Origin of the sequence: Micromonospora sp. NBC_01699 (genome assembly GCF_036250065.1) — a bacterium.
Classification (GTDB): domain Bacteria; phylum Actinomycetota; class Actinomycetes; order Mycobacteriales; family Micromonosporaceae; genus Micromonospora_G.
This window is the reverse complement of record NZ_CP109199.1, coordinates 689,726-747,396: the sequence shown is the minus strand read 5'-3', so window position 1 is coordinate 747,396 and position 57,671 is coordinate 689,726. Positions and strand designations below refer to the sequence as shown.

Below are 57,671 nucleotides of genomic sequence, written 5' to 3'. Positions count from 1 at the left end.
TCTCGCCGAGCTGGTCCAGGCTCGCCGCGCTCAGGTCGACGTCGGCCGCCACCCCCTCGTACAGCGGCAGCCCCGGCGCGAGCAGCCAGGCCAGCACCGGTGCGGTGATCCCGGCCCGACGCAGGGTCAGCGCCTCGTCCAGGGTGCAGACACCGAGCCAGTCGGCACCGGCGTCCAGCGACGCGTACGCCGCCGGCAGCATGCCGTGGCCGTACCCGTCGCCCTTGACCACCGCCATCAGCTCGGCCGTCGTCCCGGCGCGCAGCCGGGCCACGTTTTCCCGGATCGCGTCAAGATCAACGCGCAACTCAGCCTGCCACATGAGGCCAGACTACTAACCGAGATCAGGATCGGGACCGGACAACCGGCCCGACCACATCCCCGAAACCCGTCCGGACCGGCGCCAACCCGGTCAGCGCGGCACCACGTCCCGCAACGCGGCCACCACATCGGGCGCGGTCACCGGGCCCCGCCGGGCCGCCTCCCGCCCGGCCAACCCGTGCAGGTACGCGGCCACGATCGCCGCCCGATCGGCCGGCAGACCCGAGGCGAGCAGCGACCCGAGCAGTCCCGCCAGCACGTCGCCGGTGCCACCGGTGGCCAGTGCCGACGTACCGGTCGGGTTGACCACCGCCCGCCCGTCCGGGGTCGCGATCACCGTACGGTCGCCCTTGAGCAGCACCACCGCGTCCATCCAGGCGGCCAGCCGCAACGCCGCGCCGACCCGATCCTCGCCCGGCGCCTCCCCGCAGAGCCGGGCGAACTCCCGGTCATGCGGTGTGATCACGATCGGCGCGTCCCGCTGCCGCAGCCGGTCCGCCATCGACCCGTCGACCAGCATGGTCAGCGCGTCCGCGTCCAGGATCGCCGGCACCGGCGCGGCCAGTACGCAGCGCAGCTCGGTGGCGGCTGCCGCGCCGGTGCCCAACCCCGAACCGCAGACCCACGCCTGCACCCGGCCCGCGTCGGTCACCCGCTCGGTGGCGATCACCGACGGATGCTGCCGGAGCACCTCGTCCCGCGCACCGCCGGCGTAGCGGACCAGGCCGGTCGGCCCGGCCAGCGCACCGCCGACGGAGAGCACCGCCGCGCCCGGATAGGTGGCCGAACCGGTCGCCACCCCGACCACGCCCCGGCTGTACTTCTCCGACTCGGGACCGGACCACGGCCACCAGTCGAGCACGTCGGCCCACTCGGTCACGTGCAGTGCCGGCGTCGCCCGCAGCCCCGGCCGCACCCCGATGTCGACCAGGTCCACCTGACCCGCGCGGGCCGCCGCCGGACCGACCACCAGCGCCGGCTTCAGCACCCCGAAGGCCACCGTCACGTCGGCGCTCACCGCGCTCGTACCGTCGTTGCTCGGCGGCACGTGCCCGGTGTCGACGTCGACCCCACTCGGTACGTCCACCGCCACCACCACCGCCCGCTGCCCGCCCCGCCCGCGCAACCCGCCCAACCGGCCGACCAACCGTGCCGCCGGCTCCCGCAGGCCACCGCTGGACCCGATCCCGACGATCCCGTCCAGCACCAGGTCCGCCCAGTCCGGTAGATCCTCGACGGTACGACCGCCGGCCGCCCGCAACTCGGCGAGCCCACCCGGATGCGCCCGCTCGGGGTTCAGCAGCAACGCGTGCACCGCCGCACCGCGCCCGGCCAGCCGGGCACCGGCGTACAGGGCGTCCCCGCCGTTGTCACCGGAGCCGACCAGGAGCAGCACCGACGCGCCGTACACCCCGCCGCGCTCTTCGAGCAGCAACGCGCAGCGGCGGGCCAGACCGGCTGCCGCCCGCTGCATCAGCGTGCCCGGCGGCAGGCTCGCCATCACCGTGTCCTCCGCCGCCCGGACGTCCGCCACCCGCCAGGCCGGCTTCACCGCGCCACCCGCCGCGCCGTCCGCACTCGTCCGCCCATCCCCGCGCCCCCTCGGATCCCGTCGACGCCATCACCGTCCGGCCGGCTCACCGCTGCGCCACCGCCCGCGCCCGGCTGGCCCGCCGCTCCGCGCCACTCCGCGCCCTCGGTCGGCTCACCGTTCCGCCACCACCATGGCGGATGCGATGCCGCCGTCGTGGGACAACGAGAGGTGCCAGCGGTTGACGCCGCGCTCGGCGGCGACGGCGGCGACCGTACCGGAGACGGTCAACCAGGGCCGGCCGTCCGGGTCCGCGACCACCTCGCAGTCGTGCCAGCGCAGGCCGGCGGGCGCACCGAGCGCCTTCGCCACCGCCTCCTTCGCCGCGAACCGGGCGGCGAGCGACTCGGGCGAACGGGGATTGCCGGAGCCGGTGAAGCGCTCCGCCTCGGTGAACAACCGATCGGCCAACAACGGGGTACGTGTCAGGGCACGGGTGAACCGGTCGACGAGCACCACGTCGATGCCGACTGCGACGATCACGTACCCACCCTAACCGGCTTCGGGGGCGCGCAGATTAGCTCCCGGCCTGTTGTCGTACAACCCCTGTGGACAACCGGCGGACAGCGCACGGGCGCGGTTGTCCACAGGGCTTCCGAACGGCCGCCACGGCGTCCTAGCGTCGACGACGTCGACATCGGTCGGGAGGCGGCATGCAGGACGATCTCATCTCGGTGCGGACCGGGACGCTACGCGGGGCGGCGGACCAACTCGCCGCCACCGGCTACCGGCTCGGCCACGGACTGTCCGACGCGACCGGACTGGCCGACGCGACCGGGCCCGCCGGCCGGACCGGCCTGCTGGTGCCGGCTCCCGGCTGGGCCGCCACGACCGCGCTGGGCGCGCTCGAATCGGCGGTGCACGACTGGCTCGGCGACGTCGGGGCCCGGACGGCGGCCACCGCCGACGGGCTGCGGGCCGCCGCCGACGGCTACGACAGCGCCGACGACCGGGCCGCGACCCGGCTCGACGCGGGCCGGTGACCAGCATGATCGGGTACGCCCAACTCTGGTCGGCCGACCCGGCGGCCTGGCGTACGGCCGGTTCCGCCTGGCGCGGTCTGCTCGGCCTGGCCGACCGGCGCACCGCCGAGCTGACCGGCACCGCCGCGACGCTGCGGGCCGACTGGTCCGGCCCGGCCGGGCGGGCGGCCGACGGACGGCTGCACGGGCTCGCCGCCGAAGTGACCGCGAGCCGACCGGTGTTCATCGAGGTCGAGCAGATCCTCAGCGGCTACGCGACGCAGCTCGCCCGAGCCAAGGCGATGCTGGACGCCACCGTCGGGATGGCCGCCGCCGGGGGCGTACGGGTCGACCGGCGCGGTGTCGTCTCGGCCGACCCGGACGTGATCCGGCCGGACCCGCTCAGCACGGGAAACCAGCCGGACCCGCGTACGGCGGCGGCCGTGGCGGACGTCGCCGACGGGATCCGGGCGGCGCTGGAGCTGGCCACAATCGCCGACCTGGAGGCGGCTCGACAGCTGGCCGACCTGGCCGCCGACGCGGGCGGCGGCTGGGCCGGCCCGCCGCCGACCGGCCCACCGCCGCCGGGCACCGACCCGGCGCTGGTCGGCCGCTGGTGGGCCGGGCTCACCCGGGCCCAACGGCGCTGGCTGGTGGGGCACGAGCCGCACCGGATCGGCCGGCTGGACGGTGTGCCGGTGCGGGACCGGGACCAGGCCAACCGGCTGCTGCTCGACCGGCAGCGGACCGCCCTGCTGGTCCAGCGCGGCGCCCTGCTGACCGGCCGGATCACCCCGACCGTGCCGGCCGAAGTGGCCCGGATCGACCGCACCCTCGCCGGGCTCGACGTGATCCGCGACCGGCTGTCCGTCGACACCGGCCCCCGCGCCTACCTGCTCGGCCTGGATCCGGCCGGGGACGGGCGGGCGATCGTCGCGATCGGCGACCCGGACCGGGCGGAGAACGTCCTGACGTACGTGCCGGGAATGACCTCCGACCTGCCCACCGTCGGCGGCGAACTGGGCCGGGCCGAGACGATGGCCGCCCGCGCCGCCGCGCTGGACCCGACCGAGCGGACGTCGGTCGTGCTCTGGCTCGACTACGACGCCCCGGACTTCCTCGACGAGGCGGCCGCCACCGGTCGGGCCCGGGACGCCGGGCCGGCACTGCACGGCTTCCAGGAAGGACTGCGCGCCACCCACGAGGGCCCGCCGGCCCGACAGACCGTGCTCGGCCACAGCTATGGGTCGCTGGTGGTCGGGTCGACCGCCCGCGACCACGGGCTCGCCGCCGACCAGGTGGTCTTCCTCGGCTCACCCGGCGTCGGCGTCGACCGGGCCGCCGATCTCGACCTGCCGGCGGGCCGGGTCTGGGCCAGCGCCGCCGACAACGACGTGATCCGGTACGCGGCGGCGCCGGACGAGCTGGTCAGGCGGCTGGTGCTCAGTACGGCGCTGCCGGGGGTCGGTCCGCTGGTGGCGTTCGGCCGGCCCGCCGACGACCTGCGCTTCGGCGCCGACCCGAGCGGTCCGGCCTTCGGTGGCCAGGTGTTCCCGGGGCGGTCCGACGGCCACACAGGCTACTGGGACGCCGGCAATCCGGCCCTGGACGCGGTAGCCCGGATCACGCTCGACGGCCGGGCCGGGTGATCGCGCCCGCCCGTTGACCGTGCGGAGTGGTGACCGCCCGGACCGGCCCGGTGTTCGCGACTGGCACGAACTGCCGGGCCGGGCCGGGACGGCTCACTCGACGGTGACCGACTTGGCCAGGTTGCGCGGCTGGTCGACGTCGTGTCCCCGGGCGGCGGCGATCTCGCAGGCGAGCACCTGCAACGGAACCGTGGTGACCAGCGGGGCCAGCAGGGTCGGCGTACGCGGCACCGTGATCAGGTGGTCGGCGTACGGCAGGACCGCCGTGTCGCCCTCCTCGGCGATCACGATGGTCCGGGCGCCACGGGCCCGTACCTCCTGGATGTTCGACACGATCTTGTCGTGCAGCATGCCCCGACCGGCCGGGGACGGCACCACGCAGACCACCGGGGTGCCCTGGTCGATCAGCGCGATCGGGCCGTGCTTGAGTTCACCGGCGGCGAAGCCCTCGGCGTGCATGTACGCCAGCTCCTTGAGCTTCAGCGCACCCTCCAGCGCCACCGGGTAACCGACGTGCCGGCCGATGAACAGTACGGTCGGCGCGGACTTCAGGTCCCGAGCCAGCTCGCGTACGGGCTCGATGTCGGCCAGCAGGTCACGCAGCTTGCCCGGCATTTCCTGGAGCTGGGCCACCACGGCACCGACCTCGTCGGCGTACTTGACCCCGCGCACCTGGGCCAGGTGCAGCCCGATCAGATAGCAGGCCACCAGTTGGGTCAGGAACGCCTTGGTGGAGGCGACCGCGATCTCCGGACCACTGTGGGTGTAGAGCACCGCGTCGGACTCGCGCGGGATGGTGGAACCGTTGGTGTTGCAGATCGCCAGCACCCGGGCCTTCTGCTCCTTGGCGTGCCGCAGGGCCATCAGGGTGTCCATCGTCTCGCCCGACTGCGAGATCGCGACCACCAGCGTGGACCGGTCGAGCACCGGGTCGCGGTAGCGGAACTCGCTGGCCAGCTCGACCTCGCAGGGGATCCGGGTCCAGTGCTCGATCGCGTACTTCGCCACCAGCCCGGAGTGGTACGCCGTACCGCAGGCCACGATGAAGATCTTGTCGACGTCACGCAGGTCCTGGTCGGACAGGCGCACCTCGTCGAGCATGATCTCGCCGCTGTCGGTCAACCGGCCGAGCAGGGTGTCGGCGACCGCCTGCGGCTGCTCGGCGATCTCCTTGAGCATGAAGTAGTCGTAGCCGCCCTTCTCGGCGGCCGAGGCGTCCCAGTCGATGTGGAAGTCCTTGCCGACGCCCGGCGTACCGTCGAAGTTGGTGATCTCGATGCCGTCGGCGGTGATCAGAACGACCTGGTCCTGGCCCAGCTCGACCGCCTCGCGGGTGTGCTCGATGAACGCGGAGACGTCGCTGGCCAGGTAGTTCTCCCCCTCGCCCCGGCCGACCACGAGCGGCGAGTTGCGGCGGGCGCCGACCACCGCGCCGGGCACCGCGGCGTCGACCGCGAGCAGGGTGAAGGCCCCCTCCAGCCGCTGGCTGACGCTGCGCATGGCGGTCGCGAGCAACTGCGGGCCGTCCGGCTCACCGGCCGCGCGCAGGTCGGCCAGGGCGGCGGCGAGCAGGTGGGCGGCGCACTCGGTGTCGGTGTCGCTGTCGAACTCGATCCCGTCGGCTTCGAGTTCGGCCCGGAGCTTGGCGAAGTTCTCGATGATGCCGTTGTGGATGACCGCGACCCGGCCGTCGCGGGACTGGTGCGGGTGGGCGTTGCGGTCGGTCGGCCCGCCGTGGGTGGCCCAGCGGGTGTGCCCGATGCCGGTGGTGCCGTCACCGATGCCGAGTTTCGGGGTGGGGCAGCCGTCCGGATCGGCACTGACCCGCTCGGCCAGCGACTTCTCCAGGTTGGCCAGCTTGCCGGCCTTCTTCTCGGTCAGCAGTTCGTCATCGCAGACGATCGCCACTCCCGCCGAGTCGTAGCCGCGGTATTCCAGGCGCCGCAACCCGTCCAACACGATGCTCAGCGCCGGCCGGGCGCCGGCGTAGCCCACGATTCCACACATAGCCCCGAGCCTAGTCGAACTTCGCTCAACACGGGTGCTCGAAAGGCCGGTTATCAAGCAGCCGACATGATCGATAGGTGAATTTCGGGAAGCAACGGGACGGGACCACCATTTCGCCACCGGACCATCCGACGAACACTCACGCAAAGCCAAGAAACCACAACCGTGTGTCGTCAACGGGCTTGCCGGTCGATCCCCGGTGCGGGACCGTTGGGGGCGGCGCCCACGGCCGCCCGCACCACCCCGGCGCCACCCGACGCCCCTGGAGCGCAGCCGATGACCGATCCGGCACCACCCCAGCCGCCCGCCGACCCCGCCCCCGAGCCCGAGCTCACCGCCGACCCCACCCCGTCGCCCTGGGCACCACCGCCGGCACCCGCACCGTGGACGCCCTCGGCACCCGCACCCTGGAGGCCGCCGGCGGCCGCAGCGTCGACGCCACCCGGCCCCGACCCCACCACCCCATCCGGGTACGACCCGGCCACCATCTGGTCCGCACCAACTCCCACCAACCTCCCCCCAACCGGCACCTCCCCCACCAGCCACGCCCCGCCGACCGCCTCCCCCACCGGGTACGCCCCGCCGACCGCCGCTCCGACCGGGTACGCCCCGCCGACCGCCGCTCCGACCGGGTACGCCCCGACCGGATACGTCGTGCCGGGCGCCTACTCCACCGGGTACGCCCCGCCGCCGGGCTACCCGACCGGCGATCCTCCACTGCCCGGCTACCCGACCGACCCCTCGGCGGCCGGATATCCGCCGCCAGCCTGGGCCGGAACACCTGCGCCCGTACGCGGTCGCACCAACACCGGGCTCGTCGCGGTTGTCGTCGTACTCGCGGTGCTGCTCTGCGGCGGGGCCGGGGTAGCCGTCGCCGGGCTGTTGAACTGGCGCGGATCGACCGGGCCGGCGGCCGCCCCGACACTCCCACCGAACGGAGGCGCGGGCGGACCGGTGCTGCCGGCACCCTCGGAGCCCGACCCGACCGTACGCACCGGCCGTCAGGTGGTCTACCAGGTCAGCGGGGACGGGCCGGCCGAGGTCAGCTACCTGGAGTACCCGAACATGCCCAGGCAGCTCGGCACCACGACCCTGCCCTGGCGGGTGGAGTTCACGATGCCCGACCCGGGCGTGGTGACCGTCCTGGCAATCCGGAGCGAAGCCGACCCAGGAAAAATCACCTGCACCATCCTCGTAGACGGCGAAGCGGTAACCACAAACTCCGCCACCGGCCCCCACGCAACCACCACCTGCGCCGCCCTAACCCTGAACTAACCCCCCTCCCCTCCCCCTCCCCTCCCCCTCCCCCTCCCCCTCCCCCCGCCCCCACCGCCGTCGATCTAGGGCATATGGTGGTGATCGGAGATCATCTCGCACGTATTTGCCCTAGATCGACGGGGCGGTGCGTCGACGGGGGGCGGTGCGTCGACGGGGGGCGGTGCGTCGACGGGGCGGTGTGGTCGGCTTAGGGTGGGTCGGTGAATACGAGCATCGGGCATGAGGCGCTGGTGCAGCGGATGCGGCCGTTCGGCACCACCATCTTCACCGAGATGTCGGCGCTGGCGACGCGCACCGGTGCGGTCAACCTCGGACAGGGTTTCCCGGACACCGACGGACCGACGGAGATGCTCGCCGCCGCGGCCGAGGCGCTACGCGGCGGGCAGAACCAGTATCCGCCGATGCCCGGCATCCCGGCCCTGCGAGCGGCGGTCGCCGCACACCAGCGCCGGTTCTGGGACCTGTCCTACGACCCGGACGGCGAGGTGGTCGTCACCGCCGGGGCCACCGAGGCGATCGCCGCCGCCATCCTCGGGCTCTGCGAGACCGGCGACGAGGTCGTCTGCTTCGAGCCCTACTACGACTCGTACGCCGCCTCGATCGCGCTGGCCGGCGCGGTCCGCCGCCCGGTCACGCTGCGCCCGTCCGGCGACGGCCGGTACGGCTTCGACCCGGCCGACCTGCGCGCCGCGTTCGGGCCACGGACCCGGCTGGTGCTGCTCAACTCGCCGCACAATCCGACCGGCAAGGTCTTCACCGCCGACGAACTGGCCCTGGTCGCCGAACTCTGCCAGGAGTACGGCGCCTACGCCGTCACCGACGAGGTGTACGAGCACCTCGTGTACACCGACGCCGCGACCGGGCACATCCCGCTGGCCAGTCTGCCCGGCATGGCGGAACGGACGTTACGGGTCTCCTCGGCCGGCAAGACGTTCTCCTGCACCGGATGGAAGATCGGCTGGGCGAGCGGCCCGGCACCGCTGGTCTCCGCCGTGCTGCGGGTGAAGCAGTTCCTCACCTTCGTCAACGGCGCCCCGCTGCAACCGGCGGTCGCGGTGGCCCTCGCCCTGGGCGACGACTACTACGACACCTTCCGCGCGACCCACCAGGCCCGGCGTGACCAGCTCACCGCCGGCCTCACCGACGCCGGGTTCGAGGTGCTGTCGGCGGAGGGGACCTACTTCGTCACCGCCGACATCACCGCGCTCGGCGGCCGGGACGGGGTCGAGTTCTGCCGTACGCTGCCCGAGCGGTGCGGGGTGGTGGCCATTCCGAGCCAGGTCTTCTACGACGACGTCGAGGCCGGGCGTCGACTGGTCCGGTTCGCCTTCTGCAAGCGGCCCGAGGTGCTGGCCGAAGCGGTCAGCCGCCTCCGTACGCTGCGCTGACGCCGGTCAGGGGCCCGACCCGCCGATCACGGGCCGGCCCCGCGCACGACGGGCCGGCCCCGCGCACGACGGGCCGGCCCCGCGCACGACGGGACCGGTCCTCGGCGGGCGACCGGTGCTCGTCAGGCGACCGGGCTGGCGGTACGTACCTCGGCCGCGATCCGCTCGGCCACCGTCTGCGCGATCTCCTGGGTGGCGGCCTCGACCATCACCCGGACCAGCGGTTCGGTGCCCGACGGCCGGAGCAGCACCCGTCCGGTTTCGCCTAGTTCGGCCTCGGCCAGCTCCACCGCGCCCAGTACGGCGGGGGCGCCCGCGCCGACGGTACGGTCACCGACCGGCACGTTGATCAGCACCTGTGGCAGCTTCACCACGACCGACGCGAGGTCGGCGAGCGTACGTCCGGTGGCGGCCATCCGGGACATCACCTGAAGTGCGGTGAGCAGGCCGTCGCCGGTGGTGGCGTACTCGGGCAGCACGATGTGCCCGCTCTGCTCGCCGCCGAGGGCCAGCCCGGAGGCGCGCAGTTCCTCCAGCACGTACCGGTCGCCGACCTTGGTCTCGATCAGCCGGATGCCCTCGTGGGACATGGCGATGCGCAGCCCGAGGTTGCTCATCACGGTCGCGACCACGGTGTCCGCGATCAGCGTGCCGGCGTCGCGCATGGCCAGGGCGAGGATGCCCAGGATCTGGTCGCCGTCGACCTCCTCGCCGTCGGCGGTCACCGCGACGCACCGGTCGGCGTCGCCGTCGTGCGCGATGCCGAGGTCCGCCCCGTGCTCGACCACCGCGGCCTGGAGCCGGGCCAGGTGGTTCGACCCGCAGTCCTCGTTGATGTTGATCCCGTCCGGCTCGGCGTGGATCGCGACCACCTCGGCGCCGGCCTCCCGGTACGCCACCGGGGCCAGGTCGGAGGCGGCGCCGTTGGCGCAGTCGACCACCACCTTGAGCCCCTCCAGCCGGTGCGACATGCTCCCGACCAGGTGCTGGATGTAGTGGTCGGCGCCGTCGAGCAGGTCGTGCACCCGGCCGACACCGGCGCCGGTGGGCCGGTTCCAGGCGGACGAGCCGTTCGCCTCGATGGCCGCCTCGATCTTCAGCTCGACCTCGTCGGGCAGCTTGTTGCCACCGGCCGCGAAGAGCTTGATCCCGTTGTCCGGCATCGGGTTGTGCGAGGCGGAGAGCATCACGCCCAGGTCCGCCTTGGTCTCCGCGACCAGGTACGCCACCGCCGGGGTGGGCAGCACGCCGACCCGTACGACGTTGGCGCCCGCGCTGGCCAGGCCGGCCACCACGGCCGCCTCCAGCATCTCGCCGCTGGCCCGGGTGTCCCGCCCCACCACGGCCAGCGGCCGGTGGCTGAGATCGGACTCGGCGAGGGTGTGGGCGGCCGCGACGGCGACCGCGAGCGCCAACTCGGGGGTCAGATCGGCGTTCGCACGTCCACGTACGCCATCCGTGCCGAACAACCGGCCCATGCGCGAGTACCTCCGGGAAGCAGACCATTGGAAAAATACGAACGGCCGGACCCGCCACCGCGCGAGGGGAGGCGGACCCGGCCGTCCGTCAGACGTGCAAGGGGGTGAAGCTGATGATCAGCGCTTGGAGTACTGAGGCGCCTTACGGGCCTTCTTGAGGCCGTACTTCTTGCTTTCCTTGACCCGGGCGTCCCGGGTGAGGAAGCCGGCCTTCTTCAGCGCCGGGCGGTCGTCGGGCTCGTTGACGATCAGCGCCCGGGCGATGCCGAGGCGCAGCGCGCCGGCCTGGCCGGTGGTGCCGCCGCCGCGAAGGTTCGCGATCACGTCGAACTGCTCGGTCTTCTCGGAGGTGACCAGCGGCTCCTTGATGAGCTGCTGGTGGACCTTGCTCGGGAAGTAGGCTTCGAGCTCGCGCCCGTTGCAGGTGATCTTGCCGCTGCCGGGGATGATGCGGACCCGGACGATGGCCTGCTTGCGGCGGCCGACGGTCTGGATCGGGCGGTCACCGCGGGGGCTACGGGCAACCGGGGCGGCCGGAGCGGCGGTCTCGGTCTCGGCGGGAGACTCGGTCTCGACGACCGGCGTGGGCTCGGCCTCGATGGTGTCGGTCATGCTGATTCCTTCGTCCGCGCTCACTGCGCGATCTGCTTGATCTCGAACGGCACCGGCGCCTGCGCGATGTGCGGGTGCTCGGCACCGGGGTAGACCTTCAGCTTCTTGATCAGCTGCCGGCCGAGCTTGTTGTGCGGGAGCATGCCCTTGACGGCCAGCTCGATGGCCTGCTCGGGGCGCTTGGCCAGCAGCTCCTCGTAGCGGACCTGCTTGAGGCCGCCCGGGTAGCCGGAGTGGCGGTAAGCGATCTTGGTCTGCCGCTTGTTACCGGTCAGCGCGACCTTGCCCGCGTTCACAACGACGACGAAGTCACCGGTGTCGACGTGCGGCGCGAAAGTGGGCTTGTGCTTGCCACGCAGCAACGTGGCAGCGTGGGTGGCCAGACGGCCCAGCACGACATCAGCGGCGTCGATAACGTGCCACTGACGCTCGATCTCACCCGGCTTCGGGCTGTACGTACGCACAGGTCTACCTTGTCTCGTCGTCGGTCTGGGGTCACGCACCGGTCACCAGGCGCGCACGAACGACCAAGCGTACCTGATGGGGCACGCCCTCGGCTGTCACACAACAGCAGGCGATGTTACTCTTCCGGCCCGCACGCGGTCAAAACGGGGGCCACGGATCGCCACCGGCCGGCCGCCGCGCCCGCCGGTGGACACCGGCCGGTCAGATTGGCCCTCCGGTCACCAGCCGCAGTCTGATCGCACCCGCCTAGCCAATCACACCCGTCGCAACGGCCCGCACCCGGCCCGCTCACACGCCCGACAGTCGGCGGGGCGACGACCGGAGGTAGACCGCCCAGGTGACGACGACACAGAGCAAATAGCAGGCGATGAAGCTGACGTATGCGGCGTCGGCCGTGCGATAGGTCAGGAACGACTGCCGGAAGGCGATGTTGACCAGCACTCCCCCGAACGCGCCGACCGCACCGGCGATCCCGATCAACGCCCCGGCCAGCCGCACCGCCCGCCGCGCCGCCTCGGCCGGGACCTCGGCCAGCATCCCGGCGGCGATCCGGGCCCGGGCCCGGAAGATCGCCGGGATCATCTTGTACGTGGAACCGTTGCCGATGCCGGAGAAGACGAACAGGGCGATGAAGCCGACCAGGTACAGCGACAGTGAACCGCGTCCGGAGGCGTAGAGCACCACGCCGGCGCCGAGCGCCATCGCCACGAAGTTCCAGCAGGTGACCCGCGCACCGCCCCACCGGTCGGCAAGGTACCCACCCAGTGGCCGGATCAGCGAGCCGACCAGCGGCCCCAGGAAGGTGAGGTACGCGGCGTCCAGCGGGGTGGCGAACCGATCGCCGAACTGCACCTGAAGCACCTGCCCGAAGGCGAAGCCGAACCCGATGAACGAGCCGAACGTCCCGATATAGAGGAAGGACATGATCCAGGTGTGCGGGTCCCGGGCCACCTCCCGCATCGCCCCCCGCTCACTGTGCACGCCACCCTGACCCGGTGCACCGGCCGACCCGTCGCGCCCGGTCGCCGCCGGTGAGATGTTGTCCATGTACCGCGCGGCGAGCAGCGCGGCCAGCACGATCAGCGGCAGGTAGACCGCCGGGACCAGCCGGGGGTACGCGGTTCCCGTCATCGCCAGCACCAGCAGCCCGACGAGCTGCACCGCCGGTACGCCGAGGTTGCCGCCGCCCGCGTTCAGGCCGAGCGCCCAGCCCTTGTGCCGGTCGGGATAGAACAGGTTGATGTTCGCCATCGAGGAGGCGAAGTTGCCGCCGCCGACCCCGGCGAGACAGGCGAGCACCATCAGCGTCCCGTACGAGACGCCGGGTTCGATCAGGATCGTCATCGGGATCGTCGGCAGGAGCAGCAGGGCGGCGCTGATCACGGTCCAGTTCCTGCCCCCGAAGACCCCGACCGCGAACGTGTAGGGCAGCCGCAGCACCGCCCCCAGCGCCGTCGGTACGGCAGTGAGCAGGAACTTCCCGGCCGGGTCGATGCCGTACTCGGGGCCGAGGAAGAGCACCAGCACCGACCAGAGACTCCAGACGGAGAAGCCGACGTGCTCGGAGAAGACGGAGAAGACAAGGTTGCGCCGGGCTACGGCCGCACCGGTCACCCGCCAGAAGGTCGGGTCCTCCGGACGCCAGTCGTCGATCCGGTGCCGACGGGCGGGGGTTGCCACGGGTCCCGGTCCGGCGACCGGCGGTGTTGCCACGGGTCCCGGTCCGGCAACCGGCGGTCGCGTACCCACGGGTGCCGGCGGGGCCGCCGGAACCTCTTCGGCGTCCGCCGTGGTGGAGGCTGTGCTCACGGGCCGGCTCCTTCTCGTTGGGGGACGAGCCAGAAGCTAGGCGCAATCGGTTTCCGGACGATTCACGTCAGGCGTCCACCCCGCAACCATCCCCGCACCACCCCCACCCCCCACCCGTGAGAACCCCCCGGCGACCCGCCCACTGTTGTCGAGAAAGAGTGGCTTTCCCGCCCCGACAACGACTCTTTCTCTACCCGAGTGGGGTCTACGGGGTGGGGCGGTGGGCGCCGAGGACGGCGAAGCGCCAGGATTTGAAGAAGCAGTCGACGTTGGTGAAGCCGGCTTCGGTGAGCCAGGTGCACTGGGCGGTGACCGGGGCGGGACGGTCGTAGGACATCCGGTGGTGGGCGGCGTCGATTTCCGCCCGGTCCGAGCCGAGGGCGGTGATCTGGGCCAGCCAGACCTCGGCGTACCGCCGGTCGAGTTCGGGGGTGGGTCCGGCCACCTGCTCGGCGTTGACGAACACTCCGCCGGGCCGGAGCACGTCGTGTATCCGCCGGTAGAGCGCCCTCTTCCCGGCGTCGTCCAGGTGGTGCACGGCCAGCGCGGTGACCACCGCGTCGTATGGGCCGGCGGGCAGCGGCGCGGTCAGGTCGGCCACCTCGACGGTGTGCGCGACCCGCTGGGCGGTCAGGTGGTCGGCCGCGATCGCCAGCATCGCCGGTGCGGCGTCGAGCAGGGTGATCCGGGCGCCGGGCACGGCCGCGCCGACGAGCGCCGAGAGCAGGCCGGTGCCGGCTCCGAGATCGAGAACCTCGGGCGTACGGCCGTCGGCCGCCGCCGCCCGCAGTGTTGGTGACACCAGCTCGATCGCCGTGCCGTAAAACTCGTCGAAGCATGGCACCAACCTGCGTCTGGCCTGGTCATAGGTGCCGGCGGCGGCTTCGAACAGGTCCACCACGCTCATCTGCTCTCCCAAAATATGAGACGACTTTCCCATATTATAGACCCGACAAACCAACCCGCTACCCACACGTACTGTGAGCGCCTCTTAGCAGGCACGAAACAAAAGGGACCCGGCCGCGAAACCACCCCCGTCCACGCTTCGGACATGACGGACCTTGCGCGGGACGGAACGCACCCCGGTGCGTTTACACCCGGCGTAGCCATGCCAGCACCGGACGTCGACACCCACTGCCCGTACTGCGCGCTGCAATGCGGGATGACGCTTCGCACCACACCGGAACGGATCGAGGTCCGGTCCCGGCAGTTCCCCACCAACCGGGGCGGGCTGTGCCAGAAGGGCTGGACCGCCGCCGAACTGCTCGACCACCCCGACCGGCTGACCACCCCGCTCGTGCGCGACCCGGACACCGCCGAACTCCGGCCGGCGACCTGGGACGAGGCGCTGGACCGGGTGGCCGGCACCATCACCGGGCTACAGGCGGCACACGGTCCCGACTCGGTCGCCGTGTTCGGCGGCGGCGGACTGACCAACGAGAAGGCGTACGCGCTGGGCAAGTTCGCCCGAGTGGCGCTGCGTACCCGGAACATCGACTACAACGGCCGGTTCTGCATGTCCTCGGCCGCCGCCGCCGGAAACCGGGCCTTCGGCATCGACCGGGGCCTGCCGTTCCCGCTGGCCGACCTGGCCGGCGCGGACACCCTGCTGCTGGTCGGGGCGAACGTCGCCGAGACCATGCCACCGCTGGTGCGCTACCTGGTCGAGCAGAAGGCCCGCGGCGGCAACCTGATCGTGATCGACCCCCGGCTCACCGCCACCGCCCGCCAGGCCACCCTGCACCTGCAACCCATGCCGGGCACCGACCTGGCGGTGGCCAACGCCCTGCTGCACATCGCCGTCACCGAGGGCTGGGTCGACCGGGACTACGTCGAGACCCGCACCAACGGCTTCGACGCCGTACGCCGCAACGTCGCCGGTTACTGGCCGGCGCAGGTCGAACGGCTCTCCGGCGTACCGGTGGCGGACCTGGAGGCGGCGGCACGGGCCCTCGGCACCGCCGGCACCGCCATCATCCTGACCGCCCGTGGCGCCGAGCAGCACGCCAAGGGCGTCGACACGGTCACCGCGTTCGTCAACCTCGCGCTCGCCCTCGGGCTGCCCGGCCGACCCGGCTCCGGGTACGGCTGCCTGACCGGTCAGGGCAACGGACAGGGTGGCCGCGAGCACGGGCAGAAGGCCGACCAGTTGCCCGGCTACCGGCGGATCGACGACCCGGCGGCCCGCGCGCACGTGGCCGGCGTCTGGGGCGTACGCCCGGACGACCTGCCCGGTCCGGGCGTCTCCGCCTACGAACTGCTCGACTCGATCGGCTCCCCGACCGGCCCGCGGGCACTGCTGGTCTTCGGCTCCAACCCGGTCGTCTCCGCCCCCCGGGCCGGTCGGGTGCAGCGCCGGCTGGGCGATCTCGACCTACTGGTGGTCGCCGACTTCGTGCTCTCCGAGACCGCGGCAATGGCCGACGTGGTGCTGCCCACCGCGCAGTGGGCGGAGGAGGACGGCACGATGACCAACCTGGAGGGCCGGGTGCTCCGGCGCCGGGCCGTACGCCCGCCACCGGTCGGGGTCCGCACCGACCTGTGGGTGATCGCCGAACTGGCCCGACGACTCGAAGACAACCAGCCGCAACGGGTGGCGGGGGCTGGATTTTCGGCGGATCCGCGGCTGGTTTTCGAGGAGTTGCGGCGGGCGTCGGCCGGCGGCGTCGCCGACTACGCGGGGGTCAGCTGGGAGCGGATCGACGCCGAGGACGGGGTGTTCTGGCCCTGCCCGGCGCAGGACCGGCCGGGCACCCCGCGACTGTTCACCGAGTCGTTTTCCACCCCGGACGGCCGGGCCCGGTTCGTGCCGGTCGAGCACCGGCCGGCCGCCGAGGAGGTCAGCCCGGACTATCCGCTCTACCTGACCACCGGACGGGTGCTGGCCCAGTACCAGTCCGGTGCGCAGACCCGGCGGATCGGGTCGCTGCGGACCGCCGCGCCGAACGCGTACGTCGAACTCCACCCGGACCTGGCCCACCGGCTCGGCATCGCCGACGGGGACGAGGTCACCGTCCACAGTCGACGCGGTGAGATGCGGGCACCGGCCCGGGTCAGCGACACGATCCGGGCCGACACGGTCTTCGCCCCGTTCCACTGGGGCGGGGCGGCGCGGGCGAACTCGCTGACCAACGACGCGCTCGACCCGACCTCGAAGATGCCCGAGTTCAAGGTCTGCGCGGTCCGGGTGGAGCGGGCATGACCGGGCGGGTGGTCGTCGTCGGCTACGGCATGGCCGGCTCCCGGCTGGCCAGCGAGCTGCGGGCCCGCGACGGGGACCGGAAGATCGTGGTGCTGGGCGCCGAACCGCACCGGGCGTACAACCGGATCATGCTGTCGAACCTGCTCGCCGGCAAGATCGACGAGACGCAGGTGGAGCTGACCGAGGCCGCCGGCCACGGCGTCGACATCCGCCCCGGAACCACCGTCACCGCGATCGACCCGGCGGCCGCGACGGTCACCACCGACCGCGGCGACACCATCGAGTACGACCACCTCGTACTCGCCACCGGCAGTCGGGCGGTGGTGCCGCCGCTGCCCGGACTCGTACCCGATCCGGATCGGCTGCCGGAACGGGTGGTCGCCTTCCGTACGCTGGACGACTGCCGGCGGATCGTCGCCGCCGCCACCGGCGCGCGGACCGCACTGGTGCTCGGCGGCGGCCTGCTCGGCCTGGAGGCGGCCCGTGGCCTGGCCTCGCGCGGCCTCGACGTGCGGGTGGTCCACCCGGTCGGGCACCTGATGGACCGCCAACTCGACCCGGCCGCCGGAGCGGTGCTGGCCCGGACCCTGGCCGGACTCGGCGTCACCAGTCACCTCGGCACCTCCGCCACCGCCGTACGGGTCGAGCCCGACCGGGTCACCCTGGAACTCGCCACCGGCCAACGGCTCACCGCCGACCTGCTGGTCCTGGCCTGCGGCGTACGGCCGGACACCGGGCTGGCGCGGGCCGCCGGGCTGGCCGTCGAACGGGGCGTGGTGGTCGACGACCGGCTGCGCACCAGCGACCCACGGATCTCCGCGATCGGCGACTGCGCCCAGCACGAAGGGCAGCTCACCGGCCTGGTGGCGCCCGCCTGGGCCCAGGCCGGGGTGCTGGCCGGGGTGCTGACCGGTGACGCCGCCGGCGCCCGCTACCGGCCACAGGCAGCGGTGACCCGGCTCAAGGCGGCCGGGATCGACCTCGCCGCGATGGGTGACCTGACCCCCGTCGACGGAACCGAGCCGGCGGTCGAGGAGCTGAGCTTCGCCGACCCGGCGCGGGGCACGTACGCCCGGCTGCGGATCATCCGGGAACGGCTGACCGGAGCGATCATGCTCGGTGACAATCCGGCCGTCGGCACCGTCATCCAGCTCTTCGACCGGGGCACCCCGGTGCCGAGCGACCGCCGCTCGCTGCTGCTCGGCCGCGCCCTCGGCGACCGGTCCGGCACCCCGGCCGAGTCGCCCGCGCTGATGCCGGACGCCGCGACCGTCTGCCAGTGCAACACGGTCCGCAAAGGCGCCCTGGTGCGCTGCTGGCGGGCGGGCGCCCGGTCGGTCGCCGAGGTCGTCGCCGCGACCCGGGCCACCACCGGCTGCGGTAGCTGCCGCGACGCGGTCGAGGGAATCGTCAACTGGTTGTCCGCAGCCGACTCCGCGGAGGTGTCCGGGTGAACCGCAACAAACTCGTCGTGGTCGGAAACGGCATGGTCGGCCAGCGCTTCGTCGAAGCGCTGCGGACCCGCGACACCGACGGCCGCTGGCAGGTCACCGTGCTCGGCGAGGAGAGCCGGCCGGCGTACGACCGGGTTCGGCTCTCGGCGTACCTGGACGGGGTCGGTGCCGAGGAACTCAGCCTGCACACGCCGGACGACGGGGTCGACCACCGGCTCGACGAACCCGTGCTCGAACTCCACCGGGACCGGCGGGTGGTACGGACCGCCGCAGGCGATTACCCGTACGACGCGCTGGTGTTGGCGACCGGCTCGTACCCGTTCGTGCCGCCGATCGACGGCGCCGCCGGCCCGGACGGCGCGGGTGGGCTGCGGGCCGGGGTCTTCGTCTACCGCACCCTGGACGACCTGGACGCGATCCGGGAGTACGCCCGGGGTCGACGTACCGGCACCGTGATCGGTGGCGGCCTGCTCGGCCTGGAGGCGGTCAACGCGCTGCGTCTGCTCGGGCTCGACACCCACCTGGTGGAGTTCGCCCCCCGGCTGATGCCGGTCCAGGTGGACGAGGCCGGTGGCGCGATGCTCCGCCGCTACGTCGACGAACTCGGGGTGGTGCTGCACCTCGGCGCGGCCACCACCGCCGTACGACCGGGACCGGACGGTGCGGTGAGCGGGCTCGTCCTCTCCGACGGCGACACCGTCAACACCGACCTGGTGGTGGTCGCCGCCGGCATCCGGCCCCGTGACGAGTTGGCCCGGACCGCCGGACTGGGCCTCGGTCCGCGCGGCGGCGTCGAGGTGGACGAGACCTGCCGGACCGCCGACGAACGGATCTGGGCGATCGGCGAGTGCGCCGCGCTCGCCGGCACCTGCTACGGCCTGGTCGCGCCCGGTTACGCGATGGCCGAGGTGGTCGCCGACCGGCTGCTCGGCGGGACGGCCACCTTCCCCGGCGCCGACACCGCCACCAAACTCAAGCTGCTCGGGGTCGACGTGGCCTCGTTCGGCGACGCACACGGCACCACGCCCGGCAGCCTGGACGTCACCTGGACCGACCCGGCCACCCGCAGCTACGCCAAGCTGGTTCTCTCCGACGACGCGAAGACCCTGCTCGGCGGGGTGCTGGTCGGCGACGCGTCGGCGTACCCGACGTTGCGGGCCAGTGTCGGCGGTCCGCTGCCCGGTCCCCCGCTGGCCCTGCTCGCCCCGGCCGGCGAGGGCGGGGGTGCGGGTGTCGGCATCGCCGCGCTGCCCGGTGGCGCCCAGGTCTGCTCGTGCAACGCGGTGACCAAGGACCAGATCGTCGCCGCCATCGCGGACGGCGCCGCCGACGTACCGGAACTGAAGGCGTGCACCCGCGCCGGGACGAGCTGCGGGTCCTGCGTACCCATGCTCAAGCAACTGCTGGCCGTCTCCGGGGTGCAGCTGTCCAAGGCGGTCTGCGAGCACTTCGACCAGAGCCGCCAGGAACTGTTCGACCTGGTCCGAGTCCGCGGCATCCGTACGTTCTCCCAGCTCGTCGCCGAGCACGGCCGTGGTCGGGGCTGCGACATCTGCAAGCCGGTGGTCGCCTCGATCCTCGCCTCGCTCGGCAACGGCTACGTGCTCGACGGGGAGCAGGCCGCCCTCCAGGACACCAACGACCACTTCCTGGCCAACATCCAGCGGGACGGGACGTACTCGGTGGTGCCGCGCATCCCCGGCGGTGAGATCACCCCGGAGAAGCTGATAGTCATCGGCGAGGTGGCCCGCGACTTCAACCTCTACACCAAGATCACCGGCGGGCAGCGGATCGACCTGTTCGGCGCCCGGGTCGAACAGCTACCCCGGATCTGGCAACGGCTGGTCGACGCCGGCTTCGAGTCCGGCCACGCGTACGGCAAGGCCCTGCGCACGGTGAAGTCCTGCGTCGGCTCCACCTGGTGCCGGTACGGCGTACAGGACGCGGTCGGCCTGGCGGTCGCCCTGGAACTGCGGTACCGGGGCCTGCGTGCCCCGCACAAGCTCAAGTCGGCGGTTTCCGGCTGCGCCCGCGAGTGCGCCGAGGCACGGAGCAAGGACTTCGGCATCATCGCCACCGACCAGGGCTGGAACCTCTACCTCGGCGGCAACGGCGGCTTCCGACCCCGGCACGCCGAACTGTTCGCCACCGACCTCTCCACCGAGGAACTGGTCCGCTACCTCGACCGCTACCTGATGTTCTACATCCGCACCGCGGACCGGTTGCAGCGCACCGCCGGCTGGCTGGAGGCGATGGACGGCGGCCTCGACCACCTCCGGTCGGTGATCGTCGACGACAGTCTCGGGCTCTGCCCGGAACTCGACGCGGCCATGACCCGGCACGTCGCCGACTACGCCGACGAGTGGCGGGAAACCCTCGCCGACCCGGAACGGCTGCGCCGGTTCACCTCCTTCGTCAACGCGCCGGACACCCCCGACCCGTCGATCAGTTTCACCGTCGAGCGGGGCCAACCCGTCCCGGCGACCGCCGAACGCCGACCGGTCGCCCTCGGCCTGCCCACCACGGGCGGCGGCGCCCGGACACCGACGGCGGACCCGGTCGGCCGACCGACGGACCGGCCCGGCCGCACGACCACGAGCGAGGGAGTACGCCGATGAGCCCGGACGGTGCCGCCACAGGGCGGTGGACAGCGGTCTGCCCGTACCCCAGGGTGGAGCCGGAGCGGGGCGTCGCCGCGCTGGTCGACGACGAACAGGTGGCCGTCTTCCGGACCCACGACGGGCAGCTCTTCGCGATCGGCAACCGGGACCCGATCGGCGGCGCGTACGTGATGTCGCGCGGCATCGTCGGCAGCCGGGGCACCACCCCGACCGTCGCCTCCCCGCTACACAAACAGGTGTACGACCTACGCACCGGCCGGTGCCTCGACGATCCCGCGGTGGCGGTGCCGACCTATCGCATCCGCTGCCGGGACAACGTCATCGAGGTCGGCGCCCGGCAGGAGCCCTGATGTCCGACGAACTGGCCGGATTCACCATCGGCGTGACCGCCGACCGGCGACGCGACGAACTCGCCGCACTGCTGGAACGGCGCGGCGCCCGGGTGGTGCTCGCCCCGGCGCTGCGGATCGTGCCGCTGGCCGACGACTCCGAGTTGCGCGCCGCCACCCGCGCCTGCCTGGACAACCCGCCCGACGTGGTGATGGCGAACACCGGCATCGGCATGCGTGGCTGGCTGGAGGCGGCCGAGGGCTGGGGGCTGGCCGAACCGCTGCGCTCGGTGCTCGCCGAGGCGTACATCGTCTCCCGGGGGCCGAAGGCACGCGGTGCGATCCGGGCCGCCGGCCTGCACGACGAATGGTCGCCGCACTCGGAGAGCTGCGACGAGGTGGTCGACCACCTGCGGGAACGGGGCGTCGCCGGCCGGGTGGTCGCCATGCAGCTGCACGGCGAACGGCAACCCGAGTGCACCAGCGCGTTGGAGGACGCCGGAGCCACCGTGATCGAGGTGCCGGTCTACCGCTGGGCGCCGCCATCCGACCCGGCACCGCTGCACCGGCTGGTCGACCTGATCACCGGGCGGCTGGTCGACGCGGTCACCTTCACCTCCGCCCCGGCCGCGGGCGCACTGCTGCGCGCCGCCGGCGCCAGCGGCGACGCCGTACTGGAGGCGCTGCGCTCGGACGTACTGGCCGCCTGCGTCGGGCCGGTCACCGCCACCCCGCTGCGACGGCACGGCGTACCGGTACTCACCCCGGCCAGGGCCCGGCTCGGCGCCCTGGTCCGCAGCATCATCGACGAGCTTCCCCGGCGGGCGGTGCACGTGAAGGTCGCCGGGCACCTGCTCACCCTGCGCGGTCACGCCGCCGTGGTCGACGGGGACCTGCGTCCGCTGGCACCGTCCCCGATGGCGGTGCTCCGGGCGTTGGCCGCCACTCCGGGCCGGGTGCTCTCCCGCGCCGACCTGCTGCGTACGCTGCCCCGCGGCGCCGACGAACACGCCGTCGAGATGGCCGTCGCCCGGCTCCGGGCCGCCCTGCGTACGCCGGGCGTGGTGCAGACCGTGGTCAAGCGCGGCTACCGGCTACCGGTCGACTGACCCGCGCCGGTCGCCACCCGATCGCCCCCGCCGCGCGGAGCCGACCGGGGCCCGTCCGGTCGACCCGACCGCACGGCCCCGGCCGGCCAAGTGAACCGGGGATCAGCCGACCGGGGTGGGAAAACCCCGGCCGTGCTGCGACTGGAGGGTCGCCATCGCGTGCTCGACCACGGTCACCAGCACCTGCTTGACCGACTCCCGGTGCCGGGCGTCGGTCATCACCAGCGGTACGTGCGGTGCGATGGCCAGGGCCTCCCGCACCTCCTCCGGCGCGTACTGCGGTGCCCCGTCGAAGTGGTTCAACGCCACCACGTACGGCAGCTTCCGGTTCTCGAAGTAGTCGAGCGGAGCGAACGCGTCGGTGATCCGCCGGGTGTCGACCAGGACCGCCGCGCCCACCGCACCCCGGATGATCTCGTCCCACATGAACCAGAACCGGGTCTGCCCCGGCGTCCCGAACAGGTAGAGAATCAGATCCTGGGCCATGGTGATACGACCGAAGTCCATGGCGACCGTGGTGGTCTCCTTGCCCGGCACCTTCGACGGATCGTCGATGCCGACGCCGGCCGCTGTCATCACCGCCTCGGTGGTCAGCGGAGTGATCTCCGAGACCGCGCCGACAAGCGTCGTCTTGCCCACACCGAAGCCGCCCGCAACCACAATCTTCGCGGAGGTGATCCCCCGGTTGCGGCGTGCCCCGACGGGGTCATAGCCTGCGAAGTCCACTTAGCACCCTCTCAAGCAGTTCCATCCGCTCCTCGTACGCTTCCGGGGGAGCGGCAGTGTGCAGCGTCAGCAAGCTGTCCGCCACCATGTCGGCGACCAGCACTCGGGCGACACCCAGCGGAAGCCGGGTGTACGCGGCGATCTCCGCCAGCGACTGCGCCCGGCCCTCGCAGACAGTGGCGATGCGGTGCTTGTCATGCCCGGCGAACCGGGACTCCGCAACCGCAGCCGGAGTCGCCGTGAGTACCGCCTCAAGGGCGATGTCCTGGCGAGGTTCGGTACGGCCGCGAGTGACCGCGTACGGCCGGACCAGCGCACCACGCGGATCCTCTCGGCGCGGGGGGTAGTCCATTCTGCGGTCACCTCCTTCCGGTCAGGTTGCGGCACCACCGACATCCGTCCTTGATCAAATCCGTGCTAGGGGCGGACGACCGCCTCGCGTGGCAATGGCACCAGCGCGGCGCCGACCCGCTCGACCAGGAGCGCCATCTCGTAACCGACCTGGCCGACATCGCAACTCCGGGCGGCGAGTACGGCCATCGACGAGCCGTCACTGATCGACATGAGGAACAGGTAACCGCTGTCCATCTCGATGACGGTCTGGAGCACCCCACCGGCGCTGAACATCCGGGAGGCACCGTCGGTGAGGCTGACCACGCCCGAGGTGATCGCGGCAAGCTGGTCGGCGCGGTCCTGCGGCAGGTCACGTGAGGAGGCGAGGAGCAGCCCGTCGGCCGACACGGCCACCACGTGCGCGATCCCCGCCACGCTGTCGGCGAAGTTGCTGAGCAGCCAACCCATGTCCTGCATCGCTGCTGGCCTGTTCATCGGCTCGTCTCCTTGGTTGATGTCGTGCCGTTCTGCTCACTGCCGGCCGTACGGCCGCGTTGCACACCGCGGTGATAGGCGGACAGCAGTCCCCGTACCTCGTCCGGGGTCCTACGGCTCGGTGCGTTACCGGGCTTCGTCTCGACGCCGCCGGGCACGAGTTGTGCCTGCGGCACCCGCTTGGGCAGACCGGAGCGGGTGGTGCCCAAGGCGGCCGGTTCGGCCGCCTTGGTGGCCCGGGCCCAGCCCTCGTCCGCGGCCGTCCGCCAGGCCTCCGTACCGGGGCTGGCCGGGGCGGTGACCGCCGCTGCCACCGGTTCCGGTTCGGGTGCCCGAGCCGGTGCGGCCGGGGACTGCTGCGGCGGGAAGCCGGTGGTGGTGGTCTGGCCCGGGGTACGGGCCGGCAGGGTGGCCCGGCCACGGGCGGCGACACTCTCCGCCAGGCTGGCCCGTTGCGCGGCCGGCTCGGAGGCCCGTGGCGCCGGTACGGTCCGGGCGGCCGGTGGCGTCTGGTAGCCCCCCGGCGGCACGTTGAAGATCGCGGTCGAGTCCTGCCCGTGGGAACGGAACCAGACCGCTTCCATCTCCCGGAAGATCGGTGCCTCGCCCTGTTCCGGCGCCCGTGGTGTGGGTGCCGGCGCGGGCGGTGCGACCGGCGGTGCCTGCGGGGTGGCGGCCATTCCGGCCACCGGTCCGGCCGGCAGCCCGGCCGACGGCGTCGACACCGGGGCAGCCGGTGCCGAATTGGCAGCCATTCCGGCACCGACGGTCCGCTGCGGCAGCGAACGAACCGTCGGGTACGCCATGGTCGGCGCACCGGCGTGGCTGTCGACCGGCGCGATCAGCGTGGGGTGGGTCTGCGCCGGCGGCGGGGTGACCAGCGGGTGCGCGGCCGTCGGGTGCGCGGCCAACTGGTGGGTGACCGGCGCGGCGGTGGCGCCGACCGGCAGCGTGGTGTCCCGCGCGTCGGCGGTCTGCCACTGCATCGGCTGCGGCTGCGCGGGCGGGGTGGTACGCCACTGGTCGGTCAGGGTGGCGGCCGAGGCACGACCGGCACCGACCGGGGTCATCGGCTCCGACCAGCTCGGACCGGCCGGCAGCGCGGCCGCCGGACCCGGCTCGACCGCGAGCGGCTGCCGGGGCCGGGTGGCCAGTGGTTCGCGGCCCCGCAGCTGCGGCAGCACCACGGTCTCGCTGGGCAGGGTGACCTGGGCCACCGTGCCGCCCTCGACGTTGCGGCGCAGTTCCACCCGGATGCCGTACCGGGAGGCGAGCCGGCTCACCACGGCCAGACCCATCAGCCGGAACGCGGCCACGTCCACGGTCGGCGGGGCGGCCAACCGGCGGTTGAGCGCGTCGAGCTGTTCCTCGCTCAGGCCCAGGCCACGGTCCTCGACCTGGATCAGCACGTAGTCGCGGATGCGCCGGGCGTCGGCGACCACGACGGTGTTCGGCGAGGAGAACCGGGTGGCGTTGTCGAGCAGCTCGGCGATCAGCCGTACGACGTCGTTGACCGCGTGCGCGGCCACCGAGATGTCGGTGTCGACGGTGCCGAACTCGATCCGGTTGTACGCCTCGACCTCGGACTGGGCGGCGCGCAGGGCGTCGACCAGCAGCGCGTCGTCGCGACGGGGCGCGGTGGAGTCGGCACCGGCGAGGACCAGCAGGTTCTCGTCGTTGCGGCGCATTCGGGTGGCCAGGTGGTCCAGCTCGAAGAGCTGGGCCAACCGCTTCGGGTCCTCCTCACCGCGCTCGATCATGTCGAGCTCGCCGATCATGCGATCGACCAGTGCCTGGCTTCGACGGGCCAGGTTGAGGAACATCGCCGAGACGCTGGTCCGCAGGGCGGCCTGCTCGGCCGCGACCCGGACGGCTTCCCGGTGTACGACGTTGAAGGCGAGCGCGACCTGACCGATCTCGTCCTTGTTGTTCAGCCGGATCGGGTCCCGTACCTGGCGGACGATCTCCTCCACGCCGCCGTCACCGATGCTGCCGACGTTTTGCAGCCGGGCGACCGCGTCCGGCAGGTCGTGGTTGGCCACCGAGAGGGCGCCCTCACGCAGCCGGCGCAGCGAGGCGTTCAGCGACCGGGCCAGGATGACGGCGAGCGCGATGGCGACGATCAACGTGATCAACACCACTATCGACTCGATCACGGCCTGCTGGATCACGTCCGACTGGGCCCGGTCGGCCTGGGCGAGCAGCTCGACCTCAAGCTGGATTTCCGCCCAGCGCATCAGGTCGATGACCGCCCCGATCGCCTCCGACGTGCTCTTGGCGAAGGCGGCGCTGGTCGGCTGGCCGACCGCGCGGGCGACATCGGAGGCGGCCCGTTCGGCCAGCGTCACGGCGTCACCGCTGTAGGTCTTGTCCACCAGTTCGTTCTGGCTCGCCGAGGCGGCCAGTTCGAAGGAGGCCAGGGCCTCCTGCTGGCTGGTCTGGGTGGCCACGAACGACGAGTACTGCTCCTCGTCGAGCCGGGCCGAACGCAGCGCGGTGAAGCCCACCGCCTGCTCCTCCGAGGCACCCGCCTTGGCTCGGGCGAAGGCGGCGACGGCCCGGAGGCTGTCCCCGACCCGGCCCTCACCGGAGAGCTCACCGAGGGTTTCGCCGTAGTCGCCGAGGTCGGTGAGGATCACGCCGTAGCGCAGTACCGCCTCGACAACCAGCATCTGCTTGCGGTCGAGCACCTCCTGGCGGGTGCTGTTCAAGGTCGCCAGGTGGTCATCGATCTTGCCGATCCGGGTCTGGATCGACTCCGGCACGGTGCCGATGCCGTTGCGCTCCCCGTTGTACGCGGTGATCTGCTCGTCCGTACGCCGGACGGCCAGGTTGTACGCGTCCGCGTTGGCCCCCGGGTCGGCCAGGTAGGTGGCCGCGGCCATCCGTTCCTTGTGCAGATCCTGGGTGAGGGCGGACACGTCGGCCGACAGCGCGGTCAGCGACCGGATCATGTTCGCGTCGAGCGCCGTCTGGCCGACGTCGACCAGCCGGACGGTAGCCAGCGCTAGGACCGCCGCGACCGGCACCACCAGGATGAGCGCAAGTTTGGACCGAATCCTGGTGTCCCGAAGTCGGGGCAGCCAGCGGCGCCGTGCCCCGTGCTCCGGCGGGCCGTTTTCGGGCAGGGTCGTAGGTCCGGTGCTCACGACATCGCCTCCGTCGTTTCTCCCACGCGTGGCCACCCCTCCGGTGCCTGCTGCCACGGATGGGGCCGCACGCGGCACGGCCGCGATTTCATCAGAAGCAGCAGGATTTGGGAAGCGGCGGTACGGCAGGAATCGGTCTGACGGGACTGAACCACTACTCTGCTCACCGAAACCCTTCTATTCACGGGCCCCTGAACTGGGCAAATATCGTCAGAGTGGTCGTTTGCATCTGGAAAGTTAACGCCCGCGAACACCGGCCGCCGCCAGCATGTGGGATCGGCGTCCCGAATGTAGGATCGCCGTCCTGAAACATGCTCGACTACGCCCGCTTGACCCGGGCGCTCGCCATTGGCAAGGTTTTCCAGGTTTGAAGGCTTCGCGCACACCGTACGACAGACCACCCCCGTCGCTCTACTGAGGACGGAATTCGTCGCCGGTGACCGGGCACCCCGCCCTAGCCGCGCACATGGAGGACTGAGTTGACGCCCATCCGCTCCGCGACACTCACGGTGCTCGCCTCGGCCATTCTGGCCACGTCGCTCACCGGCTGCCAGTTCAGCAGCGATCCGCAGGACACCGGCGAGATCGTTGTCCGCGCCGACCTGGAACTCTCCGGCGCGTCGGCGCCGGTCGGCGAGGCGTACAAGCGCGCCCTTGAACTCAAGGTCGAGCAAATCAACGAGTCTGGTGTACTCGGTGGCCGGAAGCTCTCCCTGACGGTCAAGGACAACCGCTCCGACCCGAACGAATCGCTGCGCAACATCGGTGAGTTCGCCGCCGATCCCACGGTCAGCGCCATCATCATGGGCAGCTGTGACGCGTGCGCGGTGGCGGCGGCGGGCCCCATCAACGACAAGAAGATCCCGACCATCGCCCTGGCCGCCGCCAACAACGTGGCGACTCCGATCGGCGATCGACGCTATGTGTTCAAGCTGGCACCGAACGCGCCCGACAGTGCCGCCGCCCTGGTCGCCGAACTGCGGCTCCGGACGGCAATCAAAAAGGTCGGCGTGCTCTACACCGATGACACGTACGGTCGCGACGGCCAGGCGGCGCTGAAGGCCGAACTGGACAAGGCCAGGTACCGAGTCGCCACCCCCCAGCCGATCAAACCAACCGACACCGACCTCACCGAGCCGGTGAACGCGATGATCGCGGCCAAGGTGGACGCGCTCATCGTATGGACCAACGCCGAACAATCGATCCTGGCCGCCACCCAGGCGCGGGCGGACAATTTCCGGGGCCAACTCTTCTTCGACGCGGGAGCAGCCGGTGACCTGTTCCTGGAAGGCGCCGGCGGACAGGCCGCGGAGAACACGACAATGGTCTTCAGCCAGACCATGGTGATCGACGACGTCATCGCGACGACCCCCGCGAAGGCGGCCCGCAAGCAGTGGTTCCGGGACTACACCGCCCGGTTCGGCGGCTACTACGGCAGTTCCTCGTTCGCGGCGGACGCGCTCCAGCTCATCACCGACGCGGCCGTCCGCTCCGGCAGCACCACCGAGAACACCAACCGCGATGGGCTCCGCGACGTGCTGGAAACCTCGCAGCTCGACGGCCTCAGCGGCCCGATCCGGATGACCCCGGACAACCACTCCGGCCTGATGCCACAGGCGCTGAGCATGCTGGTGGCCCGCGGTGGCCGCTGGCGTCTGGCCAGCTGACCGGCGCCCCCATCGGACGGCCGTACGGCGGCCACGGACCCACCCGCGAGGGCTGGTCCGTGGCCGCCGGCGGTACCGACACCGGAACCCGGTCGGACCGGGACCGGCCCACCGGAGGTCGTGCCGAAGACACACCGCGCGCCGGGCGAACACGGTTCAGCGCGCCGAGGTGGTTTCCCGTACCCACGGCAACGTCAGGTACTCGACCAGGACCAGGCCGTAGTAGAGCACGATGCTCATGATCCCGATCAGCAGGATCGCCACCCACGCGGTGGCACTGTCACCCTGACCACCGAACTGGATGATCTGCGTACCCAGGCCCTTGCCGGCGCCGGCCTGGAACTCCCCGATCACCGCGCCGATCGCGGCCAGCGGCATGGCCACCTTCAGGCCGACGAAGATCTGCGGCAGCGCGGCCGGCATCCGTACCTTGCGGAACGCCTGGAACCGCGACGCGTGCAGCGACCTGGCCAGCTCGACCAGGTCGGAGGGGGTGGCGGTCAGCCCGGACGTGGTGGCGAGCACGATCGGGAAGAAGCAGAGCAGGAACACCATGATCAGGATTGGCTGCTGTCCCCAACCGAAGGCGAAGACGAGCAACGGCGCGATCGTCACCTTCGGGATGGCGTTGATCCCGATCAGCAGCGGGGAGAACATCCGTTCCAGGGTCTGTGAGGCGGCCAGCGCGAGCCCGATCAGGACCCCCGCCACGGTGGAGAGCAGGAAGCCGATCAGGGTCTCCAGCGTGGTCTCCAGCATCCCCTCGAACAGCAGGGTCGGCTTGGCGGTGAACGCGTCCAGCACCTCCCCCGGTGGCGGCAGCACAGCCGGGTGGACCAGCGAGAACACGTCCGTGGAAAGCCACCACCCGAGGATCGTGACCACCATCCCGACCACCGGCCAGAGGGCCGTCCGTGCCACCGACCCACCGATCCGACGCTCCCGGCGCACGGCCGCGCGCGCCCTGGGTCGTACCTCGGTCAACTCGGCCATTTCTTGGTCTCACACTCCTCATTCGGTCCGGCGGTCGGCCGGCTCCTCATTCGGTCCGGCTGATCGGCCGACTGCTGACGCGGTCCGGCGATCGGCCGGCTGCTGACTCGGTCCGGGCGGGAACCGGCACTTCGGCCGGGGCCGGCGGGGGCCGGAACAGAGCGGGGGTACACCCGCCGGTGTGACCGGTGGGTGTACCCCCGTGACGCTGGAACGCTCAGGCCTTCGGCGTCAGGTTGACGTCGATGAGCTGCTCGGGGGTCAGGCCCGGCGGGATCGCGCCGGCACCCTGGAGGATCGCGATACTGCGGGCGACCCGGTCGGTGTCGATGGTGCCGACCGCCGTACCCGTACCGGCGGAACGGACGAACGCGGCCATCAGCGCACACTCGGCGGCGGCCGGCGCGGCGGCGGCGGTCGGAACGTTCTTGTTCAGGATCTGGCCGGCCTCCTCGGGGTTGTCGATGCTGGCGATGAGCCCCTTGATCAGCGCGGCGCTGAACCGCTTGACCTTCTCCGGGTCCTCCTTGGCGATCTTGGTCGAGGTGACCAGCACGTTGCCGTAGAGGTCGGTCATCACGTCGCTGTACGGCAGCACGACGGCCTTCTTGCCCTTCGCCGCCGCCTCGACCGTGGGCTTGCCCACGACGAACTGCCCGATACCCTGGGCGGAACCCGCGGCCAGCAGACCGATCAGACCGGCCGGTTCACCATCGCGCCAGGTGACCTTGCTCACGTCGACCCCGGCGAGCTTGGCGTACGTCGGGAACAGGTTGCGCACCACCGAGCTGGGGCTGTCGACGAGCGTCTTGCCCTCAAGGTCCTTCGGGGTGGTGATGCCCTTGTCATCGAGGGTGATGATCGCGGCCATGGTGCGCTGCTGGATGCCGGCGACCACGGTCACCTCCTTGGCCTCCGCGCTCCCGGTGCCCCGGGCCTGGAGGATGCCGGTGAGGTCGAGCGGGGTGAACATCGCGGTACCGGTGGCGATCGCCTTGAGGTTGTTCAGGGTCCCGCTGCCCGGCTTGATGTCGACGTCGAACCCGGCTTCCTTGAAGTAGCCCTTGTCCTTGGCGACGTACGCGTACGCGTCCCGACCGAAGTTGGCGAACGAGGTCAGGTAGGTGACCTTCTCCAGCGTCTTGTTGTCACCGCCACCGCTGGCCGTGTCGGAACCATCCGAGCCACTGCAACCGGTCGCGATGGCCAGGGTGCTGGCCAGGGCGGCGATGGCGAACGTACGGGTGAACCTGTTCATGAACACCATTTCCTTTCGACCGGCGGCTTTCGACCGTCCGGAGGGGGCCGTTCGGGGCGGGGCGGCTCGGGGCCGGGGGGTGGGCGCCGGGCCGTGGTTAAGGAAACTTCGCGGGCACAGCGTACGAGAACCCCACCTTTGCCCCGCCAGGCGTGTCATGTTGCGGAATGGAAACAAACTGGTATCGCCCCCTGGGGTGTCCGTTCGCCGACATTCCGGATAACCTGTCCGGGGTGTTGACCTGCCAACGTTGGATGGGGAGCCTGCCGGATGATCCGACTCGCGGGGGTGTCCCGTACCTTCACCGGGCGATCGGGCACCGTGGAAGCGTTGCGTGGCATCGATTTGGACGTCGCCGAGGGCGAGTTCGTGGCGATTCTCGGCCGTTCCGGCTGCGGCAAGTCCACTCTGCTCCGACTCATCGCCGGCCTACTACCGACAACCGAAGGCGAAATTACGGTCGGTGGCGAAAGGGTTACTAAAACCCGACGCGATATCGCCATGCTCTTCCAGCGCCCCGCCCTGCTGCCCTGGCGATCGGTGCTGGACAACGTGCTGCTGCCGGTCGAGATCTTCGGCTGGCGCCGCGCGGCCCACCGGACCCGCGCGATGGAACTACTGGAAATGGCCGGCCTCGGCGGCTTCGAGAAGCGGCTGCCGCACGAACTCTCCGGCGGCATGCAACAACGGGTATCACTCTGTCGGTCACTGGTTGGTAACCCTCGGGTGATGCTGATGGACGAACCGTTCTCCGCCCTCGACGCCCTCACCCGTGAGGAACTGTCGGTGGAACTCCAGCGGGTGCACATGGAGAACGCCGCCACCATCGTCTTCGTCACCCACTCGATCGACGAGGCCGTACTGCTCGCCGACCGGGTGGTCGTGCTGAGCCCGCGCCCCGGACGCATCCGCAAGGTGGTCGACATCAACATTCCCCGGCCGCGCACCCTTGGCCGCAACGCCCATCTCGAAGAGGTGGCCCGTTGCAGTGCCGACCTGCACGAACTACTGATGGAGCGCGATTCCCCGGCGGCAGCCGGGACGAGAGGTCGATAGACGTGCGAGTTTCCCTCTTCACCGAGCCGCATCGCGGCGCCACCTACGACGACCAACTCCGCATGGTTCGACTCGCCGAGGACAGCGGGTTCGAGGGCTGGCTGCGCGCCGACCACTACCAGGCGATGGGTGCCGACCCCGGACTGCCCGGTCCGACCGACGCGTGGATCACCCTGGCCGGGCTGGCCCGGGAAACCTCCCGGATCAGGCTCGGCACCCTGGTCACCTCGTCCACCTTCCGGCTGCCCGGTCCGCTCGCGGTGATCGTGGCCCAGGTGGACCAGATGAGCGGCGGCCGGGTCGACCTCGGCATCGGCGCCGGCTGGTACGAGCGGGAGCACCTCGCGTACGGCATCCCGTTCCCGCCGGTCGGCGAGCGGTTCAACCGGCTGGCCGAACAGCTCGCCGTCATCACCGGCCTGTGGCGTACGCCGCTCGGCGAGCGGTTCAACCACCAGGGCGAGTACTACCAACTCGTCGACGCACCCGCCCTGCCCAAGCCGGTCCAGGTGCCCGGCCCGCCGATCATCGTCGGCGGCAAGGGCCTGAAGCGGACCCCGGCACTGGCCGCCCGGTTCGCGCACGAGTTCAACATGCCGTTCAAGTCGGTCAAGGAAACCGCCGAGGCGTACGAGCGGGTGCTGGGCGCGTGCCAGACGGTGGACCGGGCCGCGAACGGGCTGGACCCGCTGGTGCTCTCCACCGGCATCGTGGTGGCGATCGGCCGCAACGAGGCCGAGGCCAAGCGCCGGGCGGCCCCCCTGCACGAGAAGAGCGCGCTGCCGCCGGAGGACCCGGTAGTCGGCTCGCCGGCCCAGTTGGTGGAGCGGATCGGCGAGTTCGGCGAGATCGGCGCCGGTCGGGTGCACCTGCGGCTGACCGAGCTGACCGACCTCGACCACCTGGAACTCATCGCCTCCGAGGTGCTGCCACAACTGGATGTCACGCCGTGACGGGGCAGCCGAAGTAGTCGCCGACGCGCTGGCGCCAGGGTGGCGATCCAACCCGACGGGCCGTAACCTGCCCCGCATGGCCTTTCGGACCTGGGGCAGGCTGCTGCTCGTCGCCCTCGGCGTCGGCGTACTGGCCGGAGCGGGCCAGCTCGGCTTCGCGTACGGCTTCGGCATCGTGCGCTTCGCCCGTACCTTCGACGCGACCACCGTCAGTCAGTGGACCGCCCAGCTCGCCTGGGTGAGTTGGTTCACCATGGTGGCCGCGGTCGTCGGTGCGGTGATCGCGGACCGGCTGGCCCGACGGTACGACTACCGCCCGACCCTCGGCACCCGACTGGCACTCGCCGCGGCCGCCGCTCTCGGTGCCGGCGCCGTGGCGCCGCTGTCCATGCAACCGGCCCGTGCCGCGCAGGTCGCGTCGGTGGACCCGGTCCTCGCCGCCGGCCTCGTCGCCGGGCTCGGCGCACTGGTCGGGTTCGCGGCGGCGGTGGCGGCACTGCACCAGTCACCGGCGAGCTGGAACGTCGCGCTTGTCACCGGCGGCATCTGGCTGCTGGCGCTGATCTCGGTTATGCCGTCACTCGGCCCGACCGACCCGCTACCCGCCGTACGACTGGGTGTGCCGGACCCGACCTGGCTGAGTGCCGGCACCACCCAGCGGTTGGCGGTCGTGACGATGCCGGCACTGGCACTGGTCGCCGGGGCGCTGACCGGCGCGCTCGCCCGTTGGCGCAATCATTCGACGCTGGTGGTCGCGACCGCCGGGGCGGTAGGACCGGCGATGCTCGCCCTGGCCTACCTCGCCGCCGGTCCGGGCGACTCGGCCGACAAGTACCAGGCGGCGCCGTACTGGGGTGCACTGGTCGCGACCGGCGCGGGCGCGCTCGGCTCGGTGCTCGCCGCGGTGATGCGTTGGCCCTTGACCAGCGAGACGGCCACCCAGGTTCCGCTGCAACCGACCGAGATCCTCCAGCGGGTACGCACCCCGCAGCCCGCACCGGGCGAACCGTCCGAGACCTGGGCCAACCGTCCGACGGACCAGTGGACCGACCCGGCGTCCGAGCCTCACCTCTCAACGGACCTCCCGGCCTCCGATCGCCTCTCGACGGACCTGCCGGGCGGCAACCGCCTCTCGACCGACCTGCCGGGCGGCGACGCGAAGCAGGCGTGGCAGGACCAGCCGACCGGGGTGTGGGCCGCCCATCCGGACGACAGCTCCGCCAGCCGGTCAACCGGTCGCTCAGCCGGCCGGTCGACCGAACCCGGCGCCATCCCGAGCCCGCGCCGCTCCCGCGAGACCGACCCGCTGCTGAGCGACCCGCTGCTGAGCGACCCGCTGCCCAGCAAACCGCTGCCCACCGGCTCGGCGTCCTCGTTCCCCGCTTACACCCCGCCGCCAACGGCCGGCGGCGGGATCCAGCTCACCGGCGACCGCTTCGCCTCGGAAACCGCCGCGCAGCTCGCACCCGGCACATCGGACGGTCCCGAATCCACGAACTCTGGCGATTCCGACCTTTCGTCATCTTCCGCCGCCCGCCCGGCGCCCCCATCGCCGCTCCCGCCGCCCCCCGCCCCCTCGGCGCAGGTCCCACCACGGGCCGCCCCCGCGCCCCTGCTCCCACCACCGGCCGCTCCGTCTCCCGCGACGCCCGAGCAGAACCCGGTGGGCCGGTCCGGCCGGGACGATGCGGGTGCGCCCGAGCCGACGAACCGACGCCCGGAACCGGAATGGGCCGATCCGTCGCTCGCCACCATGTCCACCGCCGACTTCTGGCCGTCGTCGGTCGACCCGCGCAAGCCGTTCGAGGAACGCACCGACAGCGGTTGGAATGCCTTCGCCGCCGGCCGGACCGACACCCCCGCTCCCGCGCCGGATTCCACCGGTCGATCCGCTGCCGAGCAACACCCGCCCCGTACGGAGAGCCGTCAACCAACCGCCCCACCCGAGCCGCCCGCCAAGACCCCCGAGTCGTCCTTCAAGACTCCCGAACCGCCCTTCAGGGCCCCCGAGTCGCCCTTCAAGGCCCCCGAACCGCTCTTCAAGACTCCCGAGTCGTCCTTCACGACTCCCGAGCCGCTCCCGGTCAGCAAGCCGTACCAGGCCCCCGACCCGCTCCCGGTCAGCAGCCCGTACCGGACTCCCGAGCCGCTCCCGAGCGGCAAGCCGTACCAGGCCCCGGAGCCGGTAGCAGGCAACGACCACTCCCCGCCCCCGCAGCCGCTGCGCAAACCCCCGTTCCGGCTCAGCGAACCGCCCCCGGCGGCGGCCCCCCGTCCGACTCCACCGGACCCCGCCCTCCGGGAACCCGAACGCCCACAGCCTCTCCGTGCCGAAAGCCCCTCCGCACCAAAACCGCAACCAAAACCGGAACCGACACCACACCAGCGGCCCGACCCAACGCCCGACCAGAGGTCCGAGCCAACGCCCGAGCGACAGTCCGACCTGCGGCCCGAGCGACAGTCCGACCCGAGGCCCGAGCGACAGTCCGACCTGCGGACCGAGGAAGCTACCGACCTGAAGGTCGAGGAAAGCCCCGAGCCGCAGGCCGAGGCCAAGTCGTCCCGCCCCCGCCGCGGCCTGTTCCGCCGCAACCGCTCGTCCGGCACCAACACCGACCCCGAGCCACCCTCAGGCGCCGACGCCGCCACACCGCAGCCTCCGGCACAACGCGGTCGCGGCCGTACGGACCGCCCGGTCCCGGCAACCGACGAGGAGTACGTCGACTGGGTCAGCGGCCTGGGTGCCCCCATTGCCCCCGAAGACCCCCGGCCCCAGGACACCCCCCGCCGTACCCTCCGCTCCTCCGGCCGCCACCACGCCGACTAACACCCCGCCCCACGAGGTTGACCACGAAGTTGACCATGAAGTTAGCAACCTCCCCCGCCCCAAAAACGGTTGCTAACTTCATGATCAACGTCACTATCGGCGGCAGCACGCGGCGGGCAGCGGGGTTGGGCCCGCCGTGACCGGCGAGGGGATCAAGCCTGACGGCCCTCGCCGGGCACGGCGGGCACAACCTCACCACCACGGAGGGCGCAACTCCACCACCACGGCGGGCACGACCTCACCCAAGGGGATCCGGGGTCACGCCAGGGGTAGGTAGACCTTCCCACCCGACTCGACGAACTCCGACGACTTCTCCTGCATCCCGCGGGCCGCGTACTCCTTCAGCTCCTGGGTGATTTTCATCGAGCAGAACTTCGGCCCGCACATCGAACAGAAGTGCGCCGTCTTCGCCGGCTCCGCCGGCAGGGTCGCGTCGTGGTACGCCCGAGCCGTCTCCGGGTCGAGCGAGAGGTTGAACTGGTCCTCCCAGCGGAACTCGAACCGCGCCTTGGACAGCGCGTCGTCCCAGTCCTGCGCACCGGCGTGCCCCTTGGCCAGGTCAGCCGCGTGTGCCGCGATCTTGTACGCGATCACCCCCGCCTTGACGTCGTCCCGGTCCGGCAGCCCCAGGTGCTCCTTCGGGGTGACGTAGCAGAGCATGGCGGTGCCGAACATGCCGATCATCGCCGCGCCGATGGCCGAGGTGATGTGGTCGTACGCGGGTGCGATGTCCGTCGTCAGCGGACCGAGGGTGTAGAACGGTGCCTCCTGGCACAGCTCCTGCTGGAGGTCGACGTTCTCCTTGATCTTGTGCATCGGCACGTGACCCGGTCCCTCGATCATCACTTGGACGTCGTACTCCCAGGCGATCTTTGTCAGTTCGCCGAGCGTACGCAGCTCGGCGAACTGTGCCTCGTCGTTGGCGTCGGCGATCGAGCCGGGACGCAGCCCGTCACCAAGGGAGAAGGTCACGTCGTAGCGGGCCAGGATCTCGCACAGCTCACGGAAGTTGGTGTAGAGGAAGTTCTCCCGGTGGTGCGCCAGGCACCAGGCCGCCATGATCGAGCCGCCCCGCGAGACGATGCCGGTGACCCGTTCCACGGCCAGCGGGACGTACCGCATCAGCACCCCGGCGTGCACGGTCATGTAGTCGACGCCCTGCTCGGCCTGCTCGATCACGGTCTCCCGGAACACCTCCCAGGAGAGTTTCACCGGGTCACCGCCGACCTTCTCCAGCGCCTGGTAGATCGGCACCGTACCGATCGGCACCGGTGAGTTGCGGACGATCGCCTCGCGGGTCTCGTGGATCCGCTTGCCGGTGGAGAGGTCCATCACCGTGTCCGCGCCCCACCGGGTGGCCCAGGTGAGCTTCTCCACCTCCTCGGCGACCGACGACGTCACCGCCGAGGTGCCGATGTTCGCGTTCACCTTGACCAGGAACCGCTTGCCGATGATCGCCGGCTCCACCTCGGGATGGTTGACGTTGAGCGGCAGTACCGCCCGGCCGGCGGCGATCTCCTCCCGGACGACCTCACCCGGCACCCCCTCCCGTAGCGCCACGAACTCCATCTCCGGCGTGACAATCCCGGCCCGCGCGTACGCGAGCTGGGTCGGCCGCTGGCCGTCGGTGGCGGCGAGCGGGGTACCGGCACCGCGTACGGGGGCCACATCACCGCGAGAGGCGATCCACGGGCCGCGCAGCGCCGGCAGGCCGATCTCCGGGTCGCTGCCCGGTCCGGAGGTGTCGTACAACCGGACCGGCGGGTTGTCCCCGGCCAGTTCCACCTCGGCGAACGGGACCCGGATGTCCGGCCGCGATCCCTCCACGTACACCTTGCGACGAGCGTGCATGCCCAACCTCCTGCTTGTCAGCGGGACCAACCGAAGTGGTCCAGCGGTCCATGGCCGGTGCCCAACCTCCAGTCGCGCGCACCGGCGAGCGCGCGGGCGACGTACTCCTTGGCGAACACGATCGCCTCCGGGACCGGGTCTCCGAGTGCGATCCGGGCGGCAATGGCCGCCGAGAAGGAGCAACCGGTGCCGTGCGTGTTCCGGGTGGGGATACGCGGGCCGGCGAGCAGCCGGGCCCGGCCGCCGGTCCAGAACACGTCCACCGCGTCGGTCCGGTCGTCGTCACCGCCGCCGGTGACGACGACGTGGCGGGGTCCGCCGGCGGCGATCTGCTCGGCGGCGGCGACCATGTCGTCGGTGGTGGTCACCGGGCGTCCGACGATCGCCGCGGCCTCCTCCCGGTTCGGCGTCGCGACCAGGGCGTACGGCAGCAGCCGGGCCACCGCGGCGACGACGCCGAGCCGGTGGCCGCTGGTCGAGACGAGCACCGGGTCGACCACCAGGTTCGGCAGCAGACCGGCGCGGGCGTGTGCCGCCACCGCGTCCGCGACCTCCACCGTGCCGAGCATCCCGGTCTTGACGGCCAGCACCGGCAGGTCCGACAGGACGGCGTCGAGTTGTACGGTGACCAGGTCGGCGGGGGTCGGCAGGACGGCGCGTACCTGGTGGGTGTTCTGCGCGGTGAGCGCGGTGATGACGGAGGTGCCGTAGACACCGAGGGCCGCGAAGACCTTCAGGTCGGCCTGGATGCCGGCGCCCGCCCCGGAGTCGGAGCCGGCGATGGTCAGCGCCACCGGTGGCGTCACCGCCCACTCTCCCGTACCGCTTCCCCCGCCCGGTCGGTGAGCCGGGCGACCAGGTCGGCCGGGTCGTCGGCGCGCATGACCGCGCCCATCACCGCCACCCCGGCCGCGCCGGCCCGCAGGCAGGCGGCGACCTGGTCGGGTTCGGCGACGCCGCCGAGGGCGAGGACCGGGACCGGGGTACGCCGGACCAGCCGGGCCAGGCCGACCGGGTGCAGCGGTGGGCCGTACCCGGGTTTGGACGGGCTCGAGAAGATCGGGGAGAGGGTCACGTAGTCCTCCGTTGACAGTCGGCCCAGCTCGGCCTCGTCGTGGCAGGAGCGGCCGACCAGGGCCAGCCCGGGTGGCGGGTACGGCCCGGCCGCGGGCAGGTGCACCGCCCCACCGCCGAGCGGGTCGGGGCCGGCGACCAGCAGCGTTCCGCCGGCCGGGGCGAGGATCCCCCGCAGGTTCTCGGCGAGGGCCAGTCGCTCGTCGCGGGGCAGGTCGGTTTCCCGGAGCAGGACCCAGCGGGCGCCGCCGTCGACCGCCGCCCGGATCAGTTCGGGCAGTTCCCGGCGGGCCTGCCGACGGTCGGTGACCACCACCAGGCCGCTCGGCGTACCCGGCGGAAACGGCGGGCGGACACCGTCGCCGTCGGGTCCGGCCCGGAGCGGGACGGCACCGTCGGGGTACAGGCGATCGGTGTACGGGCGATCCGGGTACGGGCGATCCGGGTACGAGCGGTGCGGCGGCTCCGAGACCGGTTCGAGCCGCTGGCCGGTCACAGCTCCGGCCGTCCCTCGTCGGGGCTGGAGGCCAGCGCGTGGAACCGTCGGGGAATCCGGCCGGCGCGGGCGGCGAGCCAGCCCGCCTCGACGGCGTACCGCATGGCGGTTGCCATCCGGGCCGGTTCGGCGGCCCGGGTCACCGCGCTGGCCAGCAGCACCGCGTCGCAGCCCAGTTCCATGGCGAGGGCGGCGTCGGAGGCGGTGCCGATGCCGGCGTCGAGGATGACCGGCACGTCGACGCTCTGCCGGATCAGCCGGATGTGGTGCGGGTTGCCGATGCCGAGTCCGGAGCCGATCGGCGCGCCGGCCGGCATCACCGCGGCGCAGCCCGCCTCGGCGAGCCGGCGGGCGAGCACCGGATCGTCGCTGGTGTACGGCAGCACGGTGAAGCCGTCGGCCACCAGCTGGTCGGCGGCGTGCAGCAACTCGACCGCGTCCGGCAGCAGGGTACGGTCGTCGCCGATCACCTCCAGCTTGACCCAGGACGTGTCGAACGCCTCGCGGGCGAGCCGGGCGACCTTGACCGCCTCGGCGGCGGTGTAGCAGCCGGCGGTGTTCGGCAGCAGCCGTACGCCGCACCGGTCGAGCATCTCCAACAGCCCGCCGTGCATGGTGGCGGCGGTGTCGACCCGGCGCAGCGCGACGGTGACCAGTTCGGTGCCGCTGGCCCGGATCGCCTGCTCCAGTACGTGCAGGTTGGCGGCGCCGCCGGTGCCGAGGATCAGCCGCGACCCGAACGACACCCCGCCCAGCTCGAACGGGCGGGTGCCCGGCCCGCCGGGTAGATCGCGTTCCGGCTCGGACATCGCGGTCACCCGCCCTGGGCCGCGGTCAGCACCTCGACCCGGTCGCCGGATCGCAGCACCGCCGCCGGCCAGCCGGCCCGGGGGACGACCTCGCCGTTGACCGCGACGGCCACGCCGCGGCCCTGGCCGGTGACGGTGGCGACGAGGTCCGCCACGGTCACCGGGCCGGGCAAGCTGTGGTCCGTACCGTTCACGGTCAGTTCCACCGAAGCCTCAGCCTCTGCGGTCACCGGATCTCCTCCCTGCTCGGGGCGTGTTCGGTCCGGGTGAACCGGTCCGGGGTGAACGGCGCCAGCGCCGGGTCGACGACGCCGCTGGTGAGCAGGTCGACGACCCGTTCGGCGGTCACCGGGGTCAGCAGGATGCCGTGCCGGTAGTGCCCGGAGGCCACGATCACGTCGGGGCGGTCGGCCAGCGGGCCGATGACCGGGGCGTTGTCCGGGGTACCGGGTCGGTGACCGGCCATGGTCTCGGCGAGTTCGTACTCGGCGAGTTCCGGCACCAGGTCGGTCGCGTCGCGGAGCAGTTCGAGCACCCCGCCGGCGGTGACGGTGTGGTCGGCGCGTTCCTCGACGGTGGCGCCGACGACCACCTCGCCGTCGTGCCGGGGAACCAGGTAGACCGTGCGGCCGTCGTTGTAGCCCCGGATCACGTGCCGGAAGGCCGGTGGTTCCCCGCCGGGTGCGCGCAGCCGGAGGATCTGTCCCTTCACCGGCCGGATCGGCAGTCCGGTCAGGGCGGCGGCACCGCAGCCGGCGGCGACCACCACGGTGCCGGCGTCGAGTTCGGCGAGGTCGCGCACGGCGGCCGACACGAGTACCACCCCGGACCGGAGGGCGGCCAGCCGCAGGGCGGGGACCAGGCGGCGCGGGTCGACCTGGTGGTCGTCGGGCGCGTGCGCGCCGCCGCGTACCCGGGGGGCGAGCAACGGCTCGCGGTCGTGCAGCCCGGTCGCGTCCAGTGCGGTGATCGGCAGCCCGAGTCCCCGCTGGTACGTCCAGAGCCGGCGGGCCTGCGCCAGGTCGTCGGCGGTGCGCCCGACCACCAGGGTGCCCTCGGTGCGGTAGCCGAGGTCGGCGACTCCGGTCAGTCCGGCGGCGGCCGCCACCTCGGCGGCGAAGCGGGGCCACCGGGCGGCGGAGTCGAGCAGCAGCCGGGTCAGCGCCTCCTCGCCGAAGGACGCCTCGGCGACCGGGGCGAGCATGCCGGCGGCGACGCCGGACGCCCCGCTGCCCGGATCGGGGTCGTGCACCAGCACCCGCATTCCCCGCTGCGCGGCCCGCCAGGCGATGGCGAGTCCGATCGGACCACCGCCGACCACGGCCACGTCGGTTCGGCCGGTGGTGCGCAAGGGGCCCCGGTTCTCGGATTCCGATGGGAAGGGGGCCCCGCCTAGCACGCCGGTGCCCCGGTGCGGGCCAGGGCGGCGAGCAGTTCGGCGGTGGCGTGGGCCGGGTCGGCGGCGGCACAGATCGCGCCGACCACCGCGACGCCGTACGCGCCCGCGGCCAGCAGTTCCGGCACCCGCGCGGCGGTCACCCCGCCGATCGCGATGACCGGTACGTCCACCGCCCGCGCCACCGCGGCGATTCCGGCCGGGCCGATCGGTTCGGGCAGCCCGTCCTTGGTGGTGGTGACGTAACAGGGGCCGACGCCGAGGTAGCTGGCGCCGTCGGCGACCGCTTCGCGGGCCGGGTCGGGGGCGCGGGCGGTGGCGCCGAGCAGCGCGGTCGGTCCGAGCAGCCGGCGGGCGGCGTGCACCGGCAGGTCGAGCGCGCCGACGTGGCCACCGGCGGCGTACGCGGCGAGGGCGACGTGCAGCCGGTCGTTGACCAGGCAGGTCGCGCCGGACGGGGCGCAGAGGTCGACCACCCGCCGGGCCAGGTCGTACGCGTCGCGGTCGGTGGCGTCGTCCTCGACGCGTACCTGGACCACGAGTTCGGGTCCGGCCACGGCCAGCGCCGCACGTACCGTGGCGACAGGATCACGCCCGGTACGGGTATCGGTGACGAGATGCAAACGTCCCAGTACGGGCATAGCAAACTCCTCCCTGCGCCGGCATTACCCGGATCAGGTTCGACGGTCGGGGGCTGTCAGCCCCCCTCTCAGCCCGGTTCACCGGACTCCCGTGGGTTACTTGTCGACCACACTACGACGGCGGGACGGATCCGCCAAGGGGTCGCACGTCACAGCGGCCCGCCTCGGCCGGTTGAGGTGGGCCGGAACACCGAAGGGGTTTTGTCTGTCCTATCCGGAAGATCCACCTCGGTTACCCAACCGTTACCCGAATTGGCTTGTTGCTGTATTGCCCGCCCAACGCTGACCAGCATTAATTTGTTCAGCGACAAGACAAATTTCGGCTGCACAGCCACGGCGGGCCACGCAGCCGAAACCCACCACCCCCCGAACCGGTCTTCGGCGAGCCGGCCGGGGATCCCCCGTGTCCCCAGCGGACGAAGGAGATCCTTCGTGTCAAGACCTCGCCCGCGCCACGCGCTGCGCGGCGCCCTCAGCCATGCGCTGCTGAGTCTCGCGGTCGCTGTCACCTCGACGGCGGCCGCACTCGTAGCAGCCCCGAGCGCCGCACAGGCGGCCCCGGCCGCCGCGGCTGCCGACCCGTACTCCGTACTGGTCTTCTCCAAGACGGCCGGCTTCCGGCACGGCTCGATCCCGTCGGGCATCGCGGCCATCCAGCAGCTCGGCGCGGCGAACGGGTTCTCCGTCACCGCGACCGAGGACGGTGCCGCGTTCACCGACGCCAACCTCGCCCAGTACAAGGCGGTGATCTGGCTCTCCACCACCGGTGACGTGCTCGACGACACCCAGCAGGCGGCGTTCGAGCGCTACGTCGAGGCCGGCGGCGGGTACGTCGGTATCCACGCCGCCTCGGACACCGAGTACAACTGGCCGTGGTACGGCGGACTGGTCGGCGCGTACTTCAACGCGCACCCGGCCAACCAGCAGGCCACGGTGAAGGTCGAGGACCCGGCGCACCCGTCCACCGCCGGCCTGCCGGCCCAGTGGTCCCGCTTCGACGAGTGGTACAACTTCCGGACCAACCCGCGCGCGAACCTGCACGTGCTGGCCAGCCTGGACGAGCGCAGCTACACCCCGGGCACCGGCGCGATGGGCGCCGACCACCCGACCGCGTGGTGTCAGGACTACGAGGGTGGCCGATCCTGGTACACCGGCGGCGGCCACACCAACGAGTCGTTCGCGGAACCGCAGTTCCTCACCCACCTGCTCGGCGGCATCGAGACCGCCGCGGGTGTCGTGGACGCCGATTGCAGCGCGTCGAAGACCAGCAGCTTCGAGAAGGTGTCGTTGGACAACAACACCAACAACCCGATGGAGCTGGACATCGCCCCCGACGGGCGGGTCTTCTACGTCGAGCGCGACGGCCGGATCCAGATCATCAAGCCGAACACCGGCACCACGGTCACCGCGGTGACCCTGCCGGTCTTCACCGGTAACGAGGACGGTCTGCTGGGCATCCAGCTCGACCCGGACTTCGCCACCAACAACTGGGTGTACGTCTACTACGCACCCAACGGCGGCGCGGCCCGCAACTACCTCTCCCGGTTCACCGTCGAGGGCGACACCATCAACGCCGCCACCGAGAAGGTGGTGCTCCAGATCCCGACGCAGCGCAACACGTGCTGCCACGCGGGCGGCAGCATCACCTTCGACAGCCAGGGCAACCTCTACCTGGCGCTCGGTGACAACACCAACCCGTTCGAGTCGGACTCCTTCACCCCGATCGACGAGCGGCCGGGCCGGCAGGACTACGACGCGCAGCGTTCCTCGGGCAACACCAACGACCTGCGCGGCAAGGTGCTCCGGATCCACCCGGAGGACGACGGCACCTACACCGTGCCGGCCGGCAACCTGTTCGCCCCGGGCACCGCGCAGACCAAGCCCGAGATCTACGCGATGGGCTTCCGGAACCCGTTCCGGATCGGCGTCGACCCGCAGACCGACACCCTGTACGTCGGTGACTACGGCCCGGACGCCGGCGCGGCGAACCCGAACCGTGGCCCCGAGGGCACGGTCGAGTGGAACATCGTCACGCCGGGCAACTACGGCTGGCCGTACTGCCACGGTGCGAACTACGCGTACAACGACTACCCGTTCCCGTCGGGACCGAGTGGTGCGAAGTTCAACTGCGCGGCGCCGGTCAACAACTCGCCGAACAACACCGGCCTGACCAACCTGCCGCCGGCCATCTCGGCCACGGTCGACTTCGACTACAGCGGCAACCCGCTGTTCCCGGAGATCGGCGGCGGCGGCGCACCCATGGGTGGCCCGGTCTACCGGTACGACGAGAACCTCAACTCGGAGCGCAAGTGGCCTGCCTACTACGACGGCAAGGCGCTGCTCGGCGAGTGGAACCAGAACAAGATGTACACCATGCAGGTGAGTGCCGACGGCAAGTCGCTGGTCGACATCAACCAGCTGCTGACCGGCATGAGCATGCTGCGGCCGATGGACTTCGAGTTCGGTCCGGACGGGGCGCTGTACCTGATCGAGTGGGGTACCGGCTTCGGCGGCAACAACGACAACTCGGGCATCTACCGGATCGACTACATCGCCGGTGAGCGCTCGCCGATCGCGGTCGCCAACGCCGAACCCACCTCGGGTCCGGCTCCGCTGGCCGTGCAGTTCTCCAGTGCCGGGTCGCGTGACCCGGACGGTGGCACCCTGACGTATGCCTGGAACTTCGGCGACAACGCCACCTCGACCGACCCCAACCCGGCGCACACCTACGCGGCGGCGGGCAACTACAACGCGCAGCTCACGGTCACCAACCCCAAGGGGCGGACCGCGGTTGCCAACATTCCGGTCACGGTGGGCAACACCGCGCCGACCGTCTCCATCGAGTTCCCGCCGGACGGCGGCTTCTTCGAGTGGGGCGACCTGGTCAAGTACAAGGTCAACGTGACCGACCCCGAGGACGGGACGATCGACTGCGACCGGGTGGTGCTCCAGTACTACCTGGGTCACGACCAGCACGCGCACCCGCTTCAGTCGTACACCGGCTGTGAGGGTTCGGTCCAGACGCTGCTCGCCTCCGGGCACGGCGCCGAGGCGAACGTCTTCGGTGTCTTCGAGGCCGTCTACACCGACGCCGGCGGCGCCGGTGGGTCGAACGCCCTGACCGGGCGGGCGATCGAGCAGCTCCAGCCGAAGCGCACCCAGGCCGAGTACTACACCTCGACCGGCCGGGTGGCCGGGTCGACCAGCGGTGGTGACCCGGGCGTGCAGCGTCAGGCGACCACCGACACCGCCGGTGGATTCGAGAACATCGGGTTCATCGAGGACGGCGACTGGTGGGCGATCGAGCCGGCGAACCTGACCGGCATCGACTCGCTCCGCTTCCGGGCCGCTTCGGCCGGCGGCGGCGCTCGGATCGAGGTCCGTACCGGCGCGGTCGACGGCCCGCTGGTCGCGACCGCCACGGTGCCGAGCACCGGTGGTTGGCAGACCTTCGTCGACGTACCGGCGGCGATCACCACCCCGAGCACCAGCAGCGGCACGCTGTACTTCGTGGCGCGTAACCCCACCGGCTCCACCGGAACCGGTGCGATCCTGAACGTGAACTGGACCGACTTCCTCGGTCGGGGTGTCACCGACAACGCCCCGCCGGTGGTCACCGCCTCCGCGAACCCCACCACCGGCGTCGCGCCGGTGCAGGTCGCCTTCAGCGGTACGGCCACCGACCCGGAGAACGACGCCCCGTTCACGTACGCCTGGGACTTCGGTGACGGCGGCACGGCGAACACCGCCAACGCCACCCACACCTACACCGTGCCGGGCAACTTCACCGCCACCCTGACCGTGACCGACGCGCGTGGTGCGGCCACGAGCGCCTACGTCCCGGTTGCGGTGACCGCGCCGAACACGTCCTGCTTCGGGGCGCGCTCGGACGACTTCACCGGTACCTCGCTGGACAAGTCGCGCTGGTCGACCGTGATCCGGGAGAACCAGCTCTACTCGGTCAGCAACGGCAGCCTGGTCCTGCCGACCGCGGTCGGTGACCTGTACGGCGGCACGAACAACGCCACCAACGTGGTGCTCCAGCCCGCCCCGAGCGGTGCCTGGCAGGCGACCACCAAGGTGACGCTGAGCGCGACCGCCAACTACCACCAGGCTGGTCTGATCGTCTACGGCGACGACGCGAACTACGCCAAGCTCGACCTGCTCTACTCGGACAGCCGCAAGTTCGAGCTGATCCGGGAGACCGCTGGCACGCCGCGCAACGAGGCCGCCGACGGGATCGCCGTACCGGCCGGGATGGGCGACACGTTCTACGTCCGGCTGACCAGTGACGGCACCAACCTGACCGGGGCCTTCTCGGTCGACGGTCAGACCTTCACCCCGGTTGGTCGGCCGGCCGCGCTGGCCGGCATCGAGAACCCGAAGGTGGGCCTGTTCGCGCTGAACGGCAACACCACGGCCTCGGTGAACGACGCCAAGTTCGACTGGTTCCAGCTCACCCCGGACGAGCCGGCCGGCCCGGTCGTGCCGTCCGACGAGTTCACCGGTACCAGCCTGGACAAGTGCAAGTGGAACGCGATCGTCCGGGAGGACCCGACCGGTTACCGGGTGACCGGTGGCGGCCTCCAGATCGACGTGCCGAACGGTGACATCTACGGAGCCGGTGGCACCCCGCCGCCGAACTTCATCCTTCAGAACGCGCCGGCCGGTGACTGGACGATCGAGACCAGGGTCGACGGCAGCCAGTTCAACGAGCAGTACCAGCAGGGCGGTCTCATCGTCTACGGCGACGACGACAACTACCTGAAGCTGGACTACATCGTCGACAACCAGCCCGGTCAGACGCTGGTACGGCGGGTCGAGTTCCGCAGCGAGATCGCCGCCGCGGTGCAGGACCCGCAGCCCAACGGTGCCAACATCACCGGCGGGATCTGGCACCTGCGGTTGGCCAAGGCCGGCAACACGTACACCGCGTCGTACTCGGCGAACGGGACCGACTGGACGGCGCTGCCGGCGCTGACCAACGCGGCCGTGGGTGCCACGCCGAAGTTCGGCCTCTTCACCCTCGGCGCGAGCCAGCAGGCGTCGAAGCCGGCGACGTTCGACTACTTCCGGGTGAGCACCGCGGTCGACGACTCGACCGCACCGGTGACCACCTCGGCAGTGGCCGGTACGCCGACCGGCGGCTGGTACACCGCCGCCACCACGGTCACCCTGGCCGCCACCGACAACACCGGTGGCAGCGGTGTGGCGAGCACCGAGTACCAGCTCGACGCGGCCACCACCTGGACCGCCTACACCGAGCCGATCCTGGTCTCCGGTGACGGTGCGCACCAGGTGCGGTTCCGCTCGACCGACGAGGCCGGCAACGTCGAGGCGACGAAGACCGTCGACCTCAAGATCGACGCGACCGCGCCGGTCACCTCGGCGACCTTCGCGCCCCCGTCCGACAGCGGATGGCACGCCGGGACGATCCCGGTGACGCTGGCCGCCACCGACGCGGGTGCCGGGGTCAGCAAGCTGGAGTGGTCCCTGGACGGTGGCGCCTGGACGCCGTACACCACGGCGGTCAACGTCAGCGGCGACGGACAGCACGAGCTGCTGTACCGGGCCACCGACGCGGCCGGTAACGCCGAGACGCTGAAGTCGGCGATCGTCAAGATCGACGGCACCAAGCCGACCGTACTGGTCTCCGGCCTCGCCGACGGCCAGCTCTACGGCGACAGCGCCGACGTACGGGTCTCCTGGCAGGCGGTCGACCCGACCTCCGGTCTGGAAGCCACCATCGGCACCCTGGACGGCCAGCCGTACGCCAACAACACCCTGCAAGCCCTCTACGACCTGTCGTTGGGCCTGCACGAGCTGACCGTCACCGCGACCGACAAGGCCGGCAACACCACGACCTCGTCGGTACGCTTCTTCGTCACCACCTCGTTCCGGGACATGCAGAACCTGCAAGACCGGTTCAAGTCCACCAGTCGGCTCTCCACCAAGGCCCACCGGCAGCTCACCAACAAGCTGACCGCGGTCCGGGACTCGGAGGCCGCCGGTGACGACAGGCGGGCGGTGCAGCAGTTGACCGCCTACAAGGCGCTGGTTGCCGACACCGCCCTGGTCACCGACGCGGATGTGCGCGACGTGCTGACCAGGGACGCCGACGCAATGATCGTCCGGCTCGGTGGCACCGCCACCAAGGCGGGCGTGAAGGCCAACGCCGACAAGTCGGTCCAGGGAGCGGGACGCCTCGCCGAGGACCCGACCCGGATCAAGCAGGGCGGCAAGCTCTAACCGTCCGCACCGCACCGCAGTAACCGCACCAGACCCGGGGCGGCCGGCCAACCAGGCCGGCCGCCCCGGCGTACACCCGGGCACCACCGTTTCCCGCACCACCCGGCCCCTCCGCACCAAATTTCGCGACCGCACAGCTCTGCCGCGGGGCCGCTCCCAGCCGACACACTGGACCCATCCCGCGGCACCGTCCGGGTGTCGGCGTGTTGAAAGGAACCTCTGATGCGACCCCTGCGAGTCCTGCTCGCCGCGCTGGCTCTCGTACCGGTGCTCCTGTTGCCCACGACGCCGGCGGCGGCTTTCGACGGCAAGCTCAACCTCGACGTGGCCGGCGACGGCGCCACCGGGGTGACCATCCGGGCCAGCTACGCCGACGGCCACCAGCTGGAGACGATCGTCCGGCTGGTGCTGACCGCGACCGACGGAACCGGCGACACCGTCGGACCGGTCCAGCTCGAACCCTCCGGCGAGGGGCAGGGGTTCTACACCACCGGGCCGATCCTCTCCCCCGGCCGCTGGCAGGTCACCGTCACCGCACCCGCGCCGAACCCGGCGGAGGCGGTGGTCACCGTCGAGGCCAAGGCCGAACAGGCGGCACCGAAGCCGGCACCCAACAATCCGGTCGCGTTGACGAAGGACCGGGGCCTGCGCTCCGGCGTGTGGTGGCTGATCGGCGGCGCGCTGCTGATCGCCGCCGCCGGCTCGGCCGTGCTGCTCGCCCGCAACCGCAACAGTTGAGCGCCATGTCCCGCCGCCCCCAACCCGCCGTGGCCGGTCGTAACGTCGGCGGCCAGCTCCGCGAGCTACGCATCCGCCGCCAGCTGAGCCTGCGCGAGGTCGCCGCCGAACTGGCCTGGCCGCCGTCCCGACTGTCCCGCCTCGAACACGGCCGCCAGCAGGTACGGACCGAGGAGGCCGCCGCCCTGCTGGTCATCTACCGGGTCACCGGTGACGAACGGGCCGCCCTGCTCCGCCAGGTCGAACGGGCCGCCGAGCCCGGCTGGTGGGAGGCGGCGGTCGGGCTCTCCGCGGAGTCGCGCACGCTGATCCACCTCGAAGCCGAGGCGACCACCATCATCGGCTGCGAGCCGCTGCTCGTACCGGGCCTGTTGCAGACCCCGGACTACACCCGGGCGGTGATGGAGTCCTGCGGTGTCCGGAAGGTGGACACCCAGCCCCGGATCGCCGCCCGGCTGGCCCGGCAGGAGATCCTGCGCCGCGACACCCCGCCGGCGTTGCACGCCCTGATCGACGAGGCCGCCCTGCGCCGCCCGGTCGGCGGGCCACAGGTGATGGCCGAGCAGCTACGGCACCTGGTCACGGCCAGCGAGCGGCCCAACGTGACCCTCCGGGTGGTGCCGCTCGCCGCCGGCGCGCACACCGGCCTGGACGGCGCCTTCGCACTGCTCGACTTCCCGCGCGACCGGTCGGTGGTCTACCTCGACCACAAGCTCACCGGCCTGTTCCTGGACGACCGGCACCAGGTCGAGTTCTTCCGGCGGGAGGCGGTCCGACTCGCGGAAGCCGCCCTGAGCCCCATCGCATCGGTAAACTTCATTGCGCGGGTGGCTGGGGAGTACGAGCGGAAGTGAGACCGCGATGACCGGGACGCAGCTTGGCGGGGCCATCTGGCGCAGGTCGAGCCGAAGCGGCTCGAATGCGAACTGCGTCGAGATGGCCTACCTCGGTACGGCCGGCGCGACCCCGGTCGGCGTACGCGACTCGAAGGACGTCGACGGGCCGGTGCTCGCCTTCGCGGCCACCGCCTGGACGTCCTTCGTCGCGGCGGCACGCCGGCACCGGCTCGGCTGACCGGCACCGCTCGGGTACCTGACCGCCGGGGGTCCGAAACGTATGCTTCCGGACCCCCGGCGGAACACTGTGGACTCCGGTCAGAGCAGGGCGCGCAGCGCGGCCAGGTCGTCGGCCGAGGGCTGCCAGCGACCGGCGGCGGCGTTCGCCCGTACCTGTTCCGGGGTGGTTGCACCGGCGATCACCGAACCGACCGCCGGCTGGGCGGCCAACCCGCCGATCGCCACCTGCAACGGGGTCAGGTCGCGCTCCGCCGCGTACTTCTCGATCGCCTCGATGGTGTCCCACGGCGCGGCGGCGAGCCGCTCGGCGAACCGCCCGTCGCCGGCGAGCCGGCTGCCGGCCGGCGCCGCCTCGTTGCGCTTGTACTTGCCGGTGAGCAGGCCGTTGGCGAGCGGGAAGAACGGCAGCAGGCCGAGGCCGAAGTGGCCGGCGGCCGGCCCGATCTCGGTCTCGACGTGCCGCTCCAGCAGGCTGTAGTGGTTCTGCGCGCTGATGAACGGCGCGTAGCCGCGATTCCGGGCCACCCAGGCGGCGTCGGCGATCTGCCAGCCGGAGAAGTTCGAGTTGCCCAGGTAGCGCACCTTGCCCGCGCGGACGAGGTCGTCCAGCGCGCTCAGCGTCTCCTCGATCGGGGTGCCGGGGTCGACCTCGTGCATCTGGTAGAGGTCGATGTAGTCGGTGCCGAGCCGACGCAGCGACGCCTCGACCGCGCGGAAGATGTAGCGGCGGGCGCCGCGCGCCCCGTGGTCCGGGCCGTTGGCCCCGAGCATGTCCATGCCGAACTTGGTGGCCAGTACGACGTCGTCGCGCCGGCCCTTCAGCGCCGCACCGAGTTGCTCCTCGGACGCGCCCTTCGGCTCGCCGTAGATGTCGGCGGTGTCGAAGAAGTTGATCCCGGCATCCAGCGCCGCGTCCACCACCGCACGGGTGCCCTGCGCGTCGAGTTTGCGGCCGAAGTTGTTGCAGCCGACACCGACGACGGACACCACGAGCCCGGAATCGCCCAACCGGCGGAAGGTCATCTCAGTCACGTGATCAACCCTATGCCCTCGTCGGCCGCCCGATCGACCGGTTGCCGCCGGTCAGCCGACGTCCCAGACCGGTTCCGGCGTCTCGGTCACCTCACCGTCGCCGCCGAACAGTACGAACCGGTCGAACGACCGGGTGAACCAGCGGTCGTGGGTGACCGCGATCACCGTGCCGTCGAACGCCTTCAGCCCCTCTTCGAGCGCCTCCGCCGAGGCCAGGTCGAGGTTGTCCGTCGGCTCGTCGAGCAGCAGCAGGGTGGCACCGGACAGTTCCAGCAGCAGCACCAGGAAGCGGGCCTGCTGACCGCCGGAGAGGGTGCCGAAACGCTGGTCACCCTGGGCCGCCAGCTCGTACCGGCTCAGCGACGCCATGGCCGTGTGCCGGTCCATCCCCTTCCGGTGGTCGTCACCCCGCCAAAGGATCTCGACCAGGGTCTTCTGCATCAGTTCCGGGCGGTCGTGGGTCTGCGAGAAGTGCCCCGGCCGGACCCGGGCACCGAGCCGGACCATGCCCGCGTGCGCGACCGGCGTGAGCAGGTGCCCGCCGTCGACCGGACCGTTGGCCGGTTCGGGGTCGGTGCCACCGCGGGCGAGCAGGCGCAGGAAGTGCGACTTCCCGGTACCGTTCGCGCCGAGCACGGCCACCCGGTCGCCGTACCAGAGTTCCAGGTCGAACGGGTACGTCAGCCCGTCCAGCTCCAGTTGTTCGCAGATCACCGCACGTTTGGCGGTCCGCCCGCCGGACAGCCGCATCCGGATGTCCTGGTCCTTCGGCGGCACCGGTGGCGGGCCGGCCTCCTCGAACTTGCGCAGCCGGGTCTGCGCCGCCTGGTAACGCGAGGCCAGCCCGTCGTTGTACGCCGCCTTCTGCTTGTACATCAGCATCAGCTCGCGCAGCTTCTGGTGTTCCTCGTCCCAGCGGCGGCGTTGCTCGTCGAGCCGGGCGTGCCGGTTCACCCGCGCCTCGTGCCAGCTCCCGAAGCCGCCCGGATGGGTCCAGGCGCTGCCGCCCTCGACGGCGACCACCCGGCCCGAGGTCTGGGCCAGCAGCTCCCGGTCGTGCGACACGTAGAGCACCGACTTCGTCGACTCCCGCAGCCGCCCCTCCAACCACCGCTTGCCCGGTACGTCGAGGAAGTTGTCCGGCTCGTCGAGCAGCAGCACCTCGTCGCCGCCACGGAGCAGGATCTCCAACGCGAACCGCTTCTGCTGCCCACCGGACAGCGTCCGTACGGGACGGGTGCGGGTGGTCTCCCAGGGCAGGTCGAGCACGATGGTGGAGACGGTGTCGAAGAGCACCTCGGCGTCGTACCCGCCGGCCTCGCCCCAGGCGCCCAGCGCGTCCGCGTACGCGAGTTGGGCCTTGCCCGCGGCGGTGCTGAACTTGCCGCGCACCTCGGCGGCGTGCAGCGCGGCCTCCGCCTCGGCGAGCCGCTTCCCGGCGGTACGCAACGCGGGCGCCGAGATGGACAGGGCGAGGTCATACAGCGTCGACTCGTCGCCGATCATGCCGATGAACTGGCGCATCACGCCCAGGCCGCCGGAGCGGGCGATGCCACCGGTCGGGGTGGGCAGGTCACCGGCGACCATCCGCAACAGGGTGGTCTTGCCGGCGCCGTTCGGGCCGACCAGGGCCACCTTGGCACCCTCGCCGACCCGGAACGACACGTCGGCGAAAAGTTCCCGGCCGTCGGGCAGGGTGTACCCGACCCCGGACACGTCTATGTAACCCACGCGGGCATCCTGCCCTGTGCGGCGGGTCCGGCGGTACCGGGTTTCACCGGGTGATCCGCAGCACCCGGTAGCCCTTCTGGCTGGCCGGACGCTCCACCTGCCAGCCCTGCTCGGTCAGCCAGCGGTGCAGCGAGTCGCCGCCGAGGTGCCGGCCGACCACCAGCCAGCCGACGCCGTCCGGGGTCAGCCGGGGCAGCCAACGGGTGAGCATGGTGTGCAGCTCGGCCTTGCCGATCCGGATCGGCGGGTTGGACCAGATCTCGGCGAAGGTGACGTCGTCGGGCACCTCGTCGGGGGCGGCCACCCGGATCCGCCCCGCGGCACCGACCCGTACGGCGTTCTCGCCGGTGAGTTCGCGGGCCCGCTCGTTGACGTCGACGGCCCAGACGGTGGCGTCGGGCGCCTCGCTTGCCAGCACGCAGGCGATCGGCCCGTAGCCGCAGCCCAGATCGAGCAGCGGACCGCTGCTGCCGGGCGCGGGCAGGTCGGCCTTGCGCAGGAGTACGGCGGTGCCGGGGTCCAGCCGCGCGGCGGAGAAGACGCCGCCGGCCGAGACCAACGAGTAGTCCCGTCCGGCGGCCGAGAACTCGATCTCACGACGGTCGGGGGCGGTACCGGGTTGGGCGGTGAAGTAGTGGTCGCCGGTCGTCACGCATCGCATTCTCGCCTACCGCTGTTGTCCCGCCGCAGGCGTGGTCGCGCTCGGCGTACCGCTGGGGTTTCCTGCCCGAATGTCTCGTCTTTCATCTGGTGTGATTCATGGGTAGAGGCGCCAAATGCGACCTTTCCATTACCCTGAGCGACATGACGGACGGGCACGGTACGGGCTTCGGCGGGTGGTCCCCGCCGCCCGACCGCGACCCCGACCGGGCCGAGCCCGGTACCGGTCGGACCCGCCCGCCCGCACCTCGCGGCCCCGGCGGCGGACACCGTCGCGGCGATCCCGGGCCACCGCCCCCACTCGGCCCACCGGCACCCGCCCACGGCTCGGACTTTCCGACCGACCGGACCGGCGGCACAACCGACGGAGACCGGTGGCCCCTCGCCGGTCCGGGTCGGCGGCCGACGCCCGGAGGTCGCGCCGAGCCACCCCACCTGGCCGTCCCGCCCCGCACCCGATCGGCACCGGAGTACCCGGTGACACCGACCCCGCGCCCGGCACCGGCAGCCCACCCGGCGCCGGAACGGATCACGACCTGGACCGCCGGGCAGACCCGGCCGAACGACCGGCGGCTTCCCCCGGTCGGCGACTCTCGACCGGTCGACGCACCTCACGGCGGGGCCGGGACGGACGGGCGAGCCCTCCGACCGCTGGGCCCGCCGTTGCCCCGCCGGCCCTCGGAGGCACTGCCCCGCCCCTCGGGGACTCCTGGCCGGCCCTCGGAGGCACTGCCCCGCCCCACGGTGAACCCCTCCCGTTCCTCGGTAGCAGCGGACCGGGTGCCGGCGGGACCGGGCCGGCTGACGGAACCCGCTGCCCGGCCCTCGTTCCAACCGGGGCGTGATCGCCCACCTGCGCCGGCACAGGCGGCGCTGCGGCCGCCGCCCGACCCGGACGCGGCCCGACCGCCGGCGCAACGGGTACCGCTGCGCCCGGCGCCGGATCGGGCGCCACCGGCCCGGGGCGGCACCGGGGGCGGCAACCCGGCGCGACCGGCGTCGCGCTTTCCCTCCCCCGCACTGCCGAGACCCCCGCGTGGCGTACCGGACCTTCCCGCCGCGCCGCCAGCGGGCGAGGCCGGCTCCGGTGACGGTTCGCGACCGGTCCCCGGTGCACACCCGCCGCCGGGCAGAGCACCGGCGACGCCGGAGACACCTCGGCCCCGCACCGGCTCGGCCCAGGTCAGCATGGCCCAGATCCGCGCCGCCCAGACCGGCACCGGCCCCCCGTTACGGGGTACCGACGCCGGGCAGGGCCGAGCGGACCGTCCCGCCCACGACCGCATCCCCACGAACATCCCGGCCCGGCCCGGCACCGCGCCACCGGCCGCACGTTCCGACCCGCCCCCCGGTCCGACCCTCACCCGGCCCGGAACCGCCCCGGTCCCGCCCCGAACCCCAGCCGGCATGGTCCCGGCCCGAGCCGGTTCCGACCTGGTCCTGGTGCGGCGCGGCGGGAGTGGAGCCATTCCGGTGGCGGCGACGACTCGGGACCCGAAGCACACCTGGCAGTGGGTGATAGGTGGGCTCGGCACGCTGGTGCTGCTGGCCGTCTGCGGGCTCAGCTCCTACTTCATCATCGCCGACGAACGGCAGGGTCGGGCGGGACGCGAGTCGGCCGAACGGACCCCGCCGACCGCCGTACCCCGCGACATCAGCGCTCGCACCGTCGACCCGGCGCCACTGACCGAGAACGAGGTGTTCCCCGCCGAACAGATTGTGATCAACCCGGCGGAGCCCGCGTACCAGGTGCTCAAGACGTCTGCCGCCGCCGACTGCGCCACCGCCGCCACCGGCGAGATCAGCACCCTGCTCGCCGCACTCGGCTGCGACCAGGTCGTACGCGCCACCCTGCGCTCGCCGACCGGCAACCACCTGGTCACGGCCGGCGTGTTCAACCTGGCGGACGCGACCGGCGCCGAATGGGCGCACCAGAAGATCAAACCGATAGTGGACGGTGGCAAGGGTCGGTTCCAGGGCCTCGTCGCGGGCAAGGGAACCGAGGCGGTCGCACTCGCCTCCGCGCAGGTCGGCTGGCACGTACGCGGGCACTTCCTGGTCTACTGCGTGATCGCCCGAACCGACCGTACGGCGATCGGCCACGACGACCCGTACGCCCGCCAGATCCTCTTCGACATGATCGAACTGCACCTGCGCGGCGACGTGCTCGAACGCCGGGCCACCCTGCCGGTCGGCGCGTCGACCGGGGCAACCCCGCCGGCCTGAGCCGCACCGGCGGGGCCGACCGACGAGCCATCGCCACCCCGCCGACTGCCGGGCGTCGAGGTCACGCCTGCGCCGGAAGTCGCAACCTACGGGTACGCAGCGCACGGTCGGCGTACTCGGCCGGGTCGGCGGGGTAGCCGACCTCGACCAGGGTCAGCCCGTGGGCCGGTGCCACGGTCACCTCGCTGGACCGCTCCCGCCGGTGCAGCAGACCCGCCGGCCACTCGACCGGCCGCCGCCCGTCGCCCGCGACCAGCATCGCCCCGACCAGGCTGCGCACCATCGACTGGCAGAACGCGTCGGCCTGGACCGTCGCCACCAGGATCCCGTCCGGGTCCCGACGCCAGTCCAGCCGGGTGACCTCGCGCAGCGTCGTCGCGTGCTCCTTGCGCCGGCAGTACGCGGCGAAGTCGTGCTCGCCGACCAGCCCGGCCGCCGCGGCCGCCAACGCGGTCAGCTCCAGTGGACGCGGCCAGGCGAGGATCTCGTGCCGGCGCAGCGGCTCCACCCCGTACGGCGCGTCGGTCACCCGGTACTCGTAGCGGCGGAAGGTCGCCGCGAAGCGGGCGTCGAACTCGTCCGGTACCTCGGCGATGGCGCGCACCCGGACATCGCCCGGCAGCAGCCCGGCCAGCCGGCGCAGCAGCGAGCCGGTGACCGACGCCCAGGCGGCATCGGCCAGGTCGACGTGGCAGACCTGGCCGGTGGCGTGCACCCCGGCATCGGTACGACCGGCCACCGTCAACCCGGTCACCGAGTCCGCGCCGAGCACCCGCACCAGCACCTCGGTCAGCACCCCGGCGACCGTACGGCGCCCCGGCTGGGCCGCCCAGCCGGAGAAGTCGGTGCCGTCGTACGCGACATCGAGCCGTACCCGGGTGTAACCGTCCACTGCCGTACCCCCTGAACCCGCCGTACCGGAAAAGGAACGGGCCCGGCACCCCCGCGAGAGGGTGCCGGGCCCGACGTCAGCCCGAGGTCAGGACTTGGCGTTGTCAGCCTCGTCGGTGTCCTCGCGGGCGGCCGCCGTGTCGCCCGACACCGACTCCGGCGCCTCGGCGTCCTGGTCCCCGGCGTCGGCCGGACGGGTCTCGGTCTCGTCCGTGGGGGCGAGCGCCTCGACCTTGTCCTGCTGGGCCGCCTTGCGGGCGGCGGTCTTCTGCCCGGTGGTACCGGTCGGCGCCGGGGCGACGACCAGTTCCTCGACCAGCTCGATGATCGCCATCGGCGCGTTGTCACCCTTGCGCGGTCCGGTCTTCACGATCCGGGTGTAGCCACCCGGACGGTTGGCGTACCGGGGCGCGATCTGGTCGAACAGGGTGTAGACGACGTCCTTGTCCTTCACCGTGCCCAGCACCTTGCGGCGGCTGGCCAGGTCGCCGCGCTTGGCCTTGGTGATGAGCTGCTCCGCCAGGGGCCGCAGCCGCTTGGCCTTGGTCTCGGTCGTCTTGATCTTGCCGTGCTGGAACAGCGCGGTGGCCAGGTTGGCCAGCATCAGCCGCTCGTGCGCGGGGCTGCCGCCGAGGCGGGGACCCTTGGTGGGCGTGGGCATGCTTGGTGCTCCTCAATAGTGGGCAGCTGATCTCCAGCTAGCCGAAAATCAAAGCTGCTCGGTCTCGCGGTAGTCGTCGGTGTCGTAGTCGCCCTCGCCAAAGGTGTCCACGACGTGCGCCGGGTCGAAGTTGGGAGCCGAGTCCTTCAGCCCCAGGCCCATCCCGGCGAGCTTCATCTTGACCTCGTCGATCGACTTCTGACCGAAATTCCGGATGTCGAGGAGGTCTGCCTCGGTGCGCCCGATGAGCTCACCAACGGAGTTGATGCCCTCGCGCTTGAGGCAGTTGTAGGAGCGGACGGTGAGGTCCAGCTCCTCGATCGGCAGCGCCAGGTCCGCCGCGAGCTGCGCGTCCTGCGGCGACGGGCCGATGTCGATGCCCTCCGCCGTCTCGTCCAGCTCCCGGGC

General features: G+C 71.9%; 46 protein-coding genes and 1 riboswitch (2 of these 47 running past the window's edge). Of the genes, 18 read left to right on the top strand and 28 right to left on the bottom strand.

Annotation, left to right across the window (positions count from 1 at the left end; translation table 11 throughout):
- The 3 genes from alr to OG792_RS03400 all read right to left on the bottom strand — a co-directional run.
- Positions 1-322 carry the beginning of an alanine racemase gene (gene alr / locus OG792_RS03410; RefSeq protein ID WP_329107228.1) on the bottom strand. The gene continues 836 nt to the left of window position 1, outside the view, so the window shows 322 of its 1,158 coding nt (coding positions 1-322); the start codon lies at positions 320-322; its stop codon lies beyond the left edge, outside the window.
- A 90-nt stretch (positions 323-412) separates the two neighbouring features.
- Positions 413-1,873 carry an NAD(P)H-hydrate dehydratase gene (locus tag OG792_RS03405; protein WP_329107227.1) on the bottom strand — a complete coding sequence of 487 codons (1,461 nt, stop codon included), beginning with the start codon at positions 1,871-1,873 and terminating at the stop codon, positions 413-415.
- A gap of 153 nt (positions 1,874-2,026) precedes the next feature.
- Complete coding sequence (locus tag OG792_RS03400) at positions 2,027-2,395, bottom strand: holo-ACP synthase (RefSeq protein ID WP_329107225.1); 369 nt, start codon at positions 2,393-2,395, stop codon at positions 2,027-2,029.
- A 170-nt stretch (positions 2,396-2,565) separates the two neighbouring features.
- Between OG792_RS03400 and OG792_RS03395 the strand changes: the two genes are divergently transcribed.
- Both OG792_RS03395 and OG792_RS03390 read left to right on the top strand, forming a co-directional pair.
- On the top strand, positions 2,566-2,895 hold the full coding sequence (locus tag OG792_RS03395; protein WP_329107223.1) for a hypothetical protein: 330 nt from the start codon (positions 2,566-2,568) through the stop codon (positions 2,893-2,895).
- Between the two features lie 5 nt (positions 2,896-2,900).
- A complete protein-coding gene (locus OG792_RS03390) occupies positions 2,901-4,523 on the top strand; it encodes an alpha/beta hydrolase (protein WP_329111090.1) in 1,623 nt (540 codons plus the stop codon).
- A gap of 93 nt (positions 4,524-4,616) precedes the next feature.
- On the opposite strand, the gene glmS is transcribed toward OG792_RS03390, so the two are convergent.
- Positions 4,617-6,530 carry a glutamine--fructose-6-phosphate transaminase (isomerizing) gene (gene glmS, locus OG792_RS03385; RefSeq protein ID WP_329107221.1) on the bottom strand — a complete coding sequence of 638 codons (1,914 nt, stop codon included), beginning with the start codon at positions 6,528-6,530 and terminating at the stop codon, positions 4,617-4,619.
- A gap of 276 nt (positions 6,531-6,806) precedes the next feature.
- Between glmS and OG792_RS03380 the strand changes: the two genes are divergently transcribed.
- Positions 6,807-7,805: an MmpS family transport accessory protein gene (locus OG792_RS03380; RefSeq protein ID WP_329107219.1), complete on the top strand. Its 999-nt coding sequence runs from the start codon at positions 6,807-6,809 to the stop codon at positions 7,803-7,805.
- A gap of 203 nt (positions 7,806-8,008) precedes the next feature.
- Entirely contained in the window at positions 8,009-9,196 is a 1,188-nt protein-coding gene (locus OG792_RS03375; RefSeq protein WP_329107217.1) for a pyridoxal phosphate-dependent aminotransferase, read from the top strand.
- 122 nt (positions 9,197-9,318) lie between these two features.
- Here the strand turns inward: OG792_RS03375 and glmM are convergent, their stop codons facing one another.
- The 5 genes from glmM to OG792_RS03350 all read right to left on the bottom strand — a co-directional run bounded on the left by glmM (position 9,319) and on the right by OG792_RS03350 (position 14,467).
- Entirely contained in the window at positions 9,319-10,674 is a 1,356-nt protein-coding gene (gene glmM / locus OG792_RS03370; RefSeq protein ID WP_329107215.1) for a phosphoglucosamine mutase, read from the bottom strand.
- Between the two features lie 117 nt (positions 10,675-10,791).
- Positions 10,792-11,286 carry a 30S ribosomal protein S9 gene (rpsI, locus tag OG792_RS03365; protein ID WP_329107213.1) on the bottom strand — a complete coding sequence of 165 codons (495 nt, stop codon included), beginning with the start codon at positions 11,284-11,286 and terminating at the stop codon, positions 10,792-10,794.
- 20 nt (positions 11,287-11,306) lie between these two features.
- Entirely contained in the window at positions 11,307-11,750 is a 444-nt protein-coding gene (rplM, locus tag OG792_RS03360; RefSeq protein ID WP_329107211.1) for a 50S ribosomal protein L13, read from the bottom strand.
- Positions 11,751-12,039: 289 nt separating this feature from the next.
- The gene (locus OG792_RS03355) at positions 12,040-13,464 is read right to left on the bottom strand and encodes a nitrate/nitrite transporter (protein ID WP_442932438.1); all 1,425 of its coding nucleotides are present in this window, start codon (positions 13,462-13,464) and stop codon (positions 12,040-12,042) included.
- A gap of 301 nt (positions 13,465-13,765) precedes the next feature.
- On the bottom strand, positions 13,766-14,467 hold the full coding sequence (locus tag OG792_RS03350; protein ID WP_329107209.1) for a class I SAM-dependent methyltransferase: 702 nt from the start codon (positions 14,465-14,467) through the stop codon (positions 13,766-13,768).
- 255 nt (positions 14,468-14,722) lie between these two features.
- On the opposite strand from OG792_RS03350, the gene OG792_RS03345 reads away from it, so the two are divergent.
- Genes OG792_RS03345 through OG792_RS03325 form a run of 5 tightly spaced genes read left to right on the top strand, consistent with a single transcriptional unit; the run spans position 14,723 to position 22,275 of the window.
- The gene (locus tag OG792_RS03345; RefSeq protein WP_442932437.1) at positions 14,723-16,762 is read left to right on the top strand and encodes a molybdopterin oxidoreductase family protein; all 2,040 of its coding nucleotides are present in this window, start codon (positions 14,723-14,725) and stop codon (positions 16,760-16,762) included.
- Positions 16,759-18,216, top strand: coding sequence for an FAD-dependent oxidoreductase (locus OG792_RS03340; RefSeq protein ID WP_329107207.1), 1,458 nt, complete (start codon positions 16,759-16,761; stop codon positions 18,214-18,216). Before OG792_RS03345 ends, OG792_RS03340 begins: the two co-directional genes overlap by 4 nt.
- Positions 18,213-20,834: a nitrite reductase large subunit NirB gene (nirB, locus tag OG792_RS03335; RefSeq protein ID WP_329107205.1), complete on the top strand. Its 2,622-nt coding sequence runs from the start codon at positions 18,213-18,215 to the stop codon at positions 20,832-20,834. The genes OG792_RS03340 and nirB overlap by 4 nt, the downstream gene beginning before the upstream one ends.
- On the top strand, positions 20,831-21,187 hold the full coding sequence (gene nirD, locus OG792_RS03330) for a nitrite reductase small subunit NirD (protein ID WP_329107203.1): 357 nt from the start codon (positions 20,831-20,833) through the stop codon (positions 21,185-21,187). Before nirB ends, nirD begins: the two co-directional genes overlap by 4 nt.
- Complete coding sequence (locus OG792_RS03325) at positions 21,187-22,275, top strand: uroporphyrinogen-III synthase (protein WP_329107201.1); 1,089 nt, start codon at positions 21,187-21,189, stop codon at positions 22,273-22,275. Before nirD ends, OG792_RS03325 begins: the two co-directional genes overlap by 1 nt.
- 102 nt (positions 22,276-22,377) lie before the next feature.
- On the opposite strand, the gene OG792_RS03320 is transcribed toward OG792_RS03325, so the two are convergent.
- The 4 genes from OG792_RS03320 to OG792_RS03305 form a co-directional block, all read right to left on the bottom strand.
- Positions 22,378-23,001 (bottom strand): GTP-binding protein, encoded by a 624-nt coding sequence (locus tag OG792_RS03320; RefSeq protein WP_329107199.1) that lies wholly within the window; start codon positions 22,999-23,001, stop codon positions 22,378-22,380.
- Positions 22,982-23,353, bottom strand: coding sequence for a DUF742 domain-containing protein (locus OG792_RS03315; protein WP_326561054.1), 372 nt, complete (start codon positions 23,351-23,353; stop codon positions 22,982-22,984). The genes OG792_RS03320 and OG792_RS03315 overlap by 20 nt, the downstream gene beginning before the upstream one ends.
- A gap of 65 nt (positions 23,354-23,418) precedes the next feature.
- The gene (locus OG792_RS03310; RefSeq protein WP_121158446.1) at positions 23,419-23,829 is read right to left on the bottom strand and encodes a roadblock/LC7 domain-containing protein; all 411 of its coding nucleotides are present in this window, start codon (positions 23,827-23,829) and stop codon (positions 23,419-23,421) included.
- A complete protein-coding gene (locus tag OG792_RS03305) occupies positions 23,826-26,978 on the bottom strand; it encodes a sensor histidine kinase (protein WP_329107195.1) in 3,153 nt (1,050 codons plus the stop codon). Before OG792_RS03305 ends, OG792_RS03310 begins: the two co-directional genes overlap by 4 nt.
- 479 nt (positions 26,979-27,457) lie before the next feature.
- On the opposite strand from OG792_RS03305, the gene OG792_RS03300 reads away from it, so the two are divergent.
- Positions 27,458-28,645 carry an ABC transporter substrate-binding protein gene (locus OG792_RS03300; RefSeq protein WP_329107194.1) on the top strand — a complete coding sequence of 396 codons (1,188 nt, stop codon included), beginning with the start codon at positions 27,458-27,460 and terminating at the stop codon, positions 28,643-28,645.
- A gap of 156 nt (positions 28,646-28,801) precedes the next feature.
- Here the strand turns inward: OG792_RS03300 and OG792_RS03295 are convergent, their stop codons facing one another.
- Both OG792_RS03295 and OG792_RS03290 read right to left on the bottom strand, forming a co-directional pair.
- A complete protein-coding gene (locus OG792_RS03295; protein WP_329107193.1) occupies positions 28,802-29,638 on the bottom strand; it encodes an ABC transporter permease in 837 nt (278 codons plus the stop codon).
- 217 nt (positions 29,639-29,855) lie between these two features.
- Positions 29,856-30,896: an ABC transporter substrate-binding protein gene (locus OG792_RS03290; RefSeq protein ID WP_329107192.1), complete on the bottom strand. Its 1,041-nt coding sequence runs from the start codon at positions 30,894-30,896 to the stop codon at positions 29,856-29,858.
- Between the two features lie 270 nt (positions 30,897-31,166).
- Between OG792_RS03290 and OG792_RS03285 the strand changes: the two genes are divergently transcribed.
- The 3 genes from OG792_RS03285 (at position 31,167) to OG792_RS03275 (ending at position 35,732) form a co-directional block, all read left to right on the top strand.
- The gene (locus OG792_RS03285) at positions 31,167-31,952 is read left to right on the top strand and encodes an ABC transporter ATP-binding protein (protein WP_329107190.1); all 786 of its coding nucleotides are present in this window, start codon (positions 31,167-31,169) and stop codon (positions 31,950-31,952) included.
- A 2-nt stretch (positions 31,953-31,954) separates the two neighbouring features.
- Entirely contained in the window at positions 31,955-32,905 is a 951-nt protein-coding gene (locus tag OG792_RS03280) for an LLM class F420-dependent oxidoreductase (RefSeq protein WP_329107188.1), read from the top strand.
- A 76-nt stretch (positions 32,906-32,981) separates the two neighbouring features.
- The gene (locus OG792_RS03275) at positions 32,982-35,732 is read left to right on the top strand and encodes a hypothetical protein (protein WP_329107186.1); all 2,751 of its coding nucleotides are present in this window, start codon (positions 32,982-32,984) and stop codon (positions 35,730-35,732) included.
- A 258-nt stretch (positions 35,733-35,990) separates the two neighbouring features.
- On the opposite strand, the gene thiC is transcribed toward OG792_RS03275, so the two are convergent.
- The 7 genes from thiC to thiE all read right to left on the bottom strand — a co-directional run bounded on the left by thiC (position 35,991) and on the right by thiE (position 41,999).
- Positions 35,991-37,583 carry a phosphomethylpyrimidine synthase ThiC gene (gene thiC, locus OG792_RS03270; RefSeq protein ID WP_329107185.1) on the bottom strand — a complete coding sequence of 531 codons (1,593 nt, stop codon included), beginning with the start codon at positions 37,581-37,583 and terminating at the stop codon, positions 35,991-35,993.
- Positions 37,584-37,600: 17 nt separating this feature from the next.
- Positions 37,601-38,389 (bottom strand): bifunctional hydroxymethylpyrimidine kinase/phosphomethylpyrimidine kinase, encoded by a 789-nt coding sequence (thiD, locus tag OG792_RS03265; RefSeq protein WP_329107183.1) that lies wholly within the window; start codon positions 38,387-38,389, stop codon positions 37,601-37,603.
- Complete coding sequence (locus tag OG792_RS03260; RefSeq protein WP_329111084.1) at positions 38,386-38,976, bottom strand: thiamine phosphate synthase; 591 nt, start codon at positions 38,974-38,976, stop codon at positions 38,386-38,388. Before OG792_RS03260 ends, thiD begins: the two co-directional genes overlap by 4 nt.
- A gap of 173 nt (positions 38,977-39,149) precedes the next feature.
- Positions 39,150-39,962, bottom strand: coding sequence for a thiazole synthase (locus OG792_RS03255; RefSeq protein WP_329107181.1), 813 nt, complete (start codon positions 39,960-39,962; stop codon positions 39,150-39,152).
- A gap of 5 nt (positions 39,963-39,967) precedes the next feature.
- Positions 39,968-40,168 carry a sulfur carrier protein ThiS gene (gene thiS, locus OG792_RS03250; RefSeq protein ID WP_329111082.1) on the bottom strand — a complete coding sequence of 67 codons (201 nt, stop codon included), beginning with the start codon at positions 40,166-40,168 and terminating at the stop codon, positions 39,968-39,970.
- A gap of 20 nt (positions 40,169-40,188) precedes the next feature.
- Positions 40,189-41,313: a glycine oxidase ThiO gene (thiO, locus tag OG792_RS03245; RefSeq protein ID WP_329107180.1), complete on the bottom strand. Its 1,125-nt coding sequence runs from the start codon at positions 41,311-41,313 to the stop codon at positions 40,189-40,191.
- A 41-nt stretch (positions 41,314-41,354) separates the two neighbouring features.
- Positions 41,355-41,999, bottom strand: coding sequence for a thiamine phosphate synthase (gene thiE, locus OG792_RS03240; protein ID WP_329107178.1), 645 nt, complete (start codon positions 41,997-41,999; stop codon positions 41,355-41,357).
- Positions 41,993-42,102, bottom strand: a riboswitch (TPP riboswitch). Its footprint overlaps the gene before it by 7 nt.
- 329 nt (positions 42,103-42,431) lie before the next feature.
- On the opposite strand from thiE, the gene OG792_RS03235 reads away from it, so the two are divergent.
- The 4 genes from OG792_RS03235 (at position 42,432) to OG792_RS03220 (ending at position 50,060) form a co-directional block, all read left to right on the top strand.
- Positions 42,432-48,248, top strand: a complete 5,817-nt coding sequence (locus tag OG792_RS03235; protein ID WP_329107176.1) for a ThuA domain-containing protein — start codon at positions 42,432-42,434, stop codon at positions 48,246-48,248.
- A gap of 222 nt (positions 48,249-48,470) precedes the next feature.
- Complete coding sequence (locus tag OG792_RS03230) at positions 48,471-48,986, top strand: hypothetical protein (protein ID WP_329107174.1); 516 nt, start codon at positions 48,471-48,473, stop codon at positions 48,984-48,986.
- 5 nt (positions 48,987-48,991) lie between these two features.
- A complete protein-coding gene (locus tag OG792_RS03225; RefSeq protein WP_329107172.1) occupies positions 48,992-49,840 on the top strand; it encodes a helix-turn-helix domain-containing protein in 849 nt (282 codons plus the stop codon).
- A gap of 7 nt (positions 49,841-49,847) precedes the next feature.
- Positions 49,848-50,060: a DUF397 domain-containing protein gene (locus OG792_RS03220; RefSeq protein ID WP_329107170.1), complete on the top strand. Its 213-nt coding sequence runs from the start codon at positions 49,848-49,850 to the stop codon at positions 50,058-50,060.
- Positions 50,061-50,140: 80 nt separating this feature from the next.
- On the opposite strand, the gene OG792_RS03215 is transcribed toward OG792_RS03220, so the two are convergent.
- From OG792_RS03215 to OG792_RS03205, 3 genes are read right to left on the bottom strand one after another with little or no spacing between them, the layout of a single operon-like run.
- Positions 50,141-51,085, bottom strand: coding sequence for an aldo/keto reductase (locus OG792_RS03215; RefSeq protein WP_329111080.1), 945 nt, complete (start codon positions 51,083-51,085; stop codon positions 50,141-50,143).
- Positions 51,086-51,145: 60 nt separating this feature from the next.
- A complete protein-coding gene (locus OG792_RS03210; RefSeq protein ID WP_329107168.1) occupies positions 51,146-52,825 on the bottom strand; it encodes an ABC-F family ATP-binding cassette domain-containing protein in 1,680 nt (559 codons plus the stop codon).
- Positions 52,826-52,868: 43 nt separating this feature from the next.
- A complete protein-coding gene (locus OG792_RS03205) occupies positions 52,869-53,477 on the bottom strand; it encodes a class I SAM-dependent methyltransferase (RefSeq protein ID WP_329107167.1) in 609 nt (202 codons plus the stop codon).
- Between the two features lie 1,415 nt (positions 53,478-54,892).
- Between OG792_RS03205 and OG792_RS03200 the strand changes: the two genes are divergently transcribed.
- On the top strand, positions 54,893-55,711 hold the full coding sequence (locus tag OG792_RS03200; RefSeq protein WP_329107165.1) for a hypothetical protein: 819 nt from the start codon (positions 54,893-54,895) through the stop codon (positions 55,709-55,711).
- 61 nt (positions 55,712-55,772) lie between these two features.
- On the opposite strand, the gene truA is transcribed toward OG792_RS03200, so the two are convergent.
- From truA to OG792_RS03185, 3 genes are all read right to left on the bottom strand, one after another.
- Positions 55,773-56,603: a tRNA pseudouridine(38-40) synthase TruA gene (gene truA / locus OG792_RS03195; protein ID WP_329107163.1), complete on the bottom strand. Its 831-nt coding sequence runs from the start codon at positions 56,601-56,603 to the stop codon at positions 55,773-55,775.
- An 87-nt stretch (positions 56,604-56,690) separates the two neighbouring features.
- Complete coding sequence (gene rplQ / locus OG792_RS03190; protein ID WP_329107162.1) at positions 56,691-57,263, bottom strand: 50S ribosomal protein L17; 573 nt, start codon at positions 57,261-57,263, stop codon at positions 56,691-56,693.
- A 48-nt stretch (positions 57,264-57,311) separates the two neighbouring features.
- On the bottom strand, positions 57,312-57,671 hold the end of the coding sequence (locus OG792_RS03185) for a DNA-directed RNA polymerase subunit alpha (RefSeq protein ID WP_121158425.1). Its footprint extends 663 nt past the window's final position; 360 of the gene's 1,023 nt are visible here — the last part of the coding sequence; its start codon lies off the right edge, out of view — the gene reads right to left on this strand; its stop codon occupies positions 57,312-57,314.

Coding starts and splice junctions, on each gene's coding strand:
- OG792_RS03285 (WP_329107190.1), top strand. CDS start 31,167: ATGATCCGACTCGCGGGGGTGTCCCGTACCTTCACCGGGCGATCGGGC.
- OG792_RS03325 (WP_329107201.1), top strand. CDS start 21,187: ATGTCCGACGAACTGGCCGGATTCACCATCGGCGTGACCGCCGACCGG.
- OG792_RS03220 (WP_329107170.1), top strand. CDS start 49,848: ATGACCGGGACGCAGCTTGGCGGGGCCATCTGGCGCAGGTCGAGCCGA.
- OG792_RS03290 (WP_329107192.1), bottom strand. CDS start 30,896: ATGAACAGGTTCACCCGTACGTTCGCCATCGCCGCCCTGGCCAGCACC.
- thiE (WP_329107178.1), bottom strand. CDS start 41,999: ATGCCCGTACTGGGACGTTTGCATCTCGTCACCGATACCCGTACCGGG.
- OG792_RS03230 (WP_329107174.1), top strand. CDS start 48,471: ATGCGACCCCTGCGAGTCCTGCTCGCCGCGCTGGCTCTCGTACCGGTG.
- rplQ (WP_329107162.1), bottom strand. CDS start 57,263: ATGCCCACGCCCACCAAGGGTCCCCGCCTCGGCGGCAGCCCCGCGCAC.
- OG792_RS03340 (WP_329107207.1), top strand. CDS start 16,759: ATGACCGGGCGGGTGGTCGTCGTCGGCTACGGCATGGCCGGCTCCCGG.
- OG792_RS03390 (WP_329111090.1), top strand. CDS start 2,901: ATGATCGGGTACGCCCAACTCTGGTCGGCCGACCCGGCGGCCTGGCGT.
- OG792_RS03215 (WP_329111080.1), bottom strand. CDS start 51,085: ATGACCTTCCGCCGGTTGGGCGATTCCGGGCTCGTGGTGTCCGTCGTC.
- OG792_RS03395 (WP_329107223.1), top strand. CDS start 2,566: ATGCAGGACGATCTCATCTCGGTGCGGACCGGGACGCTACGCGGGGCG.
- thiC (WP_329107185.1), bottom strand. CDS start 37,583: ATGCACGCTCGTCGCAAGGTGTACGTGGAGGGATCGCGGCCGGACATC.
- OG792_RS03310 (WP_121158446.1), bottom strand. CDS start 23,829: ATGAACAGGCCAGCAGCGATGCAGGACATGGGTTGGCTGCTCAGCAAC.
- rpsI (WP_329107213.1), bottom strand. CDS start 11,286: ATGACCGACACCATCGAGGCCGAGCCCACGCCGGTCGTCGAGACCGAG.
- OG792_RS03350 (WP_329107209.1), bottom strand. CDS start 14,467: ATGAGCGTGGTGGACCTGTTCGAAGCCGCCGCCGGCACCTATGACCAG.
- OG792_RS03380 (WP_329107219.1), top strand. CDS start 6,807: ATGACCGATCCGGCACCACCCCAGCCGCCCGCCGACCCCGCCCCCGAG.
- glmM (WP_329107215.1), bottom strand. CDS start 10,674: ATGGGCCGGTTGTTCGGCACGGATGGCGTACGTGGACGTGCGAACGCC.
- OG792_RS03200 (WP_329107165.1), top strand. CDS start 54,893: ATGGTCCCGGCCCGAGCCGGTTCCGACCTGGTCCTGGTGCGGCGCGGC.
- OG792_RS03225 (WP_329107172.1), top strand. CDS start 48,992: ATGTCCCGCCGCCCCCAACCCGCCGTGGCCGGTCGTAACGTCGGCGGC.
- nirD (WP_329107203.1), top strand. CDS start 20,831: ATGAGCCCGGACGGTGCCGCCACAGGGCGGTGGACAGCGGTCTGCCCG.
- OG792_RS03315 (WP_326561054.1), bottom strand. CDS start 23,353: ATGGACTACCCCCCGCGCCGAGAGGATCCGCGTGGTGCGCTGGTCCGG.
- OG792_RS03345 (WP_442932437.1), top strand. CDS start 14,723: ATGACGCTTCGCACCACACCGGAACGGATCGAGGTCCGGTCCCGGCAG.
- OG792_RS03295 (WP_329107193.1), bottom strand. CDS start 29,638: ATGGCCGAGTTGACCGAGGTACGACCCAGGGCGCGCGCGGCCGTGCGC.
- OG792_RS03255 (WP_329107181.1), bottom strand. CDS start 39,962: ATGTCCGAGCCGGAACGCGATCTACCCGGCGGGCCGGGCACCCGCCCG.
- OG792_RS03275 (WP_329107186.1), top strand. CDS start 32,982: ATGGCCTTTCGGACCTGGGGCAGGCTGCTGCTCGTCGCCCTCGGCGTC.
- glmS (WP_329107221.1), bottom strand. CDS start 6,530: ATGTGTGGAATCGTGGGCTACGCCGGCGCCCGGCCGGCGCTGAGCATC.